Source organism: Actinocrispum sp. NPDC049592 (assembly GCF_040675465.1).
In the GTDB taxonomy this organism is placed as follows: Bacteria; Actinomycetota; Actinomycetes; order Mycobacteriales; family Pseudonocardiaceae; genus Kibdelosporangium.
This window is the reverse complement of record NZ_JBFAPA010000015.1, coordinates 172,330-217,113: the sequence shown is the minus strand read 5'-3', so window position 1 is coordinate 217,113 and position 44,784 is coordinate 172,330. Positions and strand designations below refer to the sequence as shown.

At 68.7% G+C, this 44,784-nt stretch carries 39 protein-coding genes (1 of these 39 only partly in view); 23 read left to right on the top strand and 16 right to left on the bottom strand.

Annotation, left to right across the window (positions count from 1 at the left end; all coding sequences use genetic code 11):
• A partial coding sequence (locus AB0J95_RS33020) for a tetratricopeptide repeat protein (protein WP_364766714.1) occupies positions 1 to 350 on the top strand: 350 nt, incomplete at its 5' end.
• 662 nt (positions 351 to 1,012) lie between these two features.
• Here the strand turns inward: AB0J95_RS33020 and AB0J95_RS33015 are convergent.
• Entirely contained in the window at positions 1,013 to 3,964 is a 2,952-nt protein-coding gene (locus AB0J95_RS33015) for a tetratricopeptide repeat protein (protein WP_364766711.1), read from the bottom strand.
• Between the two features lie 529 nt (positions 3,965 to 4,493).
• Between AB0J95_RS33015 and AB0J95_RS33010 the strand changes: the two genes are divergently transcribed.
• On the top strand, positions 4,494 to 5,714 hold the full coding sequence (locus AB0J95_RS33010) for a HEAT repeat domain-containing protein (RefSeq protein ID WP_364766708.1): 1,221 nt from the start codon (positions 4,494 to 4,496) through the stop codon (positions 5,712 to 5,714).
• A gap of 75 nt (positions 5,715 to 5,789) precedes the next feature.
• Here AB0J95_RS33010 and AB0J95_RS33005 read toward each other — a convergent pair whose 3' ends face one another.
• From AB0J95_RS33005 to AB0J95_RS32995, 3 genes are all read right to left on the bottom strand, one after another.
• Entirely contained in the window at positions 5,790 to 6,167 is a 378-nt protein-coding gene (locus AB0J95_RS33005; protein WP_364766705.1) for a hypothetical protein, read from the bottom strand.
• A 195-nt stretch (positions 6,168 to 6,362) separates the two neighbouring features.
• A complete protein-coding gene (locus AB0J95_RS33000; protein ID WP_364766702.1) occupies positions 6,363 to 7,142 on the bottom strand; it encodes an amino acid ABC transporter ATP-binding protein in 780 nt (259 codons plus the stop codon).
• Entirely contained in the window at positions 7,139 to 8,620 is a 1,482-nt protein-coding gene (locus tag AB0J95_RS32995) for an ABC transporter substrate-binding protein/permease (RefSeq protein WP_364766699.1), read from the bottom strand. The genes AB0J95_RS33000 and AB0J95_RS32995 overlap by 4 nt, the downstream gene beginning before the upstream one ends.
• A 254-nt stretch (positions 8,621 to 8,874) precedes the next feature.
• Between AB0J95_RS32995 and AB0J95_RS32990 the strand changes: the two genes are divergently transcribed.
• From AB0J95_RS32990 to AB0J95_RS32980, 3 genes are all read left to right on the top strand, one after another.
• The gene (locus AB0J95_RS32990; protein WP_364766696.1) at positions 8,875 to 9,480 is read left to right on the top strand and encodes a class I SAM-dependent methyltransferase; all 606 of its coding nucleotides are present in this window, start codon (positions 8,875 to 8,877) and stop codon (positions 9,478 to 9,480) included.
• 109 nt (positions 9,481 to 9,589) lie between these two features.
• Entirely contained in the window at positions 9,590 to 10,783 is a 1,194-nt protein-coding gene (locus tag AB0J95_RS32985) for a chitinase (protein WP_364766693.1), read from the top strand.
• A 126-nt stretch (positions 10,784 to 10,909) separates the two neighbouring features.
• Complete coding sequence (locus AB0J95_RS32980; RefSeq protein ID WP_364766689.1) at positions 10,910 to 11,203, top strand: hypothetical protein; 294 nt, start codon at positions 10,910 to 10,912, stop codon at positions 11,201 to 11,203.
• Here AB0J95_RS32980 and AB0J95_RS32975 read toward each other — a convergent pair.
• Positions 11,193 to 11,882 carry a transcriptional regulator gene (locus tag AB0J95_RS32975; protein ID WP_364766686.1) on the bottom strand — a complete coding sequence of 230 codons (690 nt, stop codon included), beginning with the start codon at positions 11,880 to 11,882 and terminating at the stop codon, positions 11,193 to 11,195. The genes AB0J95_RS32980 and AB0J95_RS32975 overlap by 11 nt on opposite strands.
• 130 nt (positions 11,883 to 12,012) lie before the next feature.
• On the opposite strand from AB0J95_RS32975, the gene AB0J95_RS32970 reads away from it, so the two are divergent.
• Both AB0J95_RS32970 and AB0J95_RS32965 read left to right on the top strand, forming a co-directional pair.
• Positions 12,013 to 12,543 (top strand): DUF2231 domain-containing protein, encoded by a 531-nt coding sequence (locus tag AB0J95_RS32970; RefSeq protein WP_364766683.1) that lies wholly within the window; start codon positions 12,013 to 12,015, stop codon positions 12,541 to 12,543.
• A gap of 2 nt (positions 12,544 to 12,545) precedes the next feature.
• Entirely contained in the window at positions 12,546 to 12,977 is a 432-nt protein-coding gene (locus tag AB0J95_RS32965) for a hypothetical protein (protein ID WP_364766681.1), read from the top strand.
• A 262-nt stretch (positions 12,978 to 13,239) separates the two neighbouring features.
• Here the strand turns inward: AB0J95_RS32965 and AB0J95_RS32960 are convergent, their stop codons facing one another.
• Both AB0J95_RS32960 and AB0J95_RS32955 read right to left on the bottom strand, forming a co-directional pair.
• Positions 13,240 to 14,103, bottom strand: a complete 864-nt coding sequence (locus AB0J95_RS32960; protein WP_364766678.1) for an NAD(P)H-binding protein — start codon at positions 14,101 to 14,103, stop codon at positions 13,240 to 13,242.
• Positions 14,100 to 14,495, bottom strand: coding sequence for a nuclear transport factor 2 family protein (locus AB0J95_RS32955; RefSeq protein ID WP_364766676.1), 396 nt, complete (start codon positions 14,493 to 14,495; stop codon positions 14,100 to 14,102). The genes AB0J95_RS32960 and AB0J95_RS32955 overlap by 4 nt, the downstream gene beginning before the upstream one ends.
• Before the next feature lie 58 nt (positions 14,496 to 14,553).
• On the opposite strand from AB0J95_RS32955, the gene AB0J95_RS32950 reads away from it, so the two are divergent.
• The 3 genes from AB0J95_RS32950 (at position 14,554) to AB0J95_RS32940 (ending at position 26,638) form a co-directional block, all read left to right on the top strand.
• On the top strand, positions 14,554 to 15,183 hold the full coding sequence (locus AB0J95_RS32950; RefSeq protein WP_364766673.1) for a helix-turn-helix domain-containing protein: 630 nt from the start codon (positions 14,554 to 14,556) through the stop codon (positions 15,181 to 15,183).
• A gap of 31 nt (positions 15,184 to 15,214) precedes the next feature.
• The gene (locus AB0J95_RS32945; protein ID WP_364766670.1) at positions 15,215 to 16,036 is read left to right on the top strand and encodes a DUF427 domain-containing protein; all 822 of its coding nucleotides are present in this window, start codon (positions 15,215 to 15,217) and stop codon (positions 16,034 to 16,036) included.
• Positions 16,037 to 16,501: 465 nt separating this feature from the next.
• Complete coding sequence (locus tag AB0J95_RS32940; RefSeq protein WP_364766668.1) at positions 16,502 to 26,638, top strand: calcium-binding protein; 10,137 nt, start codon at positions 16,502 to 16,504, stop codon at positions 26,636 to 26,638.
• Between the two features lie 49 nt (positions 26,639 to 26,687).
• On the opposite strand, the gene AB0J95_RS32935 is transcribed toward AB0J95_RS32940, so the two are convergent.
• A complete protein-coding gene (locus AB0J95_RS32935) occupies positions 26,688 to 27,980 on the bottom strand; it encodes an MFS transporter (RefSeq protein ID WP_364766665.1) in 1,293 nt (430 codons plus the stop codon).
• 185 nt (positions 27,981 to 28,165) lie between these two features.
• Between AB0J95_RS32935 and AB0J95_RS32930 the strand changes: the two genes are divergently transcribed.
• Positions 28,166 to 28,741, top strand: coding sequence for a dihydrofolate reductase family protein (locus tag AB0J95_RS32930; RefSeq protein WP_364766662.1), 576 nt, complete (start codon positions 28,166 to 28,168; stop codon positions 28,739 to 28,741).
• Positions 28,742 to 28,891: 150 nt separating this feature from the next.
• Here AB0J95_RS32930 and AB0J95_RS32925 read toward each other — a convergent pair whose 3' ends face one another.
• From AB0J95_RS32925 to AB0J95_RS32905, 5 genes are all read right to left on the bottom strand, one after another.
• Entirely contained in the window at positions 28,892 to 29,059 is a 168-nt protein-coding gene (locus tag AB0J95_RS32925) for a hypothetical protein (protein WP_364766659.1), read from the bottom strand.
• A gap of 32 nt (positions 29,060 to 29,091) precedes the next feature.
• Positions 29,092 to 30,309, bottom strand: a complete 1,218-nt coding sequence (locus tag AB0J95_RS32920; protein ID WP_364766657.1) for an MFS transporter — start codon at positions 30,307 to 30,309, stop codon at positions 29,092 to 29,094.
• 22 nt (positions 30,310 to 30,331) lie between these two features.
• The gene (locus AB0J95_RS32915; protein WP_364766655.1) at positions 30,332 to 30,778 is read right to left on the bottom strand and encodes a nitroreductase family deazaflavin-dependent oxidoreductase; all 447 of its coding nucleotides are present in this window, start codon (positions 30,776 to 30,778) and stop codon (positions 30,332 to 30,334) included.
• A 77-nt stretch (positions 30,779 to 30,855) separates the two neighbouring features.
• Complete coding sequence (locus AB0J95_RS32910; RefSeq protein ID WP_364766653.1) at positions 30,856 to 31,146, bottom strand: hypothetical protein; 291 nt, start codon at positions 31,144 to 31,146, stop codon at positions 30,856 to 30,858.
• 5 nt (positions 31,147 to 31,151) lie between these two features.
• Complete coding sequence (locus tag AB0J95_RS32905) at positions 31,152 to 31,607, bottom strand: carboxymuconolactone decarboxylase family protein (protein ID WP_364766650.1); 456 nt, start codon at positions 31,605 to 31,607, stop codon at positions 31,152 to 31,154.
• A 127-nt stretch (positions 31,608 to 31,734) separates the two neighbouring features.
• Here AB0J95_RS32905 and AB0J95_RS32900 point away from each other — a divergent pair, with 127 nt between their 5' ends.
• Complete coding sequence (locus AB0J95_RS32900; RefSeq protein ID WP_364766647.1) at positions 31,735 to 32,658, top strand: LysR family transcriptional regulator; 924 nt, start codon at positions 31,735 to 31,737, stop codon at positions 32,656 to 32,658.
• A 3-nt stretch (positions 32,659 to 32,661) separates the two neighbouring features.
• Here the strand turns inward: AB0J95_RS32900 and AB0J95_RS32895 are convergent, their stop codons facing one another.
• Positions 32,662 to 33,192, bottom strand: a complete 531-nt coding sequence (locus AB0J95_RS32895) for a pyridoxamine 5'-phosphate oxidase family protein (protein ID WP_364766644.1) — start codon at positions 33,190 to 33,192, stop codon at positions 32,662 to 32,664.
• A 94-nt stretch (positions 33,193 to 33,286) separates the two neighbouring features.
• Between AB0J95_RS32895 and AB0J95_RS32890 the strand changes: the two genes are divergently transcribed.
• Positions 33,287 to 34,267: a cation diffusion facilitator family transporter gene (locus AB0J95_RS32890; RefSeq protein WP_364766641.1), complete on the top strand. Its 981-nt coding sequence runs from the start codon at positions 33,287 to 33,289 to the stop codon at positions 34,265 to 34,267.
• 57 nt (positions 34,268 to 34,324) lie between these two features.
• On the opposite strand, the gene AB0J95_RS32885 is transcribed toward AB0J95_RS32890, so the two are convergent.
• Positions 34,325 to 34,795, bottom strand: a complete 471-nt coding sequence (locus AB0J95_RS32885) for an SRPBCC family protein (protein ID WP_364766639.1) — start codon at positions 34,793 to 34,795, stop codon at positions 34,325 to 34,327.
• A gap of 101 nt (positions 34,796 to 34,896) precedes the next feature.
• On the opposite strand from AB0J95_RS32885, the gene AB0J95_RS32880 reads away from it, so the two are divergent.
• From AB0J95_RS32880 to AB0J95_RS32840, 9 genes are all read left to right on the top strand, one after another.
• Positions 34,897 to 35,262: a hypothetical protein gene (locus tag AB0J95_RS32880; RefSeq protein ID WP_364766636.1), complete on the top strand. Its 366-nt coding sequence runs from the start codon at positions 34,897 to 34,899 to the stop codon at positions 35,260 to 35,262.
• Positions 35,259 to 35,513, top strand: a complete 255-nt coding sequence (locus AB0J95_RS32875) for an MrpF/PhaF family protein (RefSeq protein WP_364766633.1) — start codon at positions 35,259 to 35,261, stop codon at positions 35,511 to 35,513. The genes AB0J95_RS32880 and AB0J95_RS32875 overlap by 4 nt, the downstream gene beginning before the upstream one ends.
• Entirely contained in the window at positions 35,510 to 35,776 is a 267-nt protein-coding gene (locus tag AB0J95_RS32870; protein WP_364766630.1) for a monovalent cation/H(+) antiporter subunit G, read from the top strand. Before AB0J95_RS32875 ends, AB0J95_RS32870 begins: the two co-directional genes overlap by 4 nt.
• Positions 35,773 to 36,012, top strand: a complete 240-nt coding sequence (locus tag AB0J95_RS32865) for a DUF4040 domain-containing protein (RefSeq protein WP_364766627.1) — start codon at positions 35,773 to 35,775, stop codon at positions 36,010 to 36,012. Before AB0J95_RS32870 ends, AB0J95_RS32865 begins: the two co-directional genes overlap by 4 nt.
• Entirely contained in the window at positions 36,009 to 36,743 is a 735-nt protein-coding gene (locus tag AB0J95_RS32860; protein WP_364766624.1) for an MnhB domain-containing protein, read from the top strand. Before AB0J95_RS32865 ends, AB0J95_RS32860 begins: the two co-directional genes overlap by 4 nt.
• On the top strand, positions 36,740 to 37,075 hold the full coding sequence (locus AB0J95_RS32855; protein ID WP_364766621.1) for a cation:proton antiporter subunit C: 336 nt from the start codon (positions 36,740 to 36,742) through the stop codon (positions 37,073 to 37,075). Before AB0J95_RS32860 ends, AB0J95_RS32855 begins: the two co-directional genes overlap by 4 nt.
• Position 37,076: 1 nt before the next feature.
• A complete protein-coding gene (locus AB0J95_RS32850; RefSeq protein WP_364766618.1) occupies positions 37,077 to 38,861 on the top strand; it encodes a complex I subunit 5 family protein in 1,785 nt (594 codons plus the stop codon).
• 20 nt (positions 38,862 to 38,881) lie between these two features.
• Positions 38,882 to 40,813 (top strand): aconitate hydratase, encoded by a 1,932-nt coding sequence (locus AB0J95_RS32845; protein ID WP_364766615.1) that lies wholly within the window; start codon positions 38,882 to 38,884, stop codon positions 40,811 to 40,813.
• 100 nt (positions 40,814 to 40,913) lie between these two features.
• Positions 40,914 to 41,522: a short chain dehydrogenase gene (locus tag AB0J95_RS32840; protein ID WP_364766612.1), complete on the top strand. Its 609-nt coding sequence runs from the start codon at positions 40,914 to 40,916 to the stop codon at positions 41,520 to 41,522.
• Here the strand turns inward: AB0J95_RS32840 and AB0J95_RS32835 are convergent.
• A complete protein-coding gene (locus tag AB0J95_RS32835) occupies positions 41,519 to 43,771 on the bottom strand; it encodes a beta-galactosidase (RefSeq protein ID WP_364766609.1) in 2,253 nt (750 codons plus the stop codon). The two genes, AB0J95_RS32840 and AB0J95_RS32835, sit on opposite strands and share 4 nt — an antisense overlap.
• A gap of 224 nt (positions 43,772 to 43,995) precedes the next feature.
• On the opposite strand from AB0J95_RS32835, the gene AB0J95_RS32830 reads away from it, so the two are divergent.
• Positions 43,996 to 44,784 carry the 5' portion of a PQQ-binding-like beta-propeller repeat protein gene (locus AB0J95_RS32830; protein WP_364766606.1) on the top strand. It continues 456 nt past the right edge of the window, so the window shows 789 of its 1,245 coding nt (coding positions 1-789); its start codon is at positions 43,996 to 43,998; the stop codon falls past the right edge of the window.

The window sequence follows — 44,784 nt, the reverse complement described above, 5'->3', positions numbered from 1 at the left end:
TCCTGCCCGACCTCGCCGGCAGTTTGAACAACCTCTCGGTCCGGCTGGGTGCCCTGGGTCGGCACGAGGAGGGCCTCGCCGCCATCACCGAAGCAGTCGAGGCCTACCGGCGGTTGGCAGCCGAGCGACCTGACGCCTTCCTGCCCGACCTCGCCGGCAGTTTGAACAACCTCTCGGTCCGGCTGGGTGCCCTGGGTCGGCACGAGGAGGGCCTCGCCGCCATCACCGAAGCAGTCAACATCCGCCGTAAGTTGGCAATGGCGCGTCCGGCTGTACACCAAGCCGAACTAGATCGGTCTATCCGTGTAATGGCCTGGCTCCAAGGCGAAACCGACCCGACCTCATCCTGACCACTGTGGTTCTCGCACCCCGCAACAACGATGCGTAGTAGCTCTTGAAGCTGAACAACTTCCGACTGGACCAATCCATCTCTCTGGCGTCGACTACCAGTCGGCGTCAGCGGTCACGAAACCGGTAGCTGCGACAGCACGAGCCGTCGTGTGCCTCATGAGACATTGCGAGAAGTACGGCTGCGCCTGCGCAGGTCAGAAAGCACCTGTCGAGACAAACAGGCACGTGTGGGACGTGCCCGGTGCCGTTCACACCGGAGAGGTCACTGGTTCGATCCCAGTATTGCCCACGGAAGGTCTCTGGACGACTCTGCTCAGTGCTTCGCACTTTCGCAGGGTCGTCCTTCGTCATGTTGGGGGCCGAGCCCTCATACCCCCACGTGCGCGCCTTGCGTTCCAGCGTGGCTAGGCCCCATCAGTGTTTTCGGGCACACTGCGGCATCGCGGATATGACTGGGCGGTAGCTGGGTGGGCATCTGGCGGTGACCACTCTCGATCCTCGCATGCGCGCCCGAGACCGCTGGGGCACCGTGGCGTAGGTATTGAACCTGTCCAGCAGCAGTTGGCTCGCGGTGTTGCCGTCGTCTGCCGAGAGCGGGCCGATGCCATCTGTGGAGGTTTTTGCCGTGAGGTCAGGACTTCCGATGGAGTGTCCACAAAGGTCAGTTGGAAGCCTGTGTTCGGCCGGGTCGGTCGAGGTCGGTGAGTTGGGCTCGGACGGTGGCGGCTTCGGGTTCGTTCAGGGCGGTGTAGAGGGTTAGGGCCTGGTGCCAGTGGTGGCGGGCGGTGGGGATGTCGTTCAGGGTGTGGTGGGCTGTGGCGAGGCCGTGGTGGGCGCGGGCTTGTTCGTGGCGGACGCCGACCGTCTGGGCGAGGTGGAGGGCGGTGTGGTGGTGGGTTGTGGCTTTGGTGGGGTGGCCGGTGACTTGGAGGGCTTCGCCGGTGCCGTTGTGGGCGCTGGCCTCGCCGGTGCGGTTGCCCAGTTCCTGGTAGATCTCGATGGCGTGGTGGTGGAACTCCAGGGCTTTGGCGGGGTCGCCGGAGCGCAGATGCGCGGTTCCCAGGCCGTCCAACGCGTCGGCTTCGCCCGTGCGGTTGCCGAGGGCGCGGTAGGCGGCGCGGGCCTGCTGGTGGTGGTCGATCGCCCGGGTGTAGTCCCCCGCGCGGCAGTAGGCCAGGCCCAGATCATCCAGTGAGTTCGCCTCGCCGGTGCGGTTGCCGACCTCACGGTGGATCACCAGCGCCCGTTCGTGGCAGGCGTATGCCTCCTCACACCTGCCCAGTTGCTGGTGCACCAAGCCGATGAAGTCCAACGCGTTCGCCTCGGCCGCCCGGTCACCAGCCTCCCGCGCCACCGCGAGGCTCCGCGAATAGTGCTCCAGCGCCTCGTCGCTGCTCCCCCACCGCCAGTGCAACAAGCCCAAGTTGTTGAGAACGCCGGACTCGCCGGCCCGGTCACCGGTGGCCCGGTACAGCGGCAGCGCCTGCTGGTAGTACTCGAACGCCTTCTCGTAGTCCGCCCAGCGGACGTGTACGAGGCCGAGGTTGCCCAACGCGGCGGCCTGCGCGGCCTGCTCCCCCGTCGCCACCGCCGCGCGCACCGCGTGCTGGTGGATGACCAGGGCCTCTTCGTGGTGCGCGCGGACGTTGAGGTACTGCGACAGGGTGGCCGCGAGCCGGATCGCCTCGTGCGGCCTGCCGTTCGCCTCCGCCTGACCGATCACCGCCACCAGGTTCGCCCGTTCGGCGTCCAGCCACGCGATCGCCGCCGCGGTACCGAAATCCGCCATGGCACGAGCGACCTCGTCCAGGTAGTAGCCGATGAGACGGCCGAACGCGTCCACATCGGAACCAGCCTGCTCGGCCGCGTACAACCGGATCAGGTCGTGCATCCGGTACCGGCCCGGAACCTCCTGGTACAGCAACGAAGCCTGCTGCAGGGCACGCAGCACCGCCCGAGTCTCGCCCTCCGGCAACCCGGCCAGGGCGGCCGCCGCGGGCAGGCTGACGTCCACCCCGGGCGCGCTGCCCAGCAAGCCGAACACCTTCGCCTGTTGCGCGGTGAGGGCGCGGTACGACCAGGACAGCACCGCCGGGAGGCTGGCCGCCCGGTCGTCCTCGTCCAACGCGGCCAGCCGGTGGCCCCGCAACTCCTCGGCCAGCGGCGCCAGCGCGAGATCCGGATAGGTCGCGGCCCGGCCGGCCACGATGCCGAGCGCCAGCGGATACCCTCCACAAAGGACGATCAGCTCGGCGACGGCTTCCGGTTCCGCGGCAACACGTTCCGCCCCCAACCGGCTCACCAGCAACGCATGGGACTCGCTGTCGCTGAGGACGTCGATGGCCAGCTGCCGGGCGCCGTGCTGGGTGATCAAACCGGTCAGGTGACGGCGGCTGGTCACGAGCACCGTGCAGGTGGCCGTTCCCGGCAACAGCGGCACCACCTGGGCGGTGTCGGACGCGTTGTCCAGCACGATCACCATTCGCTTGCCGGCCAGCAGGCTGCGCACCATCGCCGCGCGCGCATCCGGATCGGCCGGGACACGGCTGGTGTCCACGCCGAACGCGTCGAGCCAGCCCCGAACCACCGTTCCCGGCGAAAGCGGCGGTTTGTCGGCGCTGAACCCGCGCAGGTCCACGAACAACTGGCCGTCGGGGAACCGGTCCAGGTTCTGGTGCGCCCACTGCAGCGCCAGCCACGTCTTACCGATACCGCCCGGTCCCGCCAACGCGGAGATGATCACGGGCCCGCCTTCGGCGACCGCGTCCACCGCCGCGGACAACGCCTCGAGTTCCGAACGACGCCCGGTGAACGAGTGCGGCGCCGCCGGAAGCTGACGCGGGACGGGCATGGTCACGGCGGCGCTGGCGACGAGGTCGAGCGTCCGGTCGTTGGTGAGCATCCGCTGGTGCAGGTCGCTCAACGCCTCGGTGGGGTCGGTGCCGAGTTCGGTGGCGAGCCGGTGGCGCACCTCGTGGAAGTGCTGCCGCGCGTCGCTGGCCCGTCCGCTGCGGTACAGCGCGAGCATCAGCTGCCCGGCCAGGTGTTCGTCGAGCGGGTGTTCGGCGGCCAGGTCGGTGAGGCTCGGCAGCAACGCCAGGTGCATGCCCTGCCGCAGACGCAGGTCGTTGAGCTCGAGCTGGGCGGCCAGCCGCTGCCGGGCGAGCGCGGCCCGCAGGTCGGTCAGCCAGGGCGTGTCCAGCCCGGCGAACGGACTCCCCCGCCACAGCGCCAGCGCGTCGGTCAGCAGCGAGGTGGCACGCGCGGGTTCGGCGCCGCGGGCCTGGTCGACGAGGGTGCGGAAGGTGTGCACATCCACCCGGCCTTCGTCGACCGTGAGCCGGTAGCCGCTCGCGGGTTCCCAGCCGATGGTCACGTCCGCGACCGACGTCAGCGCCCGCCGCAGCAACGTCAGCTGGGTCTGCAGCGCGTTGGCCGGGCGGTCCGGGCGCCGTGCCGTGCCCCACACCCGGTCGACGAGCTGGTCGGTCGTCACCGGGCGGTTGGCCTCGACGAGCAACACCGTCAACAGGGCCAGCTGACGTGCACCCCGGATCGGCAGCCGCACGCCCTCATGGCGCACCTCGACCTCGCCGAGCACACAGAACTCCACCGCCCAAAGCCCCCTTCACACCCCGTGAAACCGGCCCGGACCAGCGAATTCAAGCCCGGTGCAAGCCCCGCCGGGGACCATCCGGCCATGCTGAACCCACGGTGAACGATACGGCGGAACGGAATCGAGGTCCGGTGGGCATGCGCAAGGCGCGTCCGAAGGCTGCCCACTGCTCGATGGCGCTGGTGGTGACGGCGCCGACGAGGGGGCCGCGCCGGCCGCGTGCCACCCGTTCCGGCACATCCGGGCCACGGTCCCGATGAGGTCGTTCTTCCCGTAAGGGGGCGCCGCGTGGCGCACGACCAGTGCCGGCTACCGGGGGCGGCGGGGGTTTCAAGCCGCTGACTGGGGATGTCTCCGGCAGCACCGGCACTGGTACGGCGCCATCGCGCGTTCACGGCGCGAGCTGCGCCGGTTCTGGGCCGTTGATCCCGGCCTGGACCGGCGGCTGATCAGCCTCGCCAGGGTCGATCCATACCGCTGTTGCGCACAAGAGGGGCGCTCAGCGGCACCGGTAAGGTGCTCGGCCGTGGAGATCCGGACGCTGATCAACCGTCTCGCCGACGAGGGCACGCGGCCCCAGACCGAGAGGTTCCTGGCAGAACGGGGAACCGAGGTCCTCGGGCCGTTGCTGGCCGAACTGGCCGACCCGGGCTCCGATGTGGACTGTGTGGCGGCGTTCAGGCATGTGGGCGATGCCGCTTTCGATCCGTTGACGGAGTTGATCGCGACGGCGGAGGATCATGAGGTCATCCGACGGGCGTGCCGGGCGTTCACCGGGTTGGATGTCGAGGCCTCGCGTTATCTCGCGGCGACACGGCATCCGCACGCGACTGTGCGCTGGCACGCGGTGGACATGATGCATGGCGAGACCGGGCTGGCGCACGCCCGGGAGTTGCTGCCTGCCTTGGCGGATCCCGATCACCATGTGCGGCAGCAGGCGTTGTGGAAGTTCGGGAGCATGGGTCCGGATGTGTTGCCGTTGCTGCACGAGACGCGCCGGACGGCCAAGGGTGAGTTGCGGCGGCAGGTTTTGGTGGCGCAGCTCGAGGTCGGCGGGCCGGATGTGCTCTCGGCCTCGGACCGCGCGATGCTCGACCGGTTCGTCAGGTCCAAAGTGGATGACGACGAGTGGACGTTCGAGCCGATGCACTTGTGCGGCGGGTGGTTCGCGTTGCGCACCGGCGACCAAGCCGCCGTGCTCAGCGTGATGGGACTGACGGATCCCATGCCGGTGACCAAAGTCCTCGGCGCCTCCGCGTGGAACAACGATCACCACATGTGGGCCAAGGACGAGGAACACGTCCGGTGCGCCCGCGCGTACGTGACGGCCGCTTTCGACGGGTGGACGCTCGTGTTCGGCGAACCGTTCGAGCACGCGACGCGTCCCGTGCCGGAGCTGTGCGCGGTGCTGAGCAAGGTGTTCGGCGAGGCGCACTACTACGGGATGAGCTGCGGCGACGGCTGGAACGCCTGGTGCATCGCCGAAGACGGCGAAGTGCTGCGCTACTACGACTCCTTCTCGCCCGACGACCAGTACGGCGAGCCGCTCGAGGCCGAGGAAGGCCTCTGCCTGCCGCACGACTACGACGAGGACCTGGACGACTGCTACGCCACCGACATCGCCGAGCAGCTGTCCGTCAACCCCGCGTCGACCGACTTCGAAGGTGACATGGAAGGCCACGGCGTCCTGGCCCTGACCCAATGCGGCCGCACCCACGGCTCCCCGCGCGGCGCCCTCACGATCTAGGTCATCCACACGGCTCGCCGCAGATCCAGCAGCCGGCCACCCCCACGAAGGCAGCTGCGCCCGGCTGGCCGCCGACTAGGAATCCGTCACCTTCGCGCAGGTCACCGGCTTGCCCGCGGCGGGCGCGGTCGAGCTGGCGAGTTCCTTCCTGCCGTCCAGCAGGATCCGGCAGGTCAGCCGCAGGCTCCCGGTGGGGGTGGCGGTCACCTCGGCCTGCTGGCCGGCGGTGATCACGACCTCCTCCTTCCAGGGCACGCCGACCGGCCCGTCGACCTTGTGCTGCGCCACGGCGTGCTCGTAGCGGTCGGGCGAGGTGGCGTAGCTGATCTCGGACAACGTGCCGCCGCCCTGGTCGGTCACCTCGTAGGTGATCGCCCAGGACCTGCCGGCGGGGTTCGAGCAAGCGGAAACGCCGATCAACAGCATGGCACCAACAGCCGGCGCGATCTTCATGTCTCTCCCTTCGGCCGCTCCACACTGGACACTAGGCTCGGCCGTCCGGGTGTGCGTCGGTCTGGAGCGTGAAAGCAGATCGACCGATCTGGTTACCTGGCCTCATTCCGCAGGATGAGTTGCTCCGATGTGGACAACCACACCGTGGCGAGGTTGTGCCAGATCAGAGCTGAAGAACCGCATCCGCGGGGGGACTCAGCCGGGGTCCAGGATGCGCTTGAGGAACCGCCGGGTGCGCTCCTCCCGCGGGTCGCCGATCACCTGCGCGCTGGTGCCCTGCTCGACGATGACCCCGCTGTCCAGGAACAGCACCTGGTCGGCGACCTGCTCGGCGAACCGGATCTCGTGCGTGACGATCACCGTGGTCCAGCCCTCCGCGGCCAGGTCCTTGATCACCGCCAGCACCTCCCCGACCAGCTCGGGATCCAGCGCCGAGGTCGGCTCGTCGAACAGGACAACGCGTGGCTTGAGCGCCAGTGCCCGCGCGATGCCGACCCGTTGCTGCTGCCCGCCGGAAAGCTGGGACGGGTAGGCGTTCGCGCGGTCACCGAGCCCGACCTGGTCGAGCAGGGCCTCCGCGTCGGCGACGGCCTCGTCGTACTCGCGTTTCTGCGCGATGACCGGGCCCTCGATGATGTTCTCCAGCACCGTGCGGTGCGGGAACAGATTGTGGGACTGGAAGACCATCCCGCTCTGCGCGCGCAGCCGGCCGCTCTGCTTGCGTCCGGCCTTGCCGGGCGGCAGCCGGCTGAAGTCGACCTCGACGTCGTCGATCCCGATCACGCCGCGGTCGGGTGTCTCCAGCACGTTGAGCGAACGCAGGACGGTGGTCTTGCCCGACCCGGACGGTCCCAAAAGGACGGTCGAGGTGCCGCGTGCGGACTCGAAGTCGATGCCGCGCAGCACTTTGTGGTCGCCGAAGGCCTTCTCCAGCCCGTGCACCCGGATGCGGGCCTGCTCTGTGGTGTCGGTCATGCGATCACGTACCTGCTCAGTCGGTTCTCCAGTCGTTTCTGCGCCGCGGACAGCCCGACGCAGATCACCCAGTAGTACAGCCCGGCGAACGAGTACAGGGCAAGGAACTCGTTGCTCTCGGCGGCCGCGAGCTGCGACTCACGGAACAGTTCGGTCAGCAGCACCACCGATCCCAGTGACGTGTCCTTCAGCAGCGAGATCAACGTGTTGGACAGCGGCGGCACTGCGGTCCTGGCCGCCTGCGGCAAGATGATGCGGCGCAGCGTCTGAGAGTAGTCGAGCCCGACCGTCGCCGCGGCTTCGAACTGACCGCGTGGCACCGCGAGGATCGCCGAACGCACGACCTCCGCGGCGTAGCCGGCCACGTTGAGGCTGAACGCGATCACGGCCGCGGTGAACGGGTCGAACTTCAACCCGATCTGCGGCAGGCCGTAGAACACGATGAACAGCTGCAACAACAACGGTGTGCCACGGATGATCGAGATGAACGCGCGGGCCAGGCCGGCGAGCACCTTGTACGACGAGATCCGCGCCAGCGCGACGAACAACGCGAGCACGAGCCCGATCGCGAAACTCAAGGCGGTCAACGGGATCGTCACCTTGACCAGGCCGATGAACATGGGCCACGCGGTGTTGCCGACCACCTCCCACGTGCTTCGGTGGCCGCGCCCGCCGGACAGGTCCGCGCTGCCGCCGTCCGGCACGGAAACGTTGGCCTTGAAGTACTTCTGCGAGATCCCGTTGAGCGTGCCGTCGGCCTTGAGCGCGGCGATCGCCTGGTCGGCCTGGTCGAGCCGGGTCTGGTCGCTCTTGCGGAACGCGAGGACCTGTTCGCTGGACTCGTTGCCCGCGGCCCCGGCGATCTCCACGTCCTGCGAACCGGTGCTGGCAAGGTAGTCCAGGACGGCGATGTTGTCGTTGACGATCGCGTCCACCCGGCCCTGCTGGAGCAGCGCGGCCGCCTGCGCGAACCCCTCCACCGCCTCGACGTTCGCGCCCGCGTCCTTCGCGACCTTGGCCCAGTTGCTGGTGGCCGACTGCGCGGTGGTCTTGCCCCTGAGGTCGGCCAGCGTCTTGATCCGGTCGTCGCCCTTGCGCCGGACGATCACCCCATGGGAGTACGTGTAGGTGGTGGACAGGCCGTACTTGGCCTTGCGTTCCTCGTTGTCCGAGACCTGGTTGGCGATCACGTCGATCCGGCTCGCGTCCAGCGCCGGGAAGATCGCGTCCCACTGCGTCTCCACGAACTCCAGCCGCCACCCGGCCTTCGCGGCGATCGCCTTGATCACCTCGATGTCGTACCCGGTGAGCTCCTGCGTGGACGGATCGTGGAACGAGAACGGCGGGTACGTGCCCTCCGTCCCCACCCGCACCACCGGCTGCTGCTCAGCGCCCTGCGCCGCCGCCGCACCCACCGGCACGAACATCACCATCACCAACACCAGTAACCCCACCACGCGCCTGAGCACGTGCCCCATCGCAACTCCCTCAAACGATCCGGCCGTCCAGGGAGAGTAAGCCTTTGCGGGGTCCGGCGCCGAATGATCCACTATCCGGGAACGGCGGACCTAGGATCGGTTCTCGGCGATTGGGGGCTGCGGTGGGTGTTCGGCGGCGGGGTTCGTATGGGGTGGATGCGCCTTGGGCGTTGTTCGGGATCGGGTGCGGGGTGCTTGGCGGGGTTGGGTGGGTTGCTGGGTTTTCGGTTGTGGGGCTGGGGTGGTGGGTTGTGGTGCCGGTGGTGGTGCTGGTGCTGTTGATGGCGCAGTTCGGGTTGTTCCTGCGGGCGACGCGGCGCGGGAAGTTCGAGGTGTGGGCGGGGGTGTTGGACTCGTTGGGGCTTCGCGGGGACGAACGGGTGCTGGATCTGGGGTGTGGGCGGGGTGCGGTGTTGTTGATGGTCGCCGAGCGGTTGGGGCCGGGGCGGGCGGTCGGCGTTGATCTGTGGCGCACGGTCGATCAGTCCGGGAACGCCGAGGAGGCCACGTTGCGTAACGCCCGGGCCGAGGGCGTGGCCGAGCGGATCGAGTTGCACACCGGGGATCTGACCGGGTTGCCGTTTGAGGACGCGGGGTTCGACGTGGTGGTCTCCAGCTTGGCCATCCACAACATCCGTGGGGCACAGGCGCGGGCCACGGCCGTCGACGAAGCCGTGCGGGTGCTGCGGCCGGGTGGGCGGCTGGCGATCGTGGACATCAGTGCCGTCGGCGAGTACCAGGCGCGACTCGCCGAGCTTGGCGCACAGGACGTCCAGGTGCGGGCGTTGGGGTGGCGGATGTGGTGGGGCGGCCCGTGGATGGGCACGCGGTTGGTCACCGCCGTCAAAGCCGGGGAATAACGTCCATAACGGACAGAGCCGGGAGTGCACCGCACAAAGTTGTGTCCCGGCTATTGACAAACAATTGGTCTAGTCCAACTCTGAGGGGAACACCCCTACGGAGGCGGATATGCGACGACGCACCCTGCCCGCCGCCGCTGGTATGGCCATGGCCGTGATCACCGCTTCGGCGGCGACCATGCTGGCCACCGCGAGCGAGCACCCTGCACTGGCCGCGACCCTGACCGACAACTGGTACGCCTCGGCCCCGTACCTGATGCCCGTGAGCAACAACCCGCCCGACCCCACGGTGGTCATGTCCGCCACCGGGCAGAAGGCGTTCCAGCTCGCGTTCATCCTGGCCCCCAACGGCGGCGGCTGCTCCCCCACCTGGGACGGCACGAAGCCGGTCTCGTCCGACACGGCGGTCGCCGGTGTCATCAGCCGCATCCGCGGCGCCGGCGGTGACGTGTCGGTGTCCGTCGGCGGTTACGGCGGCACGAAACTGGGCCAGACCTGTGGTTCCGCCGCGGCGACCGCGGCGGCCTACCAGCAGGTGATCAGCAAGTACAGCCTGCGGGCGATCGACTTCGACCTGGAGGAGCCCGAGTACGAGAACTCCGCGGCCATCGCGAACGAGCTGGGGGCGGCGAAGACGTTGCAGGCCAACAACCCCGGCCTGTTCGTGTCGGTGACCATGCCGGGCACCGCCGCGGGCACCGGCTGGTTCGGCACGCAGCTGCTCGACCAGGCGCGGTCGATCGGGCTGGGCCCGAACAACTTCTCGATCATGCCGTTCGACGGCGGGTTCAACGGCGGCTCCTCGCAGGTGTCCGCGCTGGAAGGGTTCCACGGCCTGTTGATGACCCACATGGGCTGGGACAGCAACACCGCGTACACCCACATGGGCTTCTCCGGGATGAACGGCAAGTCCGACGTCTCGGAGATCTTCACCACCAACGACTTCCAGACCGTCTACGACTACGCCGTCGGGCACCACATGGGGCGCTTCACGTTCTGGTCGGTCAACCGCGACCGCCCGTGCGTGGGCACCTCGGACAACGGCGTGTGCAGCAACATCAGCCAGAACCCCTGGGACTTCACCAGGTTCAGCACCCGCTGGGCCAACGCCAGCCCGCCGAACCTCCCGCCGCCGACCACCAAGCCGCCCGGCCCCTGCAGCGCGCCGGAATGGGTGTCCACCAACGTGTACGTCAAGGACAACCAGGTCTCGCACAACAAGCACACCTGGACCGCCAAGTGGTGGACCCAGAACGAGGAACCCGGCCGCGCCGACGTCTGGGCCGACAACGGCCCCTGCTAACCGGTCGAAGCCTGGGGCGCCCCGCGCGCCCCAGGCATGGCCGTTGAGCGACATCACCCGTTAGTGGCGTTTCCTGCCCCGTCCGCAGCGGAAATCCGAAGTGGACAGAGACGGAAAGGGGCAGTCATGTTCACCACTCTTGCAGTCGCGCTGCCGGTTCTCCTCGCGCCCGCGGTGGCGCCGCCGAAGGCGCTGGCGGTGTGCGACGACGTCACCAACATCATGCTGTGCAAGCCAATGGACACGCTCAGCCTGCCGCCCGATCCCACGCTGGGGGACGCACGTACGGAGGCCATGCGCCGGTATGGCCAGCTGCCCTGGGTCTGCCAGGTGAATGCCGGCGGGCGGATGGACGTTCCGACCTGTGTCCTGCCCACCGGGCCTGACAGCACGCCGTTGCGGGATCTCCTCAATCGGTAGAACGCAGTTCGACGCAGCACTCCCCTGGTCTGGGGGTGAGGACGGCTTGGATGCCGGTGGCGTCGAGGCCGGCGAGCATGCCGGTGAGGAAGGCGCGGTTCATGCCGCACACCAGATCCGCGGCGCGGGCGGCGAGCGGGTGGAACGGGCAGTTGTGCAGGCGGACGCAGGTCGGGGACTCGCGGCTGGGTTCGAAGCCGTGCCGGGCGAGGACACCTTCGCACACGGTCAACGCCCGTTCGGGGCCAAGGCGCCCGGGTTTGACGGTCGCGCGCTCGGCCGCGCCCAGCTCTTCGCCGCGTTCGCCTGCCACCCGCAACGCCGCCTGCTGGGCGTTCTCGTCCTCGGTCTCGGTCAGGACCGCGTCGATCAGCATGTCGGCCAGCACGGCGTGGCGGCGTTCGGGGATCGTCACGGTGATGTCGATGTCCGTGGGTTCGTAGAGCTTCGGTTTGCGGCCGACCTTGCGGATGCCGCCGACCTGGCCGTAATGCGCCCGCAGCAGGCCCGCGCCGACGAGCTTGTCCAGGTGGAACGCCGCGAGCTTGCGCGAGATCCCCACCGACGCGGCCGCCTCGTCCCTGGTCACCGGGCGGTGCGCCTGCCGGATGAACGCGTACATCTCCCGCCGCAGCGCGTCCTCCAGCGCGGCGACAGCACTGATCGCGGGCTCGGTCACCCCACCACGATAACGCCCATGGTTGTGTCCGCAACCAAAGAGGTCACCCATTCGAGGCTTAGACCTTGACGGATGGGGTAGAAAAAACCCATAGTCGTTGGCGTAACCAAGGGCGGCGTGGAGGTCGGCGATGACCAGCGAGCTGCAACAGGCCAAGCAGCCGGTGAGCGCGGTGCTGGCCGGCCCGTACGGCCACCCGTTCCACCCGATCCTGGTCACAGTGCCGATCGGGGCCTGGGTGAGCGGCCTGGTGTTCGACCTCGCGTCCCAGTGGGTGCCGGATCCCGCGTTCCTCGCGCGGGGTTCGGTGTGGCTGACCGGCATCGGCGTGGTGGGTGCCCTGGCCGCGGCGATGATCGGGTTCCTCGACCTGTTCACCATCCCGACCGGCACGCCCGCGTTCCGCACCGGGTTGGTCCACATGGGACTGAACCTCGCCGTCACCGCCGCCTACGTGGCCAACTTCTTCTGGCGCCTGGCCGGCTACGGCCGCGCCGAGGCGGTCGGGCTGGGTCCACTGCTGCTCTCGGCGGCAAGCCTGATCGTGCTCGCCGTAGCCGGCCACCTCGGCGGCAAGCTGGCCTTCCGGTACGGCGTGCGGGTGGCCGATGAGGCCACCCAGGCCACCGGTTTCCGCCCACCACATCACGAGGAGAACTGATCATGGACATCGCCGCGCTGATCGCCTGGCTGCTCACCGCCGTCGGCGGCTTCGTCATGCTCGGCATGTGGATCGCCAAGGGCGGCACCCGCCAGCCGCGGACCAGCAAGTTCCCGCCCGGCCTGATCTTCGGCCACTTCGCCCTGGCCGCCGCCGGTCTGGTCGTGTGGATCATCTACCTGTTCGCCGACAGCGCGGCGCTGGCGTGGGTCGCGTTCATCCTGTTGCTTCCCACCGCGGTCCTCGGCTTCACGATGCTGGCGCGCTGGATTCCAGCCCGCCAGGCCGCGACCGTGGGCGGCGGGTCCGAGGCCGCCACCACCGCGCAGCACGTACCGGCGGAGCAGAACTTCCCGGTCGCGGTGGTCGGCGGCCACGGCCTGTTCGCCGTCGCCACGGTCGTCCTAGTCCTGCTGGCCGCGCTGCAAGCCTAGGCGCAGCAAGGGACACAGCAGGAGCACCGAGCCGAGGGTGACGAGGAACCCGAGGGGTGTCACCCCGGTCTCGGTGAGGATCCCCGCCGAACTCCGACGTCCTTTGTGGACCGCGCGTGGCGCGCGTGGTCCGACGCGGAACCCCATGGCTGGTCAGCCGCGCGGTCCAGCGCGGCGCGAACCTGTGTAACGCCCAGGAGATGACGAGGGCGAGCAGGCCGCAGACGATGCAGGCGATGATGCCCGTCGGTCCCGGCCCGGCTCAACGCTCGTTTGGTCGCTGTGTAAGGACGTCGGTCACCCGGGTCACCGGAAGGCCGGGAACGGCGGCGCGGGCGGTGTCGACGGCCAGGGTCATGTCGGTGGTGTCCATCGCGATCGCGAGGCGGACCAGCGCGGCGGCCATCGGTTTGACCGGACGCAGCGCGGTCGCGACGACTCTGAGCACGGGCAGTGGAACGTGCTTGATCTTTTCCGGAAGTCCTTGCCGCACAAGCACCGCACGGGCCAGTTCGGTGAGGGGGAGGGTGTCCGGGCCGCCGATCTGCAGGGTCTTGCCATCGAGTTCGGGGGAACGGACGGCGTGCACGACGAGGGCGGCGACATCGGAAACGCTGACGAAGTTGACCGGGTTCTCGCCTCGACCGAACACGAACACCGAACGCTTGGACTCGGCCATCTGCGTGAAAATGCCCAGCCAGGTCTCCAGGAACGCGGTCGGCCGGATGATCGTGGTCGCCAGAGCGCTGTTGCGCGCCATCGTCTCGGCCTGGTACTTGACCCGCCGCAACTCGAGGGGACTGGCCGGCGAGGCTTCCGCGGTGGAGAGCAGGACGAGCCGCTGAGCGTCGGCGGCGTCGAGCAGGTTCCGCAGGCCACCCAGGTCGACCGCGGCGAAGCCGCCCGGATCCGTCCCGGCCATGCCCTGCACGGCCCACACAATCGTGGTCACATCGCGCACAGCCGCTGTCAGCGTGGCCGGAGCGCGGACGTCGCCGACCACGATCTCGGCTCCGCGCAGGTGACGGGCGCGCCCGGCTTCGCGGGTCAGGACCCGCACCGGGGCGTCGATCGCCCGCACGATCCGCGTGCCCAGGGTGCCGGTGCCACCGGCGACGAGGATCATGACCCGGCCAGCCGGCTGACGGCGACATCCGCGTCGACCGCTTCGGTGTCAACGGGTTCGAGGTAGAAGCGGGCCGCAGTCGCCCGCTCGCCGGGGACGCGCAGGATGATCACCCCGCGCATCAGGAACGGCTGCCCGTCCCGCCGGGTGCCGCTGAACTCCCACTCCGACCAGACCTCGTCGCCGGAGGTCACGCTGGTGAGCACCTCGGTGCGCAGGTCGGGGACCGCGGCGAAGATCCGCTCCCAGTTGCGGCGCACCTGCTCGGGACCGCCGAAGCTGCGCGCCGGGTGCACCGGCCACTCGCTCTGGTAGTCGCCGGTGAAGCAGGCCGCCAGTGCGTCGAGGTCGTGGTCGCTCGTGGCTCGCTGGATGCGCTCGACGACAGTCATGGCCGCCTCCAATTTTGTTACAGTGACCTGTAACAGATATAGGAGTATGTATCCAACTATGGCTACCGTCAAGCCGACCAGGGGTTATGACTCCACCCGGCGCCGCCGGCAGGCCCGGGAGAACCGCGACGCCGTGCTCGGCGCCGCTCGCGAGCTGTTCCTGGCCCAGGGCTACGCGGCGACCAAGATCAGCGCCATCGCCGAGCGGGCCGGGGTGTCGGTGGAGACCGTGTACAAGGCGTTCGGCAACAAACCCGGCCTGGTCCAGGCGATCGCCGACGCGGCGCTGGCCGCCCCCACGCAGCGGTCGGACGCGATGAGCGCCCAGGAGACCGACCCGCACACGGTCGTCCGGCGCTGGGCCGGATTCGCCTGCGAGGTGCTCCCCCGGCTGGCCCCGGTGGTCCTGCTCATCCGCGCGGCCGCGGCCAGTTCGCCGGAGATGGCCGGCCTGCTCGCCCGGCTCGACGCCGACCGCCGCGAACGGATGGACCACCAGGCGCGCCTGCTGCACGACCGCGGCCAGCTGCGGCCGGACGTCGACATCGCCCAGGCCGGGGACGTGATGTGGGCGTACACCGACCCGGGGCTCTACGAACTGCTGGTCCTGCGCCAGTCCTGGCCGCTCGACCGGTTCCGCGGCTTCCTCGCCACCGCACTGGCCGCCGCGCTGTTGCCGCCGGATTGACGATGCCGCGGCCGGGGCGGAGAGTGGCCCGATGGCGGTTCAACTGAGCAGGGAACTGATGCGCAGCCTGGGTGAGCTGCGGTACGAGCCGACGCCGAAACGGTTGCGGGCCCGCGCCGGCGAACTGACCCTTGTGGACTCCGAGCGCGGTGTCCTGGTGTGGGAACCGAAGCGGGTCGTGCCGTCGTACGCGGTTCCGGAGGAGGACATCCAGGCCCGCGTGGTGCCGGCGGTGGGAGTAGAGGCCGCCGAGCATCCGGTCGCGATCACGGCCGGCGGGCCGCCCGTGCTGGACCCGCGTACGGGGTTCGCGGCACACACCTGCGAGGGCGAGCCGTTGTCGCTTGAGGCCCCCGGCGTGCTGCTCGAAGGCGCCGGGTTCCGGCCGGCCGGGCTCGACGGCTACATCGCGCTCGACTTCGACGCGTTCGAGTGGCTGGAAGAGGACGAGCCGATCGTCAGCCACCCCCGCGACCCGTTCCACCGCATCGACATCCGGCGTACCTCCCGGGCCGTGCGGATCGAGGTCGAGGGCGTGCCGGTGGCCGAGACCAGCTCGGCGCGGATGCTGTTCGAGACCAACCTGCCGCCGCGGTTCTACCTGCCCCGCGAGGATGTCCGGCTGAACCTGCTCACCCCGTCGGTCAAAAGCACTGCGTGTGCCTACAAGGGGCACGCTTCCTACTGGTCGGTGGAGGTGAACGGGCACGTTCACCCGGATCTGGCGTGGGGCTACGAGCAGCCGCTGTCCGACGCGGCCGACGTCGCCGGGCACATCGCCTTCTTCGACGAACACGTCGACGTGATCGTCGACGGCCGCCGCCGCCCTCGCCCGGTCAGCCCGTGGTCCTGATACCGCTACGACCACGCACCCGTGCCCGCGCTGCAAGTCTCGGCGCCCGGACACGCCGCACACATCGGAAGCATCTCGAAGACGATGGCGCCCGGCATGCGGATCGGATGGCTTGTTGCACCTCGCAAGTTGCAGGATGACCTCGTGATGGCCAAGTACGCCAACGATCTCGGCACACCGGTACTCCCCAGCTCGTACTCGCCGGACCGGCTTCGTGAGGCGGCGAACCGGATCGCGGGGGCCGCCACTGTCCAATGTGAGTAGTTGTCTGAGTAGAGCGCCTGTGCACAACTGCCCGAAAGCTAGTCCGTTCGGGTACCTTTGATCGGCTTTCCGCCGGAGTGGTAACGGGTCAATCCGGGCGAACGAGAAAAGCCAGTGCCGGGCAGTGGCTTCGCTGCGCGGCTGAACCGAGACAGCCGGCAGCGGGCATCGGGGGCCCATGCCGTCGGGAGGCGGTCTGGCATGCGCTCTTTCGCTTTTCGTCGTGCCCTGCGCAAGCCCGTAGCGACGCTGACCAGCGTCGCCCTCGGCCTGTTCGGGGTGGTGGTGACCGCCCAGCCGGCGGTCGCCCAGAACCAGGACGTGCAGAAGATCCTGGCGGGCATCAAGTCCTTCGGCGACTTCAGCACGGCGCTGGCGACGGTCGGCAAGCTCGGCGAGGCCCTGCCGCTGCTGGGCGTCAGCCCGGGCGGGGCGCTCGGGTTCGCCGACCTGGTCACCAAGACCGTCCACGATCCGTTACAGGGCAAGAACGCCTTTGCCGATCTGGCCGGGAGCTATCCGCTCACCGGGGACCGCACCGGCACGCTGACCGTCCAAACGAGCCAGTCGAACGGCGTGGAGCGCGTCGACGCCACCCTGCAGTTCACAACGGTGGCACAGAACCAGCCGGTGTCGGTCGCCGACCCGAAGGTCAACCTGACCACCTCGGGCGCGGCGGACGTCGACTTCACCTTCGACGCGACCCTGCACTTCGCCTACGACACCACACGCGACTGGTTCTACCTCGTGAAGGACGCGCAGTCGCCGAAGTTCACCATCGGCGCCAAGGGCCATCTGGACACGCAGGCGAAACCCGCCGCGGGCTTCGGGATCCTCGGTGTCGACCTGGACACCGCCGCCTCCCACGTGATCGTCGAAGCGAACCTGACCGGGTCGGCCGACGACCCGGACGGCGACGGGAAGCTCGCGCTCACTCCCCCGGCCTCCGGGCCCGGCACCACCGAACTCGCCGCCCCGGGCGCGGCCGCCGGTCTGTTCCACTTCGGACTCGGCGCCCCCGCGGGCAAGGTCGACGCCGCCCTCGCCTTCACCGCCCAGCCGCTGGCCGGCACCTCGGTCGGCGGGCTGTCCGGGACGATCAAAGTGGACTGGCCGGACATCGGCAGCGGCACACCGAACATCACGGTCACCGGGCCGGACCTGGCGCAGCTCAACAGGTTCACCACGCTCAGCCCGCGGGACCTGATCGAGGGCCTGAGCCACCTGGCCAGTTCGATCAACTCGGTCCAGCGCGCCCAGTGGGGCGACCTGACCAAGCCGCTGGGCAACGTCAACCTGCCGTTCATGCGCGGCACCCTGGCCGACGCGGTCAAGGCGGCCGGCGCGCTGGCCAAGTTCGTGGACGACAACGTGATCAAGACCGGTGACAAGGCCCAGTTCGGCCAGCCGACGTTCACGTCCATCCAGGACATGGTCAAGCTGCTGAACTCCGACCCGATCGCGGTGTCCGGCGTGAACTTCCACGACGACACCAAGAAGCTCGAGTTCACCCTGACCATGACGCAGGCCGCGGGCGCCGGGCAGCCGCTCGACGTCGCCGCCACGCTGACCTCCGGACAGGGTCAGGGGATCACGTACGAGGCCACGAAACTCAAGCACAGCGGCAAGACCTGGAGTGTCGACGGGTTCAAGGGCCGGGTCGTGACCGCGGGAACCTCGCAGGGTGTGGTGAAGTCGAACACCCCCGACGAGATCACTCTGGAAGAGCCGTGGAACGGCGGCATCCCGGCGCCGGGCGCGGCCTACAAGGTGACCTCCGAGGACCCGATGACCGGCCAGGTCACTTTCGGCGACACGTTCGCAGGCAAGGGTTTGCGCAATGCCAACGCGTTGAACGCCACCGCATCGGTGAAACCCTCCTACCAGGCCAAGGCGACCCTGGTCCTCGACCTGCGCGACCCGATCACCGGTGACGCCTGCAAGCCGCTCGACCCGGACGCCGCCCAGACCGGCTGCCCGTTCGCGGACAAGAACCCGGACGGCACAACGACGCTGGTGTCCAGCCTGCCGCGCACGCCGGACCGGTTCCTGCTGCGCACTGGTAGCGAGCTCCTGCACGCCGACGCAGCGGTGGACACCAAGGTGGACGTCAACGGCAGCGTCGGGTACCTCAAGGTGCACATGTCCGGCGACCTGCACCTGGCCACAAAGGACGGTTCGGCGCACATGCTGACCGTCAGCCTCAAGAAGGTCGGCGACGCCGACGGCGATCTGCCACTGTCGCAGGTGTTCGCCAAGCTGGTGGACAACCCGTCGACGCCCGCGGCGGAACCGGAGGACCTGCTGAGCGTCACGGTCGGCGGCAAGGCCACCGCGACGGTCAGCCTGGATGTCCCCGGTATCACCGACTTCTTCGGTGGTCCGGTCAGCGTCGGAGTGTCCATGCCGGACATCACCGACCCGGCGAAAGTCGACTTCACCGGGCTGGACGCGCTGGACAAGGCCAAGGCGTTCGACTTCGACCCGGGCAACCCGCGGGCGATGTTCACCCAGATCATCAAGGCGCTGCAGCTGTTGAACGACTCGCTCAAGGCGGTCGACGGCGACGGCAAGGTCAGGACCGCGCTCACCACACCGCTGCCGGTGGTCGGCAAGTCGCTGTCCGAACTGCTCGGCAGCGCGGACGTCGGCGCCGGTCCGACCGTCGAGTACGGCAACGACAACAACATCGGCTTCATCAAGGACACCAGCCGCACCTTCGGCCCGGACCTGAACAACCGGGCCGTCCTCGTCGGCACACAGGTCGCGATCGTCGCCGCGGCCGACAACAACCGTCTGCTGCTGGCCCAGCCGTGGGCGCAGATCCCGGCCAAGGGCACGGCGTACGCGTTCCGCAGCCCGCTGGAGGACGCGGTCGACCGGTTGACCGCCGCGCCGCCGGACTACCTGCAGGACCTGGTCGGCGCGCTGAACACCGCGCTGCCCGCGGGCAGCGGGATCTCGTTCGCCTACCAGGTCGTGAACAACAAGCCGTCGATCGTGCTGAACGTCGACATGAAACGGAATGTGACCGCCTCGCAGCCGGTCCGGTTCTCCTTCACCGACGAGACCAACACCGCGCGGTCGCTGATCGGTGCCGAGGGCGAGGCGAACGCCACCCTGTCGCTCACCGGGTCCACCAAGATCGGCTTCGTGCTGCCGCTGGACAAGAACCTGGCGCTGGACGGGCCGGGCGCGCTGTCCGTGCTGCCGACGTCCACAGTGGACCTCACCGCGCACGGCGGTATCGAGGGCTTCGTCAAGTCCTCGATCGGTCCGCTGTCGATCGCGTTGGGCAACCCCAAGGGCCCGGAGAAGGCAGTCGCGAACGCGCACTACAACGCGCATCTCGGCTATGGACCGGGCGGGACCGCCCCGGTCGCGTTGTCGGACTTCGTGAAGAACGTCTCGTTGTCGCTCAACGCGGACAACAAGCCGGTCACCTGCCCCGGCGACCCCGCCGCGGACACCGATCTCGCGCTGTGCGCGGTCATGCCGGTGTTCACCAGCGTGGACAACACGAACTGGACGAAGCTGGCCGGCCCGGGTGACTCGTTCATCGTCCGGCTGCCGCGCCAGATCGACGCGAACAACCTGGACCAGGCCTTCGCGTTCAGCCCGGACCTGCCCGGTGGGGTCAAGCGGTTCGAGATGCCGGCCGGCATCGGCGCCAAGATCCTGGCCTCGCTGCTGGACTTCTCGCAGTTCGGCGACGGCATCGACAAGTACCTGGCGATGGTCGAGCGGGCGCTGCGGCTGGCCGCGTTCGACGGCAAGCTGCCCTTGGTGGGCAAGGACATTCAACAAGGCGCCGACAAACTCGGTGAGCTGCGGACGAAGATCCAGGGCGTGGTGGCACAGCTGCCCGGCGGCGGCCGGGTGCCCACCGCGGGCGCACTGTCCGACTGGGTCAACAACCAGCTCAAGACAGCCGTCGGCAGCACGATCACGCTGGACCTCAAGTGCACCGGCGATGTCACGTGCGCGTCCAACGCGCCGCTGCAGGACATCATCGGCGCCGCCTTCGCGTTCGACGTCTGCGATGGCGATGTGTTCGGCGACGACTGCACAAAGGACACGCTCGGCCTGGAACGCCCGCTGGACATCGGCATCCCGGGTCTGTCGCTGAAGGCGGCGCCCGGCGCGCCGAACATGAAGCTCGGCCTGGCCTACCACCTGCACATCAAGGCGGGTGTGGACAAGAACAGCGGGTTCTACGTCGCCACGAACGACAAGGAGAACGCCGAGCTGGGCGTGAAGCTGAGCTTCACGTTGCCCGACAACATGAAGGCGCGACTGGCCTTCCTGGACGTCGGTCTCAAGCAGCACCAGGGCGACAACGCGGCGACCGACCTGTTCGCCGGAACGTTCTACGTGGACATCCACAAGAAGGGCCAGGCGCCCTGCTACCAGGGCTGCGGGACCGGCAACGACCGGATCTCGCTGGCCGACCTGGCCGACCTGGACCAGGTGGCGAGCGTGTCGCTGGCCGCGCAGGTCGGCATCGACTGGGACTTCGACGTCTCGGCCGGCCCGCTGCCGGGCGTCTCCGGGTGGTTGCACCTCAAGTGGGGCTGGACGCTGGGCCAGAAGCCCGGCGACGGCGACCCGGAGATCGCGTTCAACAAGGTGAAGCTCAACGCGGGCAAGTTCCTCGGGTCGGTGCTCAAGCCGATCGCGGAGAAGGTCGCGCTGTTCACCAAGCCGGTCCAGCCGGTCATCGACCAGCTGTACGCGCCGATCCCGGTGCTGTCCGACCTTTCCCGCGCGGTCGGCGGCGGTGACGTCAACCTGGTCACCATCGCCAAGGAGTTCAGCACCATCGCGGGCGGCCCGGACCTGGAGTTCGTGGACAAGATCCTCCGGACGGTCAAGCTGGTCGGCCAGATCGCCGGGAACGGCGGGGACATCGACGTCGGCAGCTTCACCGTGGCCGGCAAGGCCGCCAAGGAGACCAAGAACTCGCCGGACAACGCGGCCTCGCTGATCTCCGGCAAGACGTTGACGCACGACGACCTGCGCGGCGAGGTGGACTCGAAGTCCGGCCAGCAGGTGGTGGGCGACAACGGGTCGGGCACCGCGTCCGGGTTCAGCTTCCCGATCCTCTCCGAGCCGGCCAAGCTGTTCGGCCTGATCATGGGCCAGGACGTGGACCTGATCAAGTTCGACTCCGGGCCGCTGCGCCTGGGCTTCTCCTACAGCCAGTCGTTCGGCCCGGTGTACGCGCCGCCGCCGGTGCTGGTGACGATCTCCGGCAGTGCCTCGGTGGAGGCCCGGTTCCGCGCGGGCTTCGACACGTTCGGCATCCGCAAGGCGATCGAGTCCGGCCGGGCCGCGGACATCCTGGACAGCATCTACCTCCAGTCCGCCGGTGACGACGGGAAACCGTTGCCAGTGGTCACCTTCCGGGGCGAGCTGGCCGCGGGCGCCGCGGTGAGCGTGGTGCTGATCGAGGTCGGCATCCAGGGCGGGCTGGCGCTGACCATCAACCTCAGCTGGGCCGACCCGAACAACGACGGCAAGTTCCGGTTCTTCGAGTTCTCCAAGGTGGCCCTGCAGAACCCGACCTGTCTGTTCAACATGGACGGACGGCTGAGCCTGTTCCTCAAGGTGTACATCAAGCTCGGGTTCTCGATCTTCAGCGTGAAGTTCGACTTCACCCTGGCCGACATCACCTTGCTCGACTTCTCGGTGAAGCCGAACTGCACACCACCGCCACCCGTCCTGGCCCACCCGGACGGCGACACGTTGGTGCTGCACGTGGGCAACGCCGACATCGGCAAGCGCGGTGACCAGGCGTGGACGGCGAACAACGTCGACGAGAAGTGGGTCGTGACCCAGCTGGTCAAGGACGGCACCAAGGACACGTTCGACGGGTTCGCGGTGAGCGCGCTCGGCTTCCGCGAGGAGTACCGGGGAACCGGCCTGACCAAGGTGAAAGCGGACGCGACCGGCGACAAGGGCAAGCGGCTCTTCGTGTTCCAGGGCGACGCCGACAAGAGCGGCGCGGCCAACGACGCGGCGGCCGAGGCCAAGCCGTTCGACAAGTCCGTCACCGTCACCGGCGGCGACAACGACGACTCGGTCAAGACCAGCATCGGCCCCGCGGTGATCAACGGCGGCCCGGGCAACGACCAGATCACCACCGGCGACCTCGCCACCGCGTTGGGCGGCAAGGGGTCCGTGACGGTCAACGGCAACGACGGCGATGACTCGATCACCGTCGGCGGCGCGGGCGACACGGTCAACGGCGGCGCCGGCAACGACCGGATCTCGGCCGGCCTGGGCAAGAACACGATCAACGGCGAGGACGGCGACGACACCATCGGCATCGCGTCGGACAGCCCGCTCGCGCAGAGCAACCCGGGCAAGCCGGAGTTCGTGGCCCAGGAGAACCTGCTGATCGGCGGCAACGGCAACGACAAGATCTCCGGCGGGTCGGCCAAGGACACCATCCACACCGGACCGGTGTTCGGCAACGCCGGTGACCAGACCGGCGAGGACGACCCCGGCTGGCCGGACAAGGCCGTGATCAAACAGGACGGTCAGCCCGACCAGATCGTCGACGCGACCAACATCGTCGACACCGGAACGGGTTCGGACATCGTGTACGGCAGCCAGGGCGTGGACCTGGTGACCGGGCACTCGCAGCCGGGCCAGACCGACGACATCCGCGGCGGCGGCAACGCCGACATCCTGACCGGTGGGTTCGGTACCGACAAGGTGTTCGGCGGGCCGGGCAACGACTACGTCATCGCCGAGCCCTCAGATGTCGGTGACTCAACGGGAACCGGCGTGTTCGGGCCGGACCGCCCGGTGAACCACCGGGTTCTGCCCGCGGGCGTGACCCCGTCGTCGAAGCTGCTGGTCGGCGGCTACGGCAACGACCACGTCATCGGCGGCGACGGCGGTGCGGAGATCTTCGGTGACAAGCACGCCAACGCCTGCGTGCAAGGCTCGGACCCGGAGTCCAAGCCACCAGCCGAACCGAATGACGCGCAGGACGGCCGTGACCTGATCACCGGTGGGTCCGGAGTGGACATCATCGCCGCGGGTGGCGCCGCGGACAACGTCGACGCGAAGGCGAACAACGACCGCGCCTGCGGCCAGCTCGGCGACGACGTGATCGCCGGGGGCAACGACGACGACACCCTCTACGGTGGCGGCGGCAAGGACCTCATGTTCGGCGACAACGGCAAGGACTCGGTGTACGGCAACGACAACGAGGACACGCTCTACGGTGGCGCCGACAACGACGTGATCGAGGGCAACAACGCCGGTGACACCGAGTTCGGCGGTACGGGCGAGGACACGGTCATCGGCGGCACGCGCAAGGCGGGTGAGCCCGACACGGGCGACCTGCTCTTCGGTGACGACGGCAATGACCTGATCATCGGCGACAACGGCGTGACCGGACCGTTCGATCTGGACGGTGCCAACGCCGGTGCGGGCGGACCGGACTTCGTGTTCGGCGGCGAGGGCGACGACCGCGGCTTCGGCGGGCTCGCGCACGACGAGCTGTCCGGTGGCAACGCGGATGACTACCTCGAAGGCAACAACGCCGACGACACCATCCACGGTGACGCGGGTGAGGACCGGATCGTCGGCGGTAGCGCGGAGATTGTGTCCACTGCAGACGGTCATCAGACCGGCCGTCCGGACACCGGCGACAAGCTGTTCGGTGACGCCGGGCCGGACCTGATCGCGGGCGACAACGCGGTTCTGTCCCTTGTGGACGGCAGCGCGGCTTCGCCGATCACCTTCGGCAGGCAGTTCGCCAAGGCGCACAAGATCACCCTGCTCGACCTGGGTTACGCGCCCACGGCCGGGACCTCGGGTGACGACGTGATCAGCGGTGGCCCGGACCAGGATGTGATCTCCGGTCAGGGCGGCGCCGACACGATCACCGGTGATGGCGAGGACGACTACGCCGAAGGCGGGCCGGGCCACGACACCATCTCCGGCAACGACGGCCAGGACGACCTGGTCGGCGGCAGCTCGGCCGAGGAGGCGGCCGGGGTGGGCCAGCCCGACACGGGTGACACCATCCACGGCAACGCCGGTCAGGACGTCGCCCTGGGCGACAACGGTTCGCTGATCCGGTTCGCCCCGCTGAGCCGCGTGACACTGGAACGCGGCATGGCGGGCCGGCAGATCGTGCTCGAGGACCTCGGGCTGACCCCGCACGCGGATTCCTCCGGCGCGGACGAGATCGACGGTGACGAGGCCAATGACGTCATCCTCGGTCAGGGCGGGCCGGACCGGCTCAAGGGCGACGCGGCCGACGACTACGTCGAAGGCGGTCAGGGCGTCGACTGGATCGAGGGTGACTCCGGCGACGACGACCTGGTCGGTGGCAACAGCACGCCGCTGTCCGGCCAGGGCGAGACCACCGCGGGACAGCCTGACGCGGCGGACGCGATGTTCGGCGGGCCAGGCAACGACGTCGGCCTCGGTGACAACGGCGTCGTGCTGCGCCCGGCCGCCGGGGAGACCCCGACGCGGGCGACCCAGCGGCTGGCCACCTCCGGCGGCAACCCGGTCGCCGGGCGGATCGTGCGCCAGTACGACCTGCAGTCCCCGCCACCCGGCGACCGGTTCGGCGACGACCGCGAGTCCGGCGGGTCCGGTGTGGACGTGTTGTGGGGCCAGGACGGGCAGGACTACCTGTCCGGTGGTGCCGAGGCCGACTACCTGGAAGGCAACGGCGGCAACGATGTGCTGCGCGGTGACCTGCCGCTCGGTGCCCAGTCGACCGAGACAACCGTTGTCCCGCTTGGCGACCCCGGTTGGCCGGGGACGGCGAGCGCGGCCGGTGAGCTGGAGGGGTCCGGTCCCGACGGACAGGACGACATGATCGGCGGCAGCGCCCGGGCCGGGTTCCGCGACGGCGGCGACACGTTCGAGGGCAACGGCGCCGACGACGTCCAGCTCGGCGACAACGGTTCGCTGGTTCGTACCCTCCAGGGTGCGCCAGGGGCGATGACCGAGAAGGTCTACACCGAGCGCTATCTGACCGGTCAGGTGCCCGCGAACGCGACGGTGTCGCGGACGCACGACCCGGACCTGCCCGGCCCGTCCACCCGGTTCTGCACGACCGCCCAGGCGACGTGTGAACCCGGCGGCGCCTTCGGCAACGACACGATGTTCGGCGACGACGGCAACGACGGCATGTGGGGCCAGGACGGCGACGACACCATGACCGGTGGCGCCGGAAACGACGACATGCTGGGTGAGCTCGGCAACGACACCATGTTCGGCAACGACGGCGAGGACGCCATCCTCGGCGACCGCGGTGGTGTGGTGAACGAGTACGTCAACGCGAACGACGTTGCCGCCAAGGGGTTCACGGTGACGCTCGACCCGCCGCCCAAGGAGACCTACACCGGGTTCCAGGCGGGCGCGTACGACCGGCGCATCGACCTGCTGCACGATGTGGACGGTGACGCGTGGATCGGTGGGCCGACCGCGCCTGCCATGCCGCACAACGGGATCGCCGAGGGTGGCGATGACCGGATCCGCGGTGGCCTTGGCAACGACAACATCCACGCAGGGTTCGGTGACGACATGGCCAACGCCGACAGCGGCGGCGACCAGCTGTTCGGTGACGACGGCGCGGATGTGTTGTGGGGCGGCAAGGGTTGCGACCCCGTGGCCGACGCGGCGACGCCGGACTGCCTGACCAACGGCGTGTTCGACCCGACCTCCCGCGGCACGAACGACCGGTTCATCGACCACACCTTCGGCGGCGTCGGCGGTACCTCGCCGGCCTCGCAGGCCGGTGCGCTCGGCTCGGACGTGATCGACTTCAACCCGCGCGGTGCCTACCCGGGCAACTGCGCGGCCGGTCCGTGGCCGCAGACACTGGGCGAGGGTGCGATCGACCCGTGCCGGTGGTTCGAGATGACCGAGAAGACCAACGACAACCCGGCGGTCCCGGCCACCCTGGCCGACAACCAGCACCACGACGGCATCGACTGGATCTACGGTGGCTGGGACCGCGATGTGCTGCAAGCGGATCGCGCGCAGAACGGGCCGAACAACGGCGACCGGCTGATCGACTGGAACGGCGCCTACAACCTGTTCACCCACTGCAACGCGGCCTACGGCGGCTACAACGACGTCCGCGGCCACAGCCCATCCATGCAGGACTTCCTGCAGAAGCTGGCCTGGGGCTCGGGCGCGGGCCAGACCGCGGCCGATGTGTCGGCCGAGGGCACGTCCGCGTTCCGCGAACTGGCCATCGTCTATCCGCCGGACAACAACCAGCACGGCTCCGGCCCGGCCTACCCCACCACACCAGGCCACTTCGACACACCGGTCTCGTGTAGCGACTGACTGAATGGACGAATCCAGCCGTTGCCTGTCTGGCAGCGGCTGGATTCGTTTAGCGGGTGGGCTCGCGGCGTGGGAGGAGTAGGAGGGCGGCCATGGACACGACGGCGCAGCCGATGATGTAGAGGCTGATCCAGGTGCTGCCGGAGCCGGAGCCCTCGAGGATGGCGGTGGCGATCAGCGGGGCGGGGCCGCCGGCGATGACGGACGCCAGGTGGTAGCCGATACCGGCGGCGGAGTAGCGGACGTGGCTGTCAAAGCTTTCCGCGATCAGGGCGGCCTGGGGGCCGTACTGGATGTCGTGCACGATCAGGGAAACGACGATGCCCAACAGCACGAGGGCGGACACTTTGGTGTCCAGCAAACCGAAGTACGGGAACGCGTAGACCGCAGTGGCGACAATGCCTATGCCGTACGTGAGTTTGCGGCCGATGCGGTCGGACAGCCAGCCGAAGAAGGGGACGCTGATCAGGCCCACCGCGGCTGCCACCATGGTGTCGCTCAGCAGGCTGTCGCGGCTGAGGCCGAGTTTGCTTGTGCCGTAGGTGAGGACGAAGGTGATGAACAGGTAGAACGGTGCCTGCTCGGACATCCGCACGAACGCCGCGCACAGGATCTCCCTGGGATACCGGCGGAACGCTTCCCACACCGGCACGCGGACGATCGCGTTGGCCTGGCGCACCTGGGTGAACTCCGGCGACTCCAGCACTCGCAGCCGCACGTACAGCCCGATCCCGACGAGCACGATGCTCAGCAGGAACGGCACCCGCCAGCCCCAGGTCTCGAACCCCGGCCCCGCGATGGGGCTCATCAGCTTGAACACGCCGGTGGACAGCAACAGTCCAATGGGGACACCCAGCTGCGGCATGCTCGCCATCAGGCCGCGTTTGGTCTGTACGCCCCATTCCATGGACAGCAGCACCGACCCGCCCCACTCGCCGCCGACCCCGATGCCCTGCAGGATCCGCAGTACCACCAACAGGATCGGCGCGGCCACGCCGATGCTGGCGTACCCGGGCAGGCAGCCGATCAGGAACGTGGCGATCCCCATCAGCAGCAACGTGGTCACCAGCGTGGCCTTGCGGCCGACGCGGTCGCCGAAGTGCCCGAAGATCGCCGCCCCGATCGGCCGGGCGGCGAACCCGACGAACTGGGTGGTGAACGAGTAGAGGACCCCGGCGAGCGGCGAGCTGCCCGGGAAGAACAGCTTGGGAAAGATCAGCGCCGCCGCCGTGCCGTAGAGGAAGAAGTCGTACCACTCGATCGACGTGCCGACCGTGCTGGCCACCACGGCGCGCCTGCGCGCGGTCCGCACGGTCCCGTCATTGAGCGTGTCCGCAGTCATCGCTGCACCTCCGGCTCACCCACCACAGTGGAATCGCCCTGGGGATTTGTCAACCGCCGGAACGCGTAACCGGTTGACCGGTGACAAGATCCGCCCTGAAAAAACTTCCACCGAGTTGTGTCGAGATCGGCGCGGGCCGTTCGACGCGTTGACGACCGCACGTCAGGACGAACAAGGAGCAACCAATGCGCACCCTGGTCACCACCGCTTTCGTCTCGCTCGACGGTGTCATGGAGGGGCCCGGTGGCGAGCAGGGCTACCGCAACGCCGGCTGGACCTTCCAGGGCATCGAGTTCGACCCGGCCGCCTACGAGCTCAAGGGCCGGGAGCAGGAGGAGGCCACGGCCATGATGATGGGCCGGGTCAGCTACCAGGCGTTCGCGCCGGTGTGGCCGACCATGACCGTGGAGTTCGCCGGTTACAACGCGATGCCGAAGTACGTGGTCTCGACCACGCTGGGTGAGCAGGACCTGGTCGGCAACTGGAGCGAGACCACGATCCTGCGGTCCCTCGACGACGTCGCCGCCCTCAAGCAGACCGACGGCGGCCCGATCATCGTGCACGGCAGCGCGAACCTCAACCAGAACCTCTCCGACGCCGGCCTGATCGACCGCTACCACCTGCTCGTCTTCCCGGTCCTGCTCGGCGCGGGCAAGCGCTTGTTCAGCGCCACCGACAAGGACCGCCAGAACCTCAAGGTCATCGAAAGCGAGTCCTACAGCAACGGCATCCAGAAGCTCGTCTACGACGTCGTCCGCTGAGATCCAGGCGGACGGGCGAGGTGGCTGGCGCGGACGAGGCTCAGGCCGGTCAGCGCCAGCAGGCCCACAGTGATCCACCCGGTCGTCTGCACGCCGAAATGGCTGCTGACCAGCCCGAACAGCAGCGCGACGGACAGGAAGGCGAGCCACCTAGCCGGTCTCGCGCGGCGGGCATGCGGTTGGCGCGGGCCGGGACCAGGCGGAAGTCGCCGAGCCGCTCGTGCCCGAACGCCCGGCGAAGAACTCCGCGACCGCATCGCGACCCACGTACAGCGACGGTTGCGGCGGCATCGTGAACCGCACGTCGTCCCACACCATCGCCACCACCGCGTCGGTGCCCCCATCCTCACCTATCGGCCGCGCCGAAGGACAGCCATCGCGGCGATCGGGACCAGCAACAGGGTCAGCACGCCGGAAAGCACGAGCCCGCCAGTGGTTCCGGTGAGCTGGATGAGCGGGCCGCCGAGGCCGAGGCCGAGCGGTGCGGCCACTGTGGACCCGGTGGTCCAGAGGGTGACGACCTGTTGTTGCTCGTCCGGTTTGAGCCCGGACTGGAGGAAGCTGTACGCAACCGGGGTGAATGGCGCCCACACCAGACCTCCCAGCCCGAACACGACCAGGGCCACGGTCAGGTTTCCGGTCGACGCCAACGCGATGGGGCACAGCGCCCACAACCCGATGATCGCGATCAGCACGTGCCGTTGCGGCAGGTTCCGCAGCTGGTTCACCAAAGTGGCGCCAAGGAAAGCGCCGATGCCCAACGCACCCCACATCAGGCCCAGACCGGACGCGTCCGCGCCCAAGGTTCCGCTCACGTACAGCGGCAGCGCCACTTCGATGGGCATGTAAAGGAAGTTGAAGAAGAACTCGACGAACAGCAGTCGTGCCGCGACCGGCCGGCGCCGCAGGATCCGCCAGCCGGACAGCTGCCGGCGGGGTGTGTCCGGGTCCTTGATCGTCCGGGGAACGGAGATCAGTACGGCCGTGAGCAGAATCAAGGCGCCGCAAGCATCGAAGAACAACGCGACACCCGCACTGGTTGTTGCGACGATGATCCCGCCGAGGGCAGGACCCGCGATGTACAACGCGAAGGTGGCGTTCAGGCCGAGCAGGCCGTTCACCGCGAACTGGCCGTCCGGGCCCGCGATGGAGGTCGCCAGCACCCGGCGGCTGCTCGACCCCGCCATCCGGACCATCGCCCCGGTCAACAGCCCCAGAATCAGCACCGGCAACGTCAGAAGCCCGGTGACCGCAAGGGTTCCCAGGCACGCGAAGGTCAGCGAACGCAACAGGCAGTCGGCGATGAGCAAGGTCCGCGGCGGCACGTGCACCCGGCCGAGACCGATGGCCAGCGCGAGGATCGTCGACAGCACGAACGGGGCGGCCTCGACCAGACCGATGGCGATGGCCTTGGGAACGGTGCCGTGAATGGACAACGTCTGGATCGGCATGGCCACGATGAGCATGCCGGTGCCGATGTTGGCGAGCAGGTCGCCGAGCAGGAGACCAGCCACTCGCCGGTCGCGCAGCACCTCGCGGTAGGACTGGTTGGCGACAACGGTGGTCATGGGCTGGTCTCCTGCGGTGAGCTCATCGGGCGGTCAGGCGGACGACCGGGTACTGACGGTCGGACTTGCTCTGGTACTTGGCATAGCGGGGCTGGGCCGCGGTAATCCGTTGCCACGCCTCGTCACGGTCGGCGCCGGACAGCCGGTGGGGCGTGACAGCGACGGTGACGTTGCCGGGCAGTTCGATCGCCGCCGCGCCCGGGTGCGCCATCAGGTTGGCGAACCAGTCGGGGTGCTGGCTGCCGCCGCCGGAGGCGACGACCAGCCGGTCCTCACCGTCGGCGAACCAGGCCACCGGCGATTCCCGTTGCTCCCCACTGCGTTTGCCAACGGTGTGCAGGATAAGCACGTCCATGCCCATGAACTGGCCGCGGCCGCGGCGGATCTTGCGGTTCATCCGGCCGTTCATCGTGTGCTGCATCCACCGGGAGAACGCTCCTGGCGTGCGGGCCTGCCTGGTCTTGGTCATTGGTTTTCCCTCCAGTCGGTCACCGGGTGTCACGGTAGGGGTGGCCCGGGGGCGGGCGCTTCTCGATTCCTGACCGATCACCTCTGGTCCAGAACCTCACCGTCCACAACGGAGTGCTCAGTGGTCAGCGAGAGGGTGGCCCCGGCGAGCGGGAAGCCGCGCGCGGCGGCCGCCGCGCCCCGCATCGCCGAGGCCGACTCCCAGCGCCAGATGTCCAGGTAGGACCCGTCCTCCTGGCGGATCAGGGTGGCCTCGGTGAACTCCGGGTTGGCCGACCGGATGCCCTGGATCAACGCGGAACGCTGCTCCAGCAGCTGGGCGAGCTTGCCGGTCTCGACGGTGTAGCGGTGGGTCCGCACGACTGCCATGCCGATCAGCCCCAGATGCCCGCGGTCTGCCGCGTCGCCGCGTTGAGCCGGTTGAACAGGTTGGTGGTGGCGATGTACAGCACGAGGGCGGCCATTTCGCGCTCGTCGAAGTGCTTCGTGGCCTCGTCCCACACGTCGTCCGGCACCGCGTCGGACCGGTCGGCCAGCCGGGTCACGCTCTCGGCCAGGGCCAGCGCGGCGCGTTCGGCATCGGTGAAGTAGGGGGCCTCCCGCCAGGCGGCGACCGTGTGCAGCCGTTCGTCGGTCTCGCCGTTCTTCTTGGCGGTCTTCACCCCGCCGTCCACGCAGAAGCTGCAGCCGTTGATCTGGCTCGCCCGCAGGTGCACCAGGTCGAGGGTGGCCTTCGGCACGTCGGTCGACTGGATCGCCTTGATCAGGCCGTAGATCGCGGTGGTGGCGCCGTCGAGGACCGAGGCCGGGTTCTTCATCCGCGGGTTCATCGTGGTTTCTCCTTGTCCGGTAAGGCTTTTCGGTATGTACATAGCCTCGCGCCGAACCGGGGAACGAACAATGAGCAGTCACGAAACGACGGTTGCGCCCAGGGTTAACGATGACGACGATGGCGGCGTGGAACTACGCGACATCGAGATCTTCCTGACCCTCGCCGAGGAGCTGCACTTCGGCCGGACCGCGGAGCGGCTGCACATCTCGCCGCCCCGGGTCAGTCAGGCGATCGCCAAGCAGGAACGGCGCATCGGCGCGCCCCTGTTCGAGCGGACCAGTCGCAAGGTGACGCTCACCCCGCTCGGCGAGCAGCTCAGGGACGATTTGCAGGCGGGGTACCGCCGGATCCTGGAGGGTGTCGAGTCCGCCCGGGACTCCGCGCGCGGCGGGGCGGGCGAGCTGACGTTCGGCGTGCTGGGCCCGATGTGGCAGGAGATCTCACCCATCACGGCGCTGTTCCGCAGCCGTCACCCAGACGTGGGACTGGGCCTGCGTGAGGTGCGGATCGACGACCCGTTCACGCTGCTGCGCGAGCGCGAGGTCGACCTGGCCCTGCTCGCGCTGCCGATCGAGGAGGACGACCTGACCGTCGGTCCGGTGACGTTCACCGAGCCGATCGTGCTCGCGGTCGCTCGCGACCACCCGTTGGCCGCCCGGCGGTCGGTGTCCCTCCCCGATCTTGCCGGGTACCACGTTCTGCCCTCCGGCTTGCCGATCCCCGAGTACTGGGAGTCGGCGATGTGCCCGGCCCCGGTGACCGACCCCAGCCGCAGGCCGCGGTCGCGCGAGGAGGTCCTGTGGTCGGTGACCAGCGGGGATGCCGTGGCCTTCGCGTGCGCACAGGGCGTGAAGTACCTCGAACGCGCCGAGGTCGTCTACCTGCCGATCGACGAGCGGCCGACCATGCGCTGGGGCCTGGTGCGCCGCTCGGGCCCGCTCGGCCGGCTGGCGGGTGAGTTCTGCCGGGTCGCGGCCGAGCTGGGGCCGTTGGAGCTGGACATCGCCTTGGAGGCCGCGCCGCCACTGCGGCTGCGTTCAGTGGGTTGACGGTCAGTGCTCGAAGTCCCACGCGGTGGCGCCGAACGGTTCGGCGTTGGCGACACCGATGGCGGTGTGCAGCGTGAGGCGGTAGAGGTACCAGGGCGGCGGGCCCGCGCTGGGGGCCGTGAAGGACGCGGTGAGCGCGTCGCCCTCCACTTCGGCGGGCCAGCCACCCGTGCGGTACACGGCCGCCACGCGGTCCAAAGTGGCCGCTTCGGTGACCCGGTGTGCCTCGCCCTCCAGCACGAGGTCCAGGCCAGGCAGGCGCACGGACACGCTGCACGCCGGGTTCGCCGCCAGGTTGCGTGCCCGGCGGGTGCCCGGCCCGCTGACGAAGTAGAGGGCGTCGTCCACCCAGATGGCCCCGACCCCGGCGGAGTGCGGCCGTCCGTCGGGCCGCACGGTCCCGACGAAGAAGGTCAGGTCGGTCTCGGGGGTCTCCTTGGCCAGGAGGTCGCGGGGACGGCTCCACGGCAGGTCGGCCGACCCGTACTGGTCGAGGTTGCGGGTCGCGATCGGTTCGTTCGTGTGCTCGGTCATGCCTACGCGTCGAACGAACCGACCACGGATCGACATCGGGCGGCGCCCGGATGTGGCGGAGATTCGGAACTTGCCCGGCCGGGTATCCGGGTGGGTGTCTGAGAAGAAGGACCAGAGCCTGGTCACCGTGCTGATCGCGCTCCTGGCGAACCTGGGGGTGGGGATCGCGAAGCTGGTCGCGGGCCTGCTGTCGGGGTCGGGGGCGTTGTTGTCGGAGGCGGCGCATTCGATGGGCGACACGTCCACTCAAGTCTTGTTGCTGACGGCGGTCCGGCGGTCGCAGAAACCCGCGGACCGGCAGTATCCGTTCGGATACGGCAAGGACCGCTACTTCTGGTCGTTGCTGGCCGCGATGGGGATCCTGGTGTCCGGGGCGGCTTTCTCGGTGTACGAAGGCGTCCGGACCATCGTCGAGGGCGGCGAGCAGACCGCGTACGTGTGGGTGAACTACCTCGTGCTCGGCATCGCGTTGGTGCTGGAAGGTTCCTCGCTGTTCCAGGCGACGCGGCAGGTCAAGAACGAGGCCGCGGAGCATCGCCGGTCGGTGCCCGGGCAGCTGGAAGGCAGCGATGACCCGGCGCCGAGGGCCGTGCTCATGGAGGACAGCGCTGCGGTGGTCGGCATCGTGCTGGCGGGCGGCGGGGTCGCGCTGCACCAGCTGACCGGGCAGGCGATCTGGGACGGCATCGCGTCGATCCTGATCGGCGTGCTGCTGGCGGTCGTGGCGGTGTTGCTGGCCGGCACGAGTCGGCGGCTCCTGCTGGGACGCCAGGCCGATGGGCGGATGATCCGCGCTATCGAACAACGCCTGGAGCAGCAGCCCGAGGTCGACGACGTGGTCGACCTGCTCACGATGATGACCGGCACCGACCGCGTCCTGTTGTGCGCCAGGGTGGACTTCGTCAACACCTACTCCGCCGGCGACGTGGAACAGGCGTGCATGCGGATCGACGACGAACTGCGCAAGGAGTTCCCGGACCTGGACGAGATCTTCATCCAGCCGGTCCCCCGGTCCGATCAAGACCTCCGCGACCGCGTCCTGCGCCGCTACGGCCACGTCTTCGCCGACGAATAGGTCGTGAGTGGGTTCGGCCGTGAGAACACGGCCGAACCCACTCACGAGGGGGTTGGGTCAGACGCCGGTCTGCGGCGGCGGGTTCACCTCGCCGCGCCAGGCCCCGGTCTCGCCCGGCTGCTTCTCGATGAACTCCTTGAAGCGGTTCAGATCGCCCTTGACCGTGCGGTCCAGCACGCCCAGCGCCGCGCCCGCCTTCTCGGTGAGCGTGTCCGGCCCGTACTCCATCTGGACGTTCACCCGTGTCGTCTCGTCGTCGATGCGGTGGAACGTCACCACACCAGCGTGTGTCTGGCCGCCCACGGAGTGCCACGCCACCCGCTCGTCCGGGTGCTGTTCGGTGATCTCGGCGTCGAACTCACGGTGCACTCCGCCGATACTGGTCTCCCAGTGGGTCATCGTGTCCGTCACCTGAACGACCCGGTCGACGCCGTTCATGAAGTACGGGAACGACTCGAACTGGGTCCACTGGTTGTAGGCGGTCCGGACAGGTACTCGCACGTCGATCGATTCCTGAATCGTCGTCACGCTGTAATCCCTTTCCGTGTTGCGGTTCCTCCTTAGGCCTACCCACCGTGGCCGCACCCATGCAGGGTTTCGGACGACAGGCCTCCGGGAAACCAGCGGAGGTGGCGAGAGCGGGCGAGACACTCCTGTGGTGGGTCGCGCTGGTCGGCCTCTGGGTGTCGACGCTGAGCACGATCACCACGCAGGAACTGGTGGCCGCCGCCGTTGCCGGGGTGCCGTGCGCGCTGGTCGCGATGTTCGCACGGCGCGCCTACGGCGGCGAGTGGCGGCTGTCACGCGCTTGGAGCCTGCCGGTCGCGATCGTCCGCGACTGCGCCAAGTTGTTCAGCCGCGAGACCGGTATCCACCGGATTCCCGTTGAGCCACATGAGAAGGCGGTGAAGACCATGGTCGTGTCCGCCTCGCCGGGAACCGTGGTGCTCGACGACGAGGACGACCTGACCGTGCACACCCTGGGGCGACAGTGAACGGCTGGGAGGTCGCGGCTTTCGTCCTGGTCATCGGCGGAATCGTGCCCGCTCTCATCCTTGCCTGCCGGGGTGACGCGGTCCACCGCCTGGTGGGGCTGGAACTGGCGTCCTCGGTGGGCGTCCTGGTCATGCTGGTCATGATCCAGGCAACGGGCCAGCCCAGCTACCTGATCGTGCCGCTTGTGTTGGCACTGCTGGGCTTCGCGGGCACGCTGGTGTTCACCAGGTTGCTGGGGAGCAAGCCGTGATCCTGCTGTGGATCGGCGTCGTGATCGCTGTCGCGGCAGCGATAGGTGCGGTGGTGACCAAGGACTTCTACCGGCGCCTGCACTTTCTGACACCCGTCACGTCGCTGGCCGGCCCGGTGATCGGCCTGGCGCTGGCGATCGTCAACGGGTGGAGTCTCACCACTTTGCTGATCCTGCTGACGATCGTGATCCTCGGCGTGACCGGGCCGGTGCTGTCCGCCGCGACCGGCCGGGTGGCCGCCCAGCGGGACGAGCTCGAATGACTCCCCTCCTGTTGCTGATGTTCCTCCTGGTCGCCGCGGGCGGCACGGTTGTGGTGTCCACACAGGACCCCAAGCGCCAAGCCGTGACACTGTCGGTCTATGGCGTGTTGCTGGCGTTGCTTTTCCTGCTGTTGCAGGCACCTGACGTCGCCCTGTCTCAAGTCGCCGTGGGCACTGCGGTCGTGCCGCTGATGGTGTTGCTGGCGGTGCGGAAGGTCCGCGGAGGCAAACGGTGACGCGCCAGGTGCGGTGGGTGGTGTTCTGGCTCGGCGCGGCCGGGTTCGGGGTGCTAGCCGTGCTCGCGATGATCCGCATGCCCGGGTTCGGCAGCCTGGTGCACCCGTACCGGGATCTCGCCGTGCCGTTGGCGAACGCCCGGTCGACGCCGAACGTGGTGTCCGCGTTGAACTTCGACCAGCGCGCGCTGGACACCCTGATCGAAGAGACCATCCTGCTCGGCTCGGTCGTCGGCGCCGCGGCCTTGCTGCGCCCTTCCGATCATGAACGGGAACACTTGGCGACCGAGGAAGGCCGGACCCTGGAGGCCACCCGGTTGCTCGGCTACCTGTTGCTGCCCATGACGTTGATGGTCGGGATCGACGTCGTGGTGCACGGGCATCTGACGCCCGGCGGCGGGTTCCAGGGCGGGGTCGTGCTGGCCACCGGCGTACACCTGTTGTATGTGGCCGGAAGCTACCGGACGCTGCAAAAACTCCGGCCACTGGCCTGGTATCGCCTGGCGGAAGCGCTGGGAGCGGGCGCGTTCGTGGTACTGGGCTTGTTGGGCCTGCTGGTCGCCGGTGGCTTCCTGGTGAACTTCCTGCCCTACGGCACTTCGGGCGACCTGTTCTCATCGGGCACCGTCGTCCTGCTCAACATCGCTGTGGGCATAGAGGTCGCATCCGGCGTGATCGTCCTGCTGGCGCAGTTCCTGGCGCAGGCGTTGACCGTGCAGGAGATCCGATGAGCGTGTTCCCCTACCTGGTCGCCGCCTGGCTGTTGCTGGTCGGCTGTTTCGGCGTGGTCCGCAGCCGCGACCTCGTGCACACGGTGGTGTGCGTGGCCGTCGCCCAGTCGGGAACGTATGTGCTTCTGCTCAGCGTCGGCTATCAGAAAGGTGCTTCCGCGCCAGTGCAAGGCGCGCCCGGCCCGGTCGTCGATCCGGTCGTGCAGGCGTTGACGTTGACCGACATCGTCGTGTCGGCGACGGTCACGGCTTTGCTGCTGGCGCTGGTGATCCAGATCGCCAAGCGCGAGGACACGGTCGACGCGGACAAGCTCGACGAACTGCGGGGCTGACGTGGATCCGGCGTGGCTGCCACCGCTCGGCATCGCGGTGCCGCTGCTGGGTTCCTGCGTTCTGCTCGCGGTGGCCCGGTTCGCGCCGCGGGTGGTCACCGACGTCATCGCGATCGCGACCGCCCTGATCAGCACCGCGGCCATGGCGGGCCTGCTCGTGGCCACCACGTCGAACCGGGTCGTGACCTGGGCCGGCGGCTGGACGCCCACTCAGAACCTGACCGTGGGCATTGTGCTGCAGGCGGATCAGATCGGCGCCGGGTTCGCGTTGCTGGCCTGCGTCCTGACGGTGTGCGCGCTGATCTACACCTGGCGGTACTTCGAAGACGCCGGGGCGCACGTGCCGGTGCTGATCCTGCTGTTCATGGCCGGGATGACCGGGTTCTCGCTGACCGCCGACCTGTTCAACCTGTTCGTGTTCCTGGAGCTGATGGGCGCCACCGCGTATGCGCTGACCGGGCACAAGATCGAGGAACCCCGGTCGGTCCAGGGCGGGTTCACCTTCGGCGTGGTGACCTCGCTCGGCGCGTACTTCATGCTGGCCGGGATCGGGATCCTGTACGCGCGCACCGGCCGGCTCGGCATGCCCCAGATCGGTTCCGCGCTCGACGGGCACGGCATGGATGCGTTGGTACTGCTGGCGATGGTGCTCGTGCTCACCGGGTTGCTGGTGAAGGCCGCCATTGTGCCGTTCCACTTCTGGCTGGCCGATGCGCATGCCGTCGCGCCGACGCCGGTGTGTGTCCTGTTCTCCGGTGTGATGGCGCCCTTGGGGATCTACGGGACCATGAGGGTGACCACCACCGTGTTCGGTGGAGTCCTTCCGCCCAGCACACTTCACCACACGCTGGTGCTCCTCGGCGTTGTGACAGCGGTGCTCGGCGCCGTGTTGAGCCTGATCCAGCGGCACCTCAAGCGGATGCTGGCGTACTCGACCATCGCGCACCTGGGTCTGTTCCTGGTCGGCATGGCCACTTTGACCGCGAACGGCGTGGCCGGATCGGTCGTCTACGTGCTCGGACACGCTGGGGTGAAAGGCGCGCTGTTCCTGCTCGTCGGGGCTTTGCTGGCCCGCAAGGGGAATGTCGACGAGATCAGCCTCTATCGTCAGGGTACCAACGATGGCCTGACCCGATGGCTGTTCCCGTTGGCGGCCCTCGCGCTCGCCGGGCTGCCGCCGTTCGGTACCGGCCTGGGCAAGGCGATCAGCGAGGAGGCCACCGGTTCGCCCTGGCTGATCGGGACTTTCGTGCTCGTGTCGGCCGCGACCGGCGGTGCCGTGCTGCGGGCCTCGCTGCGGATCCACTTCGGACTCGGCCCGCAACCGTACGAGGCAGATCGGGACACGACCAGTGGCGACGACGAGAAGCCCGAGGGCCGGTTCCCGCACCGCACACCGGCCACCATGTTGACGGCGATCCTGGTGCTGCTGACCGGCGGGCTGCTCGTCGGTGTGCTGCCGGTCATCTCCAGGATCATCGGCGATGGCGCACAACGGTTCCTCGACCGGCAGGGGTTCATCGAGCAGACGCTGTACTCCTACGAGCCCGTGCGACTGGCCGAGCTGAGCCATGTCGAGTGGAACTGGGCGGCCGTCCTTCTAGGACTCTTGAGTGTCCTGCTCGCGGTGGCGATCGCGCTGATCGGCGTGTTCCGGGGCGTCCCCCAGTGGCTGGACAAGCCGCTGCACGTGGTCCACCGGCTGCACTCCGGGCACGTCGGCGACTACGTTGCCTGGCTGGTGCTGGGCATCGCCGCTCTCGCCGCGCTGTTCAGCCTGAGCTGAAGCTGGGTACCCAGGCTCTCATGGGACGAACCCTCGCGCACAAGCTGATCGAGTCACACCTGGTGACCGGCGAGCTGACTGCCGGTGAACCGATCGAGATCCGGGTGGACCAGACGCTCACCCAGGACGCCACCGGCACTCTGGTCATGCAGGAGCTGGAGGCGCTTGGCCTGGACCGGGCCCGCACCGAGGTCAGCGTGCAGTACGTCGACCACAACCTGTTGCAGTCCGACGAGAAGAACGCCGAGGACCACTTGTTCCTGCAGTCGGCGTGCAAGCGGTTCGGCCTGTGGTTCTCCAAGGCGGGCAACGGCGTCTCGCACCCGACGCACATGCAACGGTTCGGGATCCCCGGCAGGACGATGGTGGGCTCGGACTCGCACACCTGCGCCGCGGGCGCGCTGGGCATGCTGGCGATCGGCGTGGGCGGGCTGGAGGTGGCGCTGGCCATCGCCGGGTGGCCGCTGCGGGTGCGGATGCCGGAGATCTGGGGCGTCCGGCTGACCGGGCGGCTGCCGGCCTGGTGCTCGGCCAAGGACGTGATCCTGGAGATGCTGCGCCGGCACGGGGTGCGCGGCGGGGTGAACCGGATCATCGAGTACCACGGCCCCGGCCTGCGGACGCTCTCGGCGATGGACCGGCACGTGATCGCCAACATGGGGGCCGAGCTCGGCGCCACCACAACGGTGTTCCCGGCCGACGCGGCCGTGCGGGACTTCCTGCGCGGCGAAGGCCGCGGCCACGACTACGTCGAGCTGACCGCCGATCCGGACGCCGAGTACGACCTGACCGACCACATCGAACTGTCCACAATAGAGCCTCTGGTCGCGAAGCCTTCGTCACCCGGCAATGTCGTCCCGGTCCGCGAGGTCGCCGGGACGCCGGTCAGCCAGGTCGTGATCGGGTCCTCGGCCAACCCCGGTCTGCGGGACTTCGCCATCGCCGCGGCGATCCTCAAAGGGCGTCAGGCCGACAACGCGGTCAGCCTGGACATCAACCCCTCGTCCCGCCAGATCTTCGCCGACCTGACCAAGCTGGGCGCCACGTTCGACCTGATCAGCTCGGGCGCGCGGATCCACCAGGCCGGGTGCATGGGCTGTATCGGCATGGGCCAGGCGCCGGCCGTCGGACGCAACTCGTTGCGCACCTTCCCCCGCAACTTCCCCGGCCGGTCCGGGACCAAAGAGGACTCGGTCTGGCTGTGTTCCCCGGAAACCGCAGCGGCTTCCGCGCTCACCGGAGTGATCACCGACCCGAGGGACCTCGATATCGGGTACCCGGCGCTGAACCTGCCGATGCACGCGACCGTGAACACCGCGATGCTCGTCGAACCTTTGCCACCCGAGGAAGCGGAACAGGAGGAACTGGTCCGTGGACCCAACATCTCCGCCCTGCCGGACTTCCCGCCGTTGCCGGACCGGATCGAGGCCCCGGTCCTGCTGACGCTCGGCGATGACGTGTCCACCGACGAGATCTCCCCCGCGGGCGCGCAGGCGCTGCCGTTCCGCTCGAACGTCCCCAAGCTGGCCGGCTTCACCTTCACCCGCCTCGATGAGACCTACCCGGACCGCGCCCGCGAGGCCGGGGACCACATCGTGGTCGGCGGTGAGAACTACGGCCAGGGCTCCTCCCGCGAGCACGCCGCGATAACCCCCAGATATCTCGGTCTGCGCGTGGTGATCGCCAAGTCGTTCGCCCGGATCCACTGGCAGAACCTGGCGAACTTCGGCGTGCTGGCCCTCGAGTTCACCGACCCCGCCGACCACGATCGCATCGCCCAGGGCGACACGCTGGTCCTTGACGACGTCCGGAACGCGTTGCGGTCAGGGCAGGAACTCACCGTCCGCACCGAGGACGGCGAGTTCCAGGTCCGGCACCGGTTGTCCGCCAACCAGATCGACGCCGTCCTCGCCGGTGGCGTGATCCCGTTGCTGGCCGGCCAGGACACGTGAGGCGGTGGAGTCGGCCCTCGCGAGCCAGACTCTGCTCCTCACCGACCTGATGTGACCGCCGAACGTAGGATGGCACCATCACTGAGCGGGAAGGTGGGTCATGAGGGCTGTCGTCATCGGGAGCGGGGACATCGGGACCGCGGTCAAGCAGGTGCTGGTGGAGCACGGGCACGAGGTCGTGACCGTGGGGCGGCAGTCCGGGGACCTGCAGGCGGACATCGGGGATGTCGAGAGCCTGCGGCGGTTGTTCGCGGAGATCGGGACGTTCGACGCGGTGGCCAACGCGGCCGGGCACGTCCGTTCGGGCCCCGTCGCGGAGGCCACCGATGAGCAGTGGGCCGACTCGATCGCGTCCAAGGGCATGGGGCAGATCAACGTCGTCCGGGCCGCGCTGCCGCACATCGCCGACAACGGCTCGTTCACGCTGGTCTCCGGCGTGCTCGCGGACGAGTTCACGCACGGCTCGTCGATCAGCGCCACGGTGAACCACATGGTGCAGGGGTTCGTCCTTGCCGCAGCGGGTGAGCTGCCGCGCGGGATCCGGATCAACTGTGTCAGCCCCACGGTTCTCACCGAGTCGGAGCACTACTACCCGTACTTCCCCGGTTTCGTCCCGGTCCCGGGCGCGGAGGTCGGCATGGCCTACCTCCGCGCGATGTCCACCCCGATGACCGGCCGGATCATCAAGCTGCACAAGATGACCAGCTAGATCCGCGTGACCGTCCAGTGCTGGCTCTGCGAACCGGAGCCGGGTTGCTGAACGATCGGGGCGCTGTCGGCGGTGGAGTCGCCGGAGACGGTGAGCAGCTTGTCGCTGTGCACGCTCACGATCTTGACGTAGCCGGAGCCGGCGTCGACGAGCCGCCACTGCTGGTTGGCGCCGTTGGTGGCCGTCCACTGGATGATCCGGGCACCGTCCGCTGTGGACGCTCCCTCGACGTCGGCCAGCAGGCCGGAGGCGAGGTTGGTGATGGTGCCCTGGGCGGACATCACCCACTGCTGGTTCGCGCCACCGTGCTGGGTGTACTGGATCAGCTGGGTGCCGGGCGTGGTTGAGCTGCCGGGGACGTCGAGGGCCTTGCCGCTGCGGCGGTTGGTGAGCAGGAAGCTGTTGCTGAGGGTGGCGCGCAAAGGGATCGGCTGGGGCCGCACCTGGTGCATGTCCAGGACCACGATCTCGTTGGCACCGGCCCGAAGCCACTGCGCGGGGCAGAACAGGTTCTGCTGCGGCCCGATCCGCCAGTACCGGCCCAGGTTGTTCCCGTTGACCCACACCATGCCCTGGGTCCAGCCGGACATGTCCAGGTACGTATCGCCCACAGTGGACAGAGTCAGCGAGGCCTTGAAGAACAGTCCCGGCCGCGCGGGCGCGCTGATCACCGGCTTGAGCCCGGCCACATAAGCCGGGTCCACCGGTAGGACATAGGTTTGCCAGCCGGTGAGAACCGTGCCGGACAACGAGACCTGACGGGTGATGCCCTTGCGGTCGACCAGCCCGTGCCCGAAGTTGATCCGCCCCATGCCCTGGACGAGAATGTCCAAAGCCGACCCGGCGGGTACCGGGAGCGAGTCACCGGTGGTCACCTTCAACGGCCCGGAGTAACTCGAAGGCACGGCCGTGCGCGAGATCCCACCCTGATAGACCCCGTCGACGAACACGGTCGCGTAGTCGTGCGCTGAGGTCACGGTCAAAGTCCCAGCGCCGACGCCGGTCTTGCGGTACAGCATGAACCCGCTGTTCTGCCCGTAGGCTTCCATCGGCTTGGGCGCGGAAGCCTGTTGCGGCGCAGGCAGGTTGTCCCACAGCGAAGCAAAGGCGACCGGAGTCGGCCCAGGCTCCGAAGTGATCGTGGGCTGCGGGGCGGGAACGTCAGGCAGAGGCCCGACATAGCCGTTGAGCAGGTTCCGGTACGAGGTGTACAAAGTGGTCGGCCGGCCTTGTTCGGTGATCGGGGCGCCGTAGTCGTAGCTGGTCACGTCGGGCTGGTAGTTGCTGCCGTCGTCGCTGGCGTTCGCCCCGGCCCAGTAGCCGAAGTTCGTTCCGCCGTGCACCACGTAGATGTTGAACGACAGCTTGCCGTCCATCAGCCCTCGCAGGGTCCCGGTGATGTCCGACGGCGAGGCCATCGCCCGTTCACCCCAGTGCGTCAGCCAGCCGGGGTACAGCTCGCCGGACATCGCGGGCACGGCGGGGAAAGACTTGCGGCACTGGGCGATCTGACCGGCGTCCCCGCCCGACAGACCGATGGCACCGCCGGGTACCACCGTCCGGTTCGCCTGCACCTGGCCCAACCCGTCCTGGGTGTAGAACGGCCCAGTGATCCCGGCGTCCAGCCACATCTGCCGGACCTGCCCCAGATACCCCGTGTCGTTGCCGAACGAGCCGTACTCGTTCTCGATCTGGACCATCAGGATCGGCCCGCCGCCGGCCGCCATCAACGGTTTCACCACGGGCGCGATCGTGCTCACGTACCGCCGCACCGCGGTCATGTAGTGCGAGTCGGCCGAAGTGCGCAGCGACACCGGGTCGTTGGCGAGCAGCCACGCCGGCAACCCGCCCAGGTCCCACTCCGCGCAGACGTACGGACCCGGCCGCAGCAGCACCCACATGCCCTCGTCCTGGCAGATCCGGATGAACGAGGCGAAGTCACGGCGGTCGGTGGTCAGGTCGAACGCGCCGGGCCGTTCCTCCAGGTAGTTCCACATCAGGTAGATCGCGATCGTGTTCAGGCCCATCGCCTTGGCCATCCGCACCCGGTGCCGCCAGTGGCCCACCGGGATCCGGGCCGGGTGCATCTCACCGCTGCGGATCTGGAACGGCTGCCCGTCGAGCAGGAACGCCGACCCGTCCGCGGCGAACGTGAACGCGTGCCCGGCCGCCCAGGCGTTGTCGCCGGTGGCGAGCATCACACTCAACGGGGTCAGCACACTGGCCGCAAGGAAACCTCGTCGTTTCATCTGCTGCGCTCCTCCAGCTCGGCGACGACCGATTCTGTGCGCGAAGTTGCTCGATAGTCAACAGGAACAATCAACAGTGAGCACGCGAACGCACGGGACTGTTCGGTTTTGTTCGACTCACCGATGGGCGCGTTGCAAGAATTCCGCAAGGGATCACCGGTTATCATGCCGCCGGTGGGGTGACCCGGTTACTGCGTTTGGGGGCATGAATGTTGCGTCTTTGTGTGGCGATCGTGGCTGTGGCGGGGGTGATCGCAGGGTGCGGCGGCGGCAAAGACCAGGCACAGCCTGGGCAACCGCAGCCGAGCGACGCGCCCAGCACGCCCACGAGCACGAAGCCGCAGAAGAAGAGCTTCGACCCGCCGAGGTCGTTCGGCAGCGGCGCCAAGACGGTCCTCGAGACCAAGGACATCGGCGGTGGTCAGGCGCCGGTGGTGGCCACGCTGGCCGACGGCGTCGTCTACTCGAACGGGCAGACGGGCGGGAAGGCCATCGACGCCCTGACCGGCGAGCAGCTGTGGACGGTCAAGCCGTCGCTGGAGGCGATGACCTACCGGGGCGAGTCCCACCCGCCGGTGGCCGCCATGGACACCGTCTACTTCGGATTCCCCGTCCGGGTGCCGGGCAAGGGAACCACTCCCGCCCACCCCGCCGCCGAGGTCGTCGCGGTGGACAAGGAGTCCGGGAAGGACCGTTGGCGCACCACCATCGACGTGGAGACCAGCGACCCGGGAAACGTCACTGACGGCGTGGTCACCCTCGTGGGCGTGGACGACCAGTCCGTCGTGCTCACGTGGTACAGCCAGAACTTCAGCGTGGGCAACACGTACGTCGTGGACAGTGGCAGCCACCAGGTGCGCTGGAAGAAGGACCAGTACCTCGCGGGCGATGTGGCCAGTGGCATCGTGCTGGGCAACGCGGGCAAGCCGTCCATCGCCGAGGAGCGGACCCTGCAGGCGCTGTCGGTCACCGACGGCACGGAGAAGTGGGCGACCAAGCTCGGGCAGTACGCG

Bases quoted from the DNA above. Each gene is read 5' to 3' on its own strand.
- AB0J95_RS33005 (WP_364766705.1), bottom strand. From the start codon at position 6,167: ATGAAGATCGCGCCGGCTGTTGGTGCCATGCTGTTGATCGGCGTTTCC.
- AB0J95_RS33000 (WP_364766702.1), bottom strand. From the start codon at position 7,142: ATGACCGACACCACAGAGCAGGCCCGCATCCGGGTGCACGGGCTGGAG.
- AB0J95_RS32995 (WP_364766699.1), bottom strand. From the start codon at position 8,620: ATGGGGCACGTGCTCAGGCGCGTGGTGGGGTTACTGGTGTTGGTGATG.
- AB0J95_RS32985 (WP_364766693.1), top strand. From the start codon at position 9,590: ATGCGACGACGCACCCTGCCCGCCGCCGCTGGTATGGCCATGGCCGTG.
- AB0J95_RS32980 (WP_364766689.1), top strand. From the start codon at position 10,910: ATGTTCACCACTCTTGCAGTCGCGCTGCCGGTTCTCCTCGCGCCCGCG.
- AB0J95_RS32970 (WP_364766683.1), top strand. From the start codon at position 12,013: ATGACCAGCGAGCTGCAACAGGCCAAGCAGCCGGTGAGCGCGGTGCTG.
- AB0J95_RS32965 (WP_364766681.1), top strand. From the start codon at position 12,546: ATGGACATCGCCGCGCTGATCGCCTGGCTGCTCACCGCCGTCGGCGGC.
- AB0J95_RS32960 (WP_364766678.1), bottom strand. From the start codon at position 14,103: ATGATCCTCGTCGCCGGTGGCACCGGCACCCTGGGCACGCGGATCGTG.
- AB0J95_RS32955 (WP_364766676.1), bottom strand. From the start codon at position 14,495: ATGACTGTCGTCGAGCGCATCCAGCGAGCCACGAGCGACCACGACCTC.
- AB0J95_RS32950 (WP_364766673.1), top strand. From the start codon at position 14,554: ATGGCTACCGTCAAGCCGACCAGGGGTTATGACTCCACCCGGCGCCGC.
- AB0J95_RS32945 (WP_364766670.1), top strand. From the start codon at position 15,215: ATGGCGGTTCAACTGAGCAGGGAACTGATGCGCAGCCTGGGTGAGCTG.
- AB0J95_RS32940 (WP_364766668.1), top strand. From the start codon at position 16,502: ATGCGCTCTTTCGCTTTTCGTCGTGCCCTGCGCAAGCCCGTAGCGACG.
- AB0J95_RS32935 (WP_364766665.1), bottom strand. From the start codon at position 27,980: ATGACTGCGGACACGCTCAATGACGGGACCGTGCGGACCGCGCGCAGG.
- AB0J95_RS32930 (WP_364766662.1), top strand. From the start codon at position 28,166: ATGCGCACCCTGGTCACCACCGCTTTCGTCTCGCTCGACGGTGTCATG.
- AB0J95_RS32925 (WP_364766659.1), bottom strand. From the start codon at position 29,059: ATGGTGTGGGACGACGTGCGGTTCACGATGCCGCCGCAACCGTCGCTG.
- AB0J95_RS32920 (WP_364766657.1), bottom strand. From the start codon at position 30,309: ATGACCACCGTTGTCGCCAACCAGTCCTACCGCGAGGTGCTGCGCGAC.
- AB0J95_RS32915 (WP_364766655.1), bottom strand. From the start codon at position 30,778: ATGACCAAGACCAGGCAGGCCCGCACGCCAGGAGCGTTCTCCCGGTGG.
- AB0J95_RS32910 (WP_364766653.1), bottom strand. From the start codon at position 31,146: ATGGCAGTCGTGCGGACCCACCGCTACACCGTCGAGACCGGCAAGCTC.
- AB0J95_RS32905 (WP_364766650.1), bottom strand. From the start codon at position 31,607: ATGAACCCGCGGATGAAGAACCCGGCCTCGGTCCTCGACGGCGCCACC.
- AB0J95_RS32895 (WP_364766644.1), bottom strand. From the start codon at position 33,192: ATGACCGAGCACACGAACGAACCGATCGCGACCCGCAACCTCGACCAG.
- AB0J95_RS32865 (WP_364766627.1), top strand. From the start codon at position 35,773: ATGACTCCCCTCCTGTTGCTGATGTTCCTCCTGGTCGCCGCGGGCGGC.
- AB0J95_RS32855 (WP_364766621.1), top strand. From the start codon at position 36,740: ATGAGCGTGTTCCCCTACCTGGTCGCCGCCTGGCTGTTGCTGGTCGGC.
- AB0J95_RS32845 (WP_364766615.1), top strand. From the start codon at position 38,882: ATGGGACGAACCCTCGCGCACAAGCTGATCGAGTCACACCTGGTGACC.
- AB0J95_RS32840 (WP_364766612.1), top strand. From the start codon at position 40,914: ATGAGGGCTGTCGTCATCGGGAGCGGGGACATCGGGACCGCGGTCAAG.
- AB0J95_RS32835 (WP_364766609.1), bottom strand. From the start codon at position 43,771: ATGAAACGACGAGGTTTCCTTGCGGCCAGTGTGCTGACCCCGTTGAGT.